Annotated in this window: 46 protein-coding genes (1 of these 46 running past the window's edge); 10 read left to right on the top strand and 36 right to left on the bottom strand. The window is 36.6% G+C overall.

Features of this window, described 5'->3' with window-relative positions:
• The 33 genes from H1P_RS03725 to H1P_RS03565 form a co-directional block, all read right to left on the bottom strand.
• Positions 1-943, bottom strand: part of the annotated coding region (locus H1P_RS03725; RefSeq protein WP_144864282.1) for an Npun_R2821/Npun_R2822 family protein (this coding region is incomplete at its 3' end). Its footprint begins 19 nt before the window's first position; 943 of its 962 annotated nt are in view.
• 366 nt (positions 944-1,309) lie between these two features.
• Positions 1,310-2,107: a class I SAM-dependent methyltransferase gene (locus H1P_RS03720; protein WP_144864280.1), complete on the bottom strand. Its 798-nt coding sequence runs from the start codon at positions 2,105-2,107 to the stop codon at positions 1,310-1,312.
• A gap of 687 nt (positions 2,108-2,794) precedes the next feature.
• Entirely contained in the window at positions 2,795-3,643 is an 849-nt protein-coding gene (locus H1P_RS03715) for a type 1 glutamine amidotransferase family protein (protein ID WP_144864278.1), read from the bottom strand.
• A 395-nt stretch (positions 3,644-4,038) separates the two neighbouring features.
• Complete coding sequence (locus H1P_RS03710; protein ID WP_144864276.1) at positions 4,039-4,944, bottom strand: DUF8173 domain-containing protein; 906 nt, start codon at positions 4,942-4,944, stop codon at positions 4,039-4,041.
• A gap of 83 nt (positions 4,945-5,027) precedes the next feature.
• Positions 5,028-6,134, bottom strand: a complete 1,107-nt coding sequence (locus H1P_RS03705; RefSeq protein WP_222426915.1) for an Acg family FMN-binding oxidoreductase — start codon at positions 6,132-6,134, stop codon at positions 5,028-5,030.
• Between the two features lie 339 nt (positions 6,135-6,473).
• Complete coding sequence (locus H1P_RS03700; RefSeq protein WP_144864274.1) at positions 6,474-7,823, bottom strand: YfhO family protein; 1,350 nt, start codon at positions 7,821-7,823, stop codon at positions 6,474-6,476.
• 67 nt (positions 7,824-7,890) lie between these two features.
• Positions 7,891-8,775, bottom strand: coding sequence for a sulfotransferase domain-containing protein (locus H1P_RS03695; protein ID WP_144864272.1), 885 nt, complete (start codon positions 8,773-8,775; stop codon positions 7,891-7,893).
• Positions 8,776-8,862: 87 nt separating this feature from the next.
• A complete protein-coding gene (locus H1P_RS03690) occupies positions 8,863-9,825 on the bottom strand; it encodes a hypothetical protein (protein ID WP_144864270.1) in 963 nt (320 codons plus the stop codon).
• A 173-nt stretch (positions 9,826-9,998) separates the two neighbouring features.
• On the bottom strand, positions 9,999-11,177 hold the full coding sequence (locus H1P_RS03685; protein WP_144864268.1) for a glycosyltransferase: 1,179 nt from the start codon (positions 11,175-11,177) through the stop codon (positions 9,999-10,001).
• A 30-nt stretch (positions 11,178-11,207) separates the two neighbouring features.
• Positions 11,208-12,452: a glycosyltransferase family 4 protein gene (locus H1P_RS03680; protein WP_144864266.1), complete on the bottom strand. Its 1,245-nt coding sequence runs from the start codon at positions 12,450-12,452 to the stop codon at positions 11,208-11,210.
• A 1-nt stretch (position 12,453) separates the two neighbouring features.
• A complete protein-coding gene (locus tag H1P_RS03675) occupies positions 12,454-13,083 on the bottom strand; it encodes a class I SAM-dependent methyltransferase (RefSeq protein WP_144864264.1) in 630 nt (209 codons plus the stop codon).
• A gap of 49 nt (positions 13,084-13,132) precedes the next feature.
• Positions 13,133-14,347: a glycosyltransferase family 4 protein gene (locus tag H1P_RS03670; RefSeq protein WP_144864262.1), complete on the bottom strand. Its 1,215-nt coding sequence runs from the start codon at positions 14,345-14,347 to the stop codon at positions 13,133-13,135.
• A 28-nt stretch (positions 14,348-14,375) separates the two neighbouring features.
• Positions 14,376-15,560, bottom strand: coding sequence for a glycosyltransferase (locus H1P_RS03665; RefSeq protein ID WP_144864260.1), 1,185 nt, complete (start codon positions 15,558-15,560; stop codon positions 14,376-14,378).
• Positions 15,561-15,622: 62 nt separating this feature from the next.
• Positions 15,623-16,780: a glycosyltransferase gene (locus H1P_RS03660; protein WP_144864289.1), complete on the bottom strand. Its 1,158-nt coding sequence runs from the start codon at positions 16,778-16,780 to the stop codon at positions 15,623-15,625.
• Between the two features lie 83 nt (positions 16,781-16,863).
• The gene (locus H1P_RS03655) at positions 16,864-18,066 is read right to left on the bottom strand and encodes a glycosyltransferase family 4 protein (protein WP_144864258.1); all 1,203 of its coding nucleotides are present in this window, start codon (positions 18,064-18,066) and stop codon (positions 16,864-16,866) included.
• A 238-nt stretch (positions 18,067-18,304) separates the two neighbouring features.
• Positions 18,305-19,600, bottom strand: coding sequence for a glycosyltransferase (locus H1P_RS03650; protein WP_222426913.1), 1,296 nt, complete (start codon positions 19,598-19,600; stop codon positions 18,305-18,307).
• Positions 19,601-20,114: 514 nt separating this feature from the next.
• Complete coding sequence (locus H1P_RS03645) at positions 20,115-21,113, bottom strand: glycosyltransferase family protein (RefSeq protein ID WP_144864256.1); 999 nt, start codon at positions 21,111-21,113, stop codon at positions 20,115-20,117.
• A gap of 249 nt (positions 21,114-21,362) precedes the next feature.
• Entirely contained in the window at positions 21,363-22,610 is a 1,248-nt protein-coding gene (locus tag H1P_RS03640; RefSeq protein ID WP_144864254.1) for a glycosyltransferase family 4 protein, read from the bottom strand.
• A 7-nt stretch (positions 22,611-22,617) separates the two neighbouring features.
• Complete coding sequence (locus tag H1P_RS03635; RefSeq protein ID WP_186375818.1) at positions 22,618-24,513, bottom strand: glycoside hydrolase family 55 protein; 1,896 nt, start codon at positions 24,511-24,513, stop codon at positions 22,618-22,620.
• 118 nt (positions 24,514-24,631) lie between these two features.
• Complete coding sequence (locus tag H1P_RS03630) at positions 24,632-25,426, bottom strand: hypothetical protein (RefSeq protein ID WP_144864250.1); 795 nt, start codon at positions 25,424-25,426, stop codon at positions 24,632-24,634.
• A 73-nt stretch (positions 25,427-25,499) separates the two neighbouring features.
• Positions 25,500-26,396: a sulfotransferase family protein gene (locus H1P_RS03625; protein ID WP_246141455.1), complete on the bottom strand. Its 897-nt coding sequence runs from the start codon at positions 26,394-26,396 to the stop codon at positions 25,500-25,502.
• A 275-nt stretch (positions 26,397-26,671) separates the two neighbouring features.
• Positions 26,672-27,535 (bottom strand): class I SAM-dependent methyltransferase, encoded by an 864-nt coding sequence (locus H1P_RS03620; protein WP_144864244.1) that lies wholly within the window; start codon positions 27,533-27,535, stop codon positions 26,672-26,674.
• A gap of 73 nt (positions 27,536-27,608) precedes the next feature.
• Positions 27,609-28,715 (bottom strand): glycosyltransferase, encoded by a 1,107-nt coding sequence (locus H1P_RS03615; RefSeq protein ID WP_144864242.1) that lies wholly within the window; start codon positions 28,713-28,715, stop codon positions 27,609-27,611.
• A 306-nt stretch (positions 28,716-29,021) separates the two neighbouring features.
• Positions 29,022-29,885 carry a class I SAM-dependent methyltransferase gene (locus tag H1P_RS03610; RefSeq protein WP_144864239.1) on the bottom strand — a complete coding sequence of 288 codons (864 nt, stop codon included), beginning with the start codon at positions 29,883-29,885 and terminating at the stop codon, positions 29,022-29,024.
• Between the two features lie 152 nt (positions 29,886-30,037).
• The gene (locus H1P_RS03605; protein WP_144864237.1) at positions 30,038-31,825 is read right to left on the bottom strand and encodes an ABC transporter ATP-binding protein; all 1,788 of its coding nucleotides are present in this window, start codon (positions 31,823-31,825) and stop codon (positions 30,038-30,040) included.
• Positions 31,826-31,834: 9 nt separating this feature from the next.
• On the bottom strand, positions 31,835-32,734 hold the full coding sequence (locus tag H1P_RS03600) for a glycosyltransferase family 2 protein (protein ID WP_144864235.1): 900 nt from the start codon (positions 32,732-32,734) through the stop codon (positions 31,835-31,837).
• A gap of 66 nt (positions 32,735-32,800) precedes the next feature.
• A complete protein-coding gene (locus tag H1P_RS03595; protein ID WP_144864233.1) occupies positions 32,801-33,721 on the bottom strand; it encodes a putative capsular polysaccharide synthesis family protein in 921 nt (306 codons plus the stop codon).
• Between the two features lie 84 nt (positions 33,722-33,805).
• Positions 33,806-35,983: an Ig-like domain-containing protein gene (locus tag H1P_RS03590; protein ID WP_144864231.1), complete on the bottom strand. Its 2,178-nt coding sequence runs from the start codon at positions 35,981-35,983 to the stop codon at positions 33,806-33,808.
• 91 nt (positions 35,984-36,074) lie between these two features.
• A complete protein-coding gene (locus H1P_RS03585; RefSeq protein ID WP_144864285.1) occupies positions 36,075-37,250 on the bottom strand; it encodes a methyltransferase domain-containing protein in 1,176 nt (391 codons plus the stop codon).
• Between the two features lie 41 nt (positions 37,251-37,291).
• A complete protein-coding gene (locus H1P_RS03580) occupies positions 37,292-38,812 on the bottom strand; it encodes a VanZ family protein (protein ID WP_144864229.1) in 1,521 nt (506 codons plus the stop codon).
• A 64-nt stretch (positions 38,813-38,876) separates the two neighbouring features.
• Positions 38,877-39,719 carry a glucose-1-phosphate cytidylyltransferase gene (gene rfbF / locus H1P_RS03575; RefSeq protein WP_144864227.1) on the bottom strand — a complete coding sequence of 281 codons (843 nt, stop codon included), beginning with the start codon at positions 39,717-39,719 and terminating at the stop codon, positions 38,877-38,879.
• 34 nt (positions 39,720-39,753) lie between these two features.
• Positions 39,754-40,962 carry a WecB/TagA/CpsF family glycosyltransferase gene (locus H1P_RS03570; protein ID WP_144864225.1) on the bottom strand — a complete coding sequence of 403 codons (1,209 nt, stop codon included), beginning with the start codon at positions 40,960-40,962 and terminating at the stop codon, positions 39,754-39,756.
• 212 nt (positions 40,963-41,174) lie between these two features.
• Complete coding sequence (locus H1P_RS03565; RefSeq protein ID WP_246141454.1) at positions 41,175-41,459, bottom strand: hypothetical protein; 285 nt, start codon at positions 41,457-41,459, stop codon at positions 41,175-41,177.
• Between the two features lie 2,059 nt (positions 41,460-43,518).
• Here H1P_RS03565 and H1P_RS03560 point away from each other — a divergent pair.
• Complete coding sequence (locus tag H1P_RS03560; RefSeq protein ID WP_144864221.1) at positions 43,519-45,663, top strand: GumC family protein; 2,145 nt, start codon at positions 43,519-43,521, stop codon at positions 45,661-45,663.
• A 296-nt stretch (positions 45,664-45,959) separates the two neighbouring features.
• On the opposite strand, the gene H1P_RS03555 is transcribed toward H1P_RS03560, so the two are convergent.
• A complete protein-coding gene (locus H1P_RS03555) occupies positions 45,960-47,156 on the bottom strand; it encodes an RNA-guided endonuclease InsQ/TnpB family protein (RefSeq protein WP_144864219.1) in 1,197 nt (398 codons plus the stop codon).
• A gap of 34 nt (positions 47,157-47,190) precedes the next feature.
• Between H1P_RS03555 and tnpA the strand changes: the two genes are divergently transcribed.
• From tnpA to H1P_RS03540, 3 genes are all read left to right on the top strand, one after another.
• Entirely contained in the window at positions 47,191-47,595 is a 405-nt protein-coding gene (gene tnpA, locus H1P_RS03550) for an IS200/IS605 family transposase (protein ID WP_144864217.1), read from the top strand.
• 236 nt (positions 47,596-47,831) lie between these two features.
• A complete protein-coding gene (locus tag H1P_RS03545; RefSeq protein WP_144864215.1) occupies positions 47,832-49,631 on the top strand; it encodes a response regulator in 1,800 nt (599 codons plus the stop codon).
• Between the two features lie 44 nt (positions 49,632-49,675).
• Positions 49,676-50,047: a four helix bundle protein gene (locus H1P_RS03540; RefSeq protein ID WP_144864213.1), complete on the top strand. Its 372-nt coding sequence runs from the start codon at positions 49,676-49,678 to the stop codon at positions 50,045-50,047.
• Between the two features lie 75 nt (positions 50,048-50,122).
• Here H1P_RS03540 and H1P_RS03535 read toward each other — a convergent pair whose 3' ends face one another.
• Together H1P_RS03535 and H1P_RS03530 are read right to left on the bottom strand one after the other, a co-directional pair.
• Positions 50,123-50,524, bottom strand: coding sequence for a hypothetical protein (locus tag H1P_RS03535; protein ID WP_144864211.1), 402 nt, complete (start codon positions 50,522-50,524; stop codon positions 50,123-50,125).
• A 120-nt stretch (positions 50,525-50,644) separates the two neighbouring features.
• A complete protein-coding gene (locus tag H1P_RS03530) occupies positions 50,645-50,761 on the bottom strand; it encodes a DUF2949 domain-containing protein (protein WP_144864209.1) in 117 nt (38 codons plus the stop codon).
• A gap of 351 nt (positions 50,762-51,112) precedes the next feature.
• On the opposite strand from H1P_RS03530, the gene H1P_RS03525 reads away from it, so the two are divergent.
• The 6 genes from H1P_RS03525 to H1P_RS03500 all read left to right on the top strand — a co-directional run bounded on the left by H1P_RS03525 (position 51,113) and on the right by H1P_RS03500 (position 57,533).
• Positions 51,113-54,748 carry a PAS domain S-box protein gene (locus H1P_RS03525; protein WP_144864207.1) on the top strand — a complete coding sequence of 1,212 codons (3,636 nt, stop codon included), beginning with the start codon at positions 51,113-51,115 and terminating at the stop codon, positions 54,746-54,748.
• A 214-nt stretch (positions 54,749-54,962) separates the two neighbouring features.
• Positions 54,963-55,349 (top strand): response regulator, encoded by a 387-nt coding sequence (locus H1P_RS03520; protein WP_144864205.1) that lies wholly within the window; start codon positions 54,963-54,965, stop codon positions 55,347-55,349.
• 230 nt (positions 55,350-55,579) lie between these two features.
• A complete protein-coding gene (locus tag H1P_RS03515) occupies positions 55,580-55,783 on the top strand; it encodes a hypothetical protein (RefSeq protein ID WP_144864203.1) in 204 nt (67 codons plus the stop codon).
• Positions 55,784-55,833: 50 nt separating this feature from the next.
• Positions 55,834-56,061, top strand: coding sequence for a hypothetical protein (locus H1P_RS03510; protein WP_144864201.1), 228 nt, complete (start codon positions 55,834-55,836; stop codon positions 56,059-56,061).
• Between the two features lie 196 nt (positions 56,062-56,257).
• Positions 56,258-56,725, top strand: coding sequence for a hypothetical protein (locus H1P_RS03505; protein ID WP_144864199.1), 468 nt, complete (start codon positions 56,258-56,260; stop codon positions 56,723-56,725).
• 439 nt (positions 56,726-57,164) lie between these two features.
• Positions 57,165-57,533, top strand: a complete 369-nt coding sequence (locus H1P_RS03500) for a YkgJ family cysteine cluster protein (protein WP_144864197.1) — start codon at positions 57,165-57,167, stop codon at positions 57,531-57,533.
• Positions 57,534-57,671 lie beyond the last annotated feature (138 nt).

Genomic DNA, 57,671 nt, shown 5'->3' with positions numbered 1-57,671 from the left:
TCATAAACCTGTAATATAAAAACAATTCCTGATGTGGAATGTTAGTATCCTCACCTTGGCATAATCTTGTAAATCTTTCTGAACTATAACCCATATAATGAATTCTATGGATTGGTTTTAGACCTTCTAGATTAAACAGTATGTGGTCTTGTTCGTGAAAAGGATTAACTCCAGCAATGTGTCCCGTCCGCTCTCTAGAATCCGCGCTTAATGTATAATTGAACACTTTGCAGTTAAGCTTAAATGTGATGTAACTAAAAAGATAAACCTCATCCCACCATCCTGAAGTATTAATAAAGCTAATTTCGCTATCCTTTAATAAGCTAGATTTTAGTTTGTCTAATATTTGTTCGTTCATCAAACCAGACTTAGATGCAAAGAAATCAGAACAATGGCACTGTCTTTTCACGTCCTCTTCGCCACAGCGAGATTTATCCTTGATTAAATCCAGCTCTAGAAAACACTGTTCTTTTTTATGTTCCCAATCATCAAAAATGCAATCATACTCCATTAGTTTATTAAAACAATCATCCAAGGACGACATTACTAATTCGTCGCTATCTATATAAATAAATTCCTTGAAGAAACCATCAAAAGAACACAGCTTTCTAATAGTATTAGAACCGTGATACCAAGCATTTTTTTTAAAACCCAGAAACCGCTCACTATTCCAAACATCTGAGGCAAAGCTTTGCCATTTACTAAAAGATTCTTCATTATCAAATAAAAATACTTGCTCCAAATTTAGGCTTATAAGCTTTTCAATGTTATCATCGTAAGGAATAATACAAATAGGTATTGTTCTGTCGTAGTTTCTTCTAATGCTATTGACTAAAGCAATTACTTGATCGTAGAAGTTATCATTAGCTAAAGTATAAATTCCTTTGTTTGTCTGAGATGAAGAATTTGCATTTTTAAAAAAATAACTGATATCTTTAACCATATTATATCAAAAATATTTACTATAAAATAAGCAAGAAATTGGGGAAAAGAAAACTAAAATAACTGAACAAAAACATATTGGATTGAAACCTAGAATCAAAAGATTATAAAGAAAGACAATTTACTTTTTTACAAGTAAGGAGATGCACAATTTAGTTATCATCTTCGATGAAAATGGTATTGTAAAATATAGTTAATGGGTTAAATAGGCAGTGAATAAAAATGGGACAATACGGAAAAAAATACTAGCTCTTCTATTAGCGCAGCAAGACAAAAACTAAAATGCTAAGTCAACGCTGCGCGTATAAAATCAATTATATATGCAATATTGTTTTCCGTCAGATTGTTGTCTTAACAACGACATTGCTCAATCTGAAATTAATTTAGCCAATCTTTCATCTTTCATATTGCTACCTTCATTGTTTTCACCTTTATAGATAAATATTAAATTGTGGTAGAAGTGCATAGAAACAATATGCTTATCAAAATATTTTGGAATATAATCTGGAGATGAAAACTCTGCATAATTTAAACCGTCGCATAGATTCTTGAAAAATTCCATAATTGTTTTGTTAGAATTTAAATCGTATCTACTTCCTCCAAATTTTTTCCAGTAAGAAGTTTGTGTGTCTTCTATGACATAAATTCCATTTTTACTAAGCATAGGAAAAAGTATTTCAAAAGATTTAATTACATGTTCATTTATATGACTACCATCATCTACAATAATATCTACTTGACCAATTTCTTTGATAACTTCCTTTAGGAAATTTACGTCTGTTTGGCTTCCTTGAAAAGTTCTAATTCGCTTTTCTTCATGTGCTTTCTTTTCATGAATGTCGATTCCGTAGATCGTACTTTTTGGGAAATAAGTTCTCCACATCCTCAGAGATGCTCCACCTTTATTGGGATTGGCGTATCCACCGATACCAATTTCTAGGATGTTTAACTTTTTTTTTCTCAGAGGTTCAAAGTGTTTCTGGTAGTGTTGCGCATACCAGTGTTTATTCCATTTGTCAGTTTTATAAGAAGTAGCCAGTTTAGTTAAATTTGTTGGGTATACTACTGAATAATAGATTTCACGAATAAAGCTTATTTGTTCTCTTGTCAAAAACTTTTTTGCTAATTTTTTGACTGTGCTTCTATTGAGTGTAACATTTACCATTAAAAATATTCCTCCTTCCTTAAAAAAGAAAACATAGTTCTTGAGCGAGCTACCTACCCAATGAACTGCCTAGGCAAGCAAGCTTACTTTGATCTTATATTCAGGCGATAGGCTTTACTCCGCGTTCCGCAGGTCAAAATTCTGTTTTGCACTTTTAATCTTTATAAAGAATCGATAAGTACTCAGACAAAACTATTTATGTACTTTGTTTCCCTATTACCTACTTTCACACCCGTAATTTAATCTACATCACTATCTATAGAACCCATTTGACATCTTCATAAAAAGATATAATACCAATTCTTGCGCACTAGCTAGATAGATAGAAAATTATTTCTTATTAAGAAAAAACACTCAAACTACTGTTTACACTAACTCCTGACGGGCGTGACTCCTGATATGCCCTAAAGGACTCACCGATGGTCGCGCGATGCGTAGCGAGTCCTAAGGCGGAAGCGGTATCCTTTAGGACTCCTAGCTTTAAACCTTCGTCTCTTATTACTTTTAAGAAATGGTATAGTGACTAGAAAATGACATAATAGCTCCCAAATGGATTCTATATTGGTGGATTGAGACAAGCAGAGGAAGTAGGAGGAAATTGTTATCAATAGTTACAAGAAATTGTCAGAATAGCGAGTAATTAGTCTTGTGTTTATAAGCAAAAGACAAAAGACAAAGAACAAAGTACTAATGAGGCTTTTGCTTTTTCCGCACTCCTAGAATACTTAATCCCAAAAGACCAAAAATGAAATTAGGTTCGGGAACTTTCTCGCTTTGGATATCAATAACAAGGTTTGTAAAAGATTGTTTTTCTACTCCTTGGCTATCGGCTCCCAAGTAACCTTGGGTTGAATTGTTTTCGGTCATGGTTACTTGGAAGGGAACAGGATTTGTTGACGCGCTACGTCCTGTAGCTTTAGTGGCACAACTTTCAACTAAATCTAGAGCAGTTTCAATAAATTCGCGGGGATTATCGCGATCGCCATTAGAGCCAAGAGTACTAAAAATATCTGTTGAATCAGCAACCGTCTCGCCTGGGTTACAAACTAGGGGACTTTTTTCTGAAAAAGTTGCCGTTTCTGTTAGAGGATTATAGCGATCGCCTTCTGTCAAATAAGTCATTGAGACATCAGAAATTGACCAATAATCATCTTCTGAATCGCTCACAGTGGCATCAGACAAATCAAAAATTGAAACTCCTAGTTCCCCTAACACCTCCATACTCACCCGATCCGTTCCCACATCTGTCACCACTAAAGCAGTATTTTCATCCATACCGTAAACATTCGGTACATCTAAACTACCAGCTAAGCGAATTGTTCGCCCTTGTCTGCCTCTGGCACTAAAATGAGTATCGGTTAATCCGTAGGGAAAGAAATCAAATCCACCTACAGGATTGTAGTATAAATCCCGAACAAAAGGAGGAGAACCTACTAAACTATTAGGATCGCCTACTAAAGCCTCATAACTTTCTCCTTCGGTAATCATGGGACTACCTGTCTGCACAGCAGTTCCCGCGCTAGTACCAGCAATCACAGCATCTTCGGCAAATTTATTTTCTACTGCTTCAAATACTGGTGTAGAAGTGCGAGTTTCTGTTTCTTGGTTTTCATTAAAGAAACATTCAGTATAAAAATTAAATTATCCTTACGAGCCAACGATTAAATTTGTAACTCAGATGTATTCAAAGTTTATGTTATATAATTCATCAGATTAAAAAAGTTTTCAATTAACTTTTTTAGTGCTTGTATTATTAAGAATTTAGCAACGCTCAACTTTCATGTTTAATCTTGATAAAGAATCTATTAACTACTCAGACAAAATTATTTACATACTTTGTTTACCTATTACCTACTTTCACACTCGTAATTTAATTTACATCACTACCTATAAGTTTCAAAATCATACCCTGATAGCAGCAACGCCTGTGTTTAAGTTCCCGATGGCTGTGCAGTACCTTCTAGCTGATCGAAACGTTTCTGAATAGTTTCTGGTTGTACTGTGCCAACTCGCGATAACAATACTGCACCAAAGCCAAACAAGTTAAGCATTAAAATCATTAATCCGCCAGCAATGGGAATCAGACTAATTATGGCTAAAACCAGCATTCCTACAAGAAAAGGAATCAAAGCTTTATCTGAGCGAGATAGAATTTTTTTGCCAATCCATAAGCCTGTAGCGATCGCACCTAGTAATCCTGCTACCAAAAAAGCTAAATTAGCAATGGGAATCAGCAAAAAGCCGAATACACTACCAGCAAATAGAGCAATAAACAGCGTAATAGCCACAATACCACCTAAACCATACATTCCACTCTTAAACGGGTGTTGATGCATGGTTGCAGTAATAGTTTGAATGTGACCTGGAAGTAGCAAGAGTAAAAACACACCAAAAGCAAAAACAACCATGAGAGAAATCAAAGAGAACAAAGCATTAGTCAAATAAAGAGTGCCAAACAAGCCAAAGCGATCGAATAATACTTTGGCATTACTAAACATGACCACTTCACTACCATCAACTATTGCGCCTTCTTCTTTGATAATTTGTCCGCCAATGGCTACTGCATCCCCGCCAACACTAGCATTAGGCTTGAGAACCACATCACCACCAATAGCTACTGCATCATTGGTAACTTGAGCCTCATCCAAGATTGTTACATTACCACCAACGGCTACAACCTCTGTCAGAACTTCTCTCGCGGGAACTGTGACATCAGTACCCATTTTGAAGATCTGAATCTCGTTTTCAGTGTTAGCTACTCCAAGTCCCGTAACACAAATTACGAGGAAAGCTGCTAAAAAAGCTAAGATTAATGGTCTTATTTTGCGCCAACTCATTGTTTGATTCTCCTTTGATTTGGTTAATCGTTAGTGGGTAGAGACGCGCGGGGCAGATCGACTTGGGAGGCAACCTCGTGCATTCAGCCTATGTTAAGTAATACTTCCTCTACAGGTCTTCTAGGGGTTGGTTTGGGGTCTTTGGCATAACCGAGACGTAACAATATTTGAGGATAACCGTTTTCAGGAAATAGGGCTTGAATTTGCGATCGCAGTTCGCTAGTTTGAATCGGTTGATTAAAGAAAGATGCCCAAACATCGTCAATTCTGGCTCTTAGTAATAAATGTTCTAAAGCTTCTCCTATAGCCAGCCAGTCTTGAGGAGTATCGTGCTTACTACTCAGCAGCATTAAAATAGGAGCTTTTGCTGCTAGTTTTTGGTCTTTAACTGACTGAGATTTACCCAGATCGAAAGAACGAACCGCAAAAGAAATTAAAGGTGCAATAGTATCCAATCGTTCATCCATTCCTTGTGCATAAGCAGTAATACCATCATGACTTCCGCTTTTACCAGAGTGAATCCATTGGGCTAATTCTTGGCGAAACAGAGGATTTGCCATTTGTAAGCGATCGCCTTTAGCAATCAAATTAATAACTGCTTCGCGGTCATCTTCAGGAATAATTTGGGAAATGACTTGTAGCCAAGCCTGTTCAGAACTAGCAGCAAATTCTAATTCTGACATCAGAGATTTGGGAAGCTGACGATTTAGAAAAGGAAGTCGATTAGTGCATCTTTTAGGAATTGCTCGGAATAAAAAATGTTCTTCGGCTTTGGCGATTCTTTTACTCCCAAAGCTAATTCGTGCTAAGAAATTAGGATTCTGAGGCTCTGGGAAAATTTCTAAGATATCTTGATAACCAAAGTGACGCATCGCAAGGCGAAGATTAAACAAAGCTGCACCACAACTAATAATTAACTCGCGATGATTGGGATCGACTATAGGTAAAGCACGAGTTGTATCTGCATAAAGCTCAATCACATCGTCAACCATCTTAAATAGCCAAGGCTGGGTATTGTGTCCTGACGGAGCGAGTACTGCATAATTGAGGAAAAATTTGAGTTTTTCTGAATTCGTACCTGAAAGAGGAAAATTATCCTCCTCAACTTGCCAAGGGTCTAGATTTAGCTGAGATGTTTGTTGAGTTGTCGTAGGAGAAATTAGCGGAAAAATATTTAAAAGACCGAGCATAATTGTGACCTCTTCTTAAATCATAGAGAATTCAGCTTCTCAAAAGGCGATCGTGCATTTAAAGCAAAAATCAAAGACAATAGCAGTCCTCAAAAAAAATTAGTGAGATATATTCCAGACTCAAAAAGTCAACTGAACACAATTAAGTCCTTTTCTTTGATTGCTAACAGTTTTTAAGTACTAATGCTTTGAGTTCACTTTAAAATTAATTAAAAAGTTTGAGAAACTTGTGAGGGAAAGTGAAATTGTTGTCAACGACAAATTTTCCCTTCTACTAAGTTTCCTTAGTGCGATCGCTGTTATTGATGGTCACAATCATCAATCATTCAACAACTCAACTTAACCCCGCAACATCTGTTTTTCTTGCCATTGCAAACCAATAATTGTGGCAACAGAAAGCATATAGCCAGGTTCTTCCATCTGAGAAAAAATCAGACCAAAAACAAACACAGTTAGCATCAAAAATTTAGATAAATCATCAACACAAAGATAATGCCAAACTAATAGAGCAAGCCAAAGATAAGCTGCTAAACCTAAAATCCCTAAATCACCCCAAATTCCAGCCCAACCAAACAAAGGAGAAAAGAGACTAGAACGACTGACAATAAAGAAAGAACCTCCTTCTTGCCACACCTCAGAACTCGCCTCATGTATAGTTGCTCCTAGTGGTTTCAAAAGCTCTCGATATTCCCGCAGCATCCATCCACCTAGACGACCAACTGTATGACCAGGACCCAATCCCAACCACCAATTAAGAGGAGATTGATAATGGGAAGGAATCACTCGAAATGCAGTGGTTTTTCCTAAAGTAGCTTGACCATTCGGTCCATATAGTTCTGGATCTGCCCAGGTATTGAAACTTTTAAAAGCAGCAACATTATTCACACACCATAAGAAAGCATAGCCAAAAGCTATACCTCCAGTTAAATACTTTATCAAAACAACTGGGTCTCTAAACTTAAGCAGAAATAAAATACATCCTGCAACCATAAAAACCATTATTACTTGTTTAGCATCAGCGATAATGATGTGCCAAAATGCTGCTGAAGCGATAAATATTCTTAACCAAAGAGGCATAAATTTAGCCGTCATTAAACAATAAACGGCAAAAGTAAAAGAAACGGATGCCCCCACTACATGACCCGATCCAGATATAAAGAAAACACCTTGAATTCGGTCAGGAGGTGACATCCCAAGATGTTCCCAAGTATCTACTTGAAGCAGATATTTTTGAATATAAACCAGAAAGAGATGAAATCCCAAAAAGCTGACTAACCAAGTCCGAAAACGCTTAAAAGCATTCAGAGAAAGAGGTAAACTAACAAAACTTACCAACAAAAAAAAAGGCTCTGTCAATAGCATATATGATAAAAAAGCATTAATTGTCCCTGCCCCATTAAAAAAAGCACTGGTAATAACAACACCAAAAAAGATTAATAAGCCTGTGAGAAGTTGCCTAACTATCATTCTTTGTTTCTGGCTGTGATTACGGCTAGTGAGCAAGACTACCAGACAGCTAAAAGGAACTATTATAAAATGAACAAAGTTAATAGGAGCAGGAAATCCAATTGCTTCTAGGCAACGAGGAAAGAAAACAGATGCAAATGCGATAATAACAAGAGTAGAATTTCTGAGATACCCTTTCTTTTTAGCTGAGACAGTTTTTTGAGAATTTGCTACGAAACCCATGCTAGTTTAATGATTTTTCGATACAGTTTGTTGAATAATGACTATAGAATCATAATTTTATATAGCTTTACCAACTTAAATCTTTTTCATAATCTAAATCTATCAATATATCCCCTGCAACTCTCTTAAATTCTTTCTTATGAGATTCTTTAAACATTTTTTTCCATCCACCAATACTACCTTTATTCCCTTTTTTATAAGTGTGTGACTCTTCTGGATTTAAGATATGGGATGCAAATTTAGTTTTGATTTGTTCGGCTGAAAGATTTATTTTTAAATAATCTAATATTTGTGCGACACTACGCAAACGCTTTTCTTCCGAGCCACCACCTCTTTCACCCACTAAATCCTCAAACTTAATCGCTAGAGTTTTGGAGTAATCAATCCAGCCTCTCCATCGAGAAAAGTCAGTACCAATATCAGGCTGAGAAACATTTGAACCAAAAGGAGTACCGAGAGGTAATCCTTTTATAGAAGTCATTAGCTGTTCGTCAAAATTATCTTGCTCTAAATAAATATCGTGAAGAAAAATTCGTTTTTCTTTTGTCACCCAACGAGCATGAGAAACCGCAACATCTCTAAGATCTCGATAAATAAACAGAGTTTTATAGTTAAATTCTTTTAGTACATCTAATACTCGATCGCAGTACATTAAATGACTTCTAATAATGGAATGATTGGGAGCAGAACCAATTTTCCAGCGAATATGAGATGCTGTATTCATAATGCCACAAAGGGCTTGTACTGAGACTATATCATCCCACATCTTGAATTTAAATTCTGGAATAGAGTAAAGAATTTGATACAGTAGATGAGTTCCACTTTTGGGGTATGAATTACAAAGGATCAAAGATTTAGCTTGTTGATTGAAAATTTTTTCTTTCCAATATTTTGTCGCAAATATACAATCTCTACCGTATAGTCTTGCCACGTTGTAAATCGTATAGTTCATACTTTTAGTTTATAAGAATTAAGAAAACTCTAGTGTACATATATTGAACTCAAATAAAAGTATAAATTATTTCTCTCATTATAAAATTTACTGACCAAAATATTTTTTAGAATGTTTCGACATTCCCAAATTCATTCTTGAATCAAGTAATTGATTGTTCTCATAAATATCATTATTTTTCATCAAATTATTAACATAATCTCTAGCAAGATTATTTTGGCTCTCTTTTCTTAATACAGTTATTTTTGAAATAATTTTGAGTATTTTTTTGTTTTTTACAAATTTTGATAATAAATTTCTAGTACGAAATTCTTTGAGTCTTTCTAGTGATAGACTATAATTAACTAATCCTTCTGTGTTTACATTGTTTGCAATCCGAACCACATTGAAGGAAAATATTTGACTTAATCTTTTATATATACTTTCTGGGTCATATTTAAATTGCTCGTAAAGAAAAACATGAACTTTGGGGAACATTTTTTCATAATATGCAATAATCTCGTTAAAACGAAGATTTTCTATATTAAAAAAGCTTTGATGAGAAATAAAACGATTTTTAAGGTCAAAACTTCTAACACCTGATTGCCATTTATCTAAATCAAAGCCGCTTCCTTTACTATAAACATACGATTTATCTAATAGGCGATCTACCATTCCCATTTTCACATGTTGTTTATACATGGATAAAATAAAATCTTCTTGGTTTCTGATAAATATAAGAATTTCAGCATTAGGCATAGCACTGCTAAGTCTTTCTGCAATCAAGCTTCTGTTAATAAAGTTACAAGTTGTCAATCCAAAAAATTTTTCATCTGAAATTAATATGTATTCCTTGTCACTAGCTAGCTTGTTTATTTTATCCAACTCATTTGCAAACTTTATAGGCTTAAAAAGAGTATTGTCTGCATACTGTAATAAATTAAATGCATGATTTTCTTGTGTGTAAGGTCGACCCACATAATATGCACTTTTAATATGTGGAAAGATCTGATTCTGCAAATAAGTGGTCGCCGTTTTAGGTATTCCAATATGAATATATGTTTTTTTCATTATCTAACTACATTTTAAACTTCTTATGTGAATTAAACTTTATTGAACGGAATATAGATCGGAAAGTGAAAATATAAATATATGTTACAAGCTAACGGTTGAAAAGAAGTCACAAAGTATAAAAAATAAAAATAATCTGGTCTTTTATGGGAGTAGCAAAGCCACAACCGTATTTATTGAACAATCATTTGGGATTCTGATACCGAGTTATAAATTTCTTTAAGACGACGGTAATTATCGCTAGCAGTATATTTAGTTTCAAAGTCAGCACGGGCAAATTGGCGCATTTGCTTTAATTCTTGAGGATGATCGAGTAACCATTGCACTTGCGTAACTAAATCTTCGGCATCTCCAGGTCTAAAAGTAAGTCCGTTTTGTTTGGGTACAACCAATTCTGCCAGCGCACCGATATTAGCTACTACCAAAGGAGTTCCTTTGGCTAAGGCTTCAATGCCCACTCGCCCAAAAGTTTCATACCATTCTGAGGAAATAACCAAAAAAGCAGCTTCTCCCATCATTTGATATACTTCTGAAAGTGGTTTTCGTCCCAGCCATTCGATTCCAGGGGAGCTTTCGGCAACAGTACTTACTTGAGAAGCAAGGGGTCCATCCCCCAATATTTTGAGAGGAATTTTGTCTCCCAATTTTTGCCAAGCCGATAGCAAAGTTTGTATGCCTTTTTCAGGAGCAAGTCTACCAACAAATAAAGCATAATTCCCTGTTCCTGTTCCTGGTTCTGGTACGGGATAGAGAAAGTTAGTTTTAAAAGCAATTTTATCGGCAGGTAAACCACCTTCGATAAATTTTTTGTGGGCAAAATGACTGTAGGCAATAAAGACATCTACAGTGGAAGACCAAGTACCCAGTAGAGCGTGAAACTTGACCATCATGGCTGCTGCCAAACTGGCGGTACGGCTTTGTCGATAGCAACTGTTAATAATTCCAGGGATTGGAGTATGTTTTGTCAGACAAGATTCACAAACATGACCATCGCGGAAAAATAAACCATTGGCGCAGAGTAAGCGAAAGTTATGCAGAGTTTGTACTACTGGTACTCCTTCATGTTTGGCAGCGTAATAAGCAGCAGGAGAAATTAGAGGAAAGATATTATGAAAATGAGCTATTTGAGGTTTTGTTCGCTGAATTAAGGTTCGTAGATGTTCATAAATTTGATTATTCCAGAGAGTAGCTTTAGCCAAAGCCAAAGAATTCATCTCTTTAATACGGTCATTATGGGTAGTGTAACGAATTACTTGATGACCGTAGGATTCTAGTAAACTGGCTTCGGTGTTAAAAATCGTATCTTCTCCACCAAGCTGTTGATACTGATTGTGGACGAGTAAAATACGCATAATATTTTTGTATTATAAAATAATACTTGTTTATATGTCAGTTGTTACCTTGTCTTTGACGATCAGTTCTTGATAAATTTTGGTTAACTCTTGACCTTTTGCTTCCCAATTATAGAGCTTTTGTACCATTTCCCTACCTGCTTGTCCCAAGCAAGATCGCAATTTCCCATCTTGAGCTAAACACACCATTGCCTTAGCCAGATCCCTTACAGCCTGTTCTGGGTTGTGGGCGGGTACTTTAATTCCTGTTTGCGAGGTGACTTGAACTCCTGGTCCTCCTAAATCCAAACACAGTATCGGACGACCTGCTGCCATTCCCTCCAAACAAACCCAACCGCCAGAATCGTGTAAACTCGGATGTACCAAAACATGAGACTGACTTAATTTGCTTAAAGTTTGCTCCCTTGCCAAGCGTCCCCAAAATTTTACTCGATCTGCCACGCCTAGTTCCATAGCTAGCAATCGCAATTTGGCTGCTTCCACTCCATCCCCTAAAATCCAATATTCGGCATGGGGTAAATTAGCTTCAGCAAAAGCTCTAATTCCTAAATGAAATCCTTTCCAGTGTAACAAACGACCCATACTGATAAATCGCACGAGGGAAGTATCTAAAATGGGGAACTGTGACATTTTAGCGATATCTACTTGGGATAAAGCAGCTTCGGGAACTACTGCCACTTGGGATGCCCCCATTTTGCGTACCTGCTTGGCGGTATCTTTTGTCGTGACACGAGCGATCGCACTTTTTCGTGCCGTTAAGCGGGCAAACGGGTCGCGTTCTCCGACTTTATGGGCGAAAGCTCGCAAAATCTCATAAACTTTAGCTCTGGGGCTAAAATCTTGCCAAAAGGGTTTTGGTGCTGCTTCTGCACCTCCTACAGTTCCCCAAACAAAGGGAATAGGCAATAAAGAGATAAAGCTAGGGCTAGAGTATCTGACAAAAGTTACATGGTGAGCCAGATCGAAATTAACTTGACGGTGCAGTTTTTGAGCTACAAAATAAGCTTGAACTTGCCACAGGTAGTAATGTAAGACAAATGCTACCGAACCCCATTGCCAAAAACCTCCTAAAATCGGCAAGGTAAAGTAAACAAAATGCAAGTTAGGTTGAGGATTACGAGCTAATTCTGCTTCAATAGCTTCACGACCATCATCAGGTCTTGTTAAAACCCAGACCTCGTTATATTTTGCCAGTTCCCAAGCGATATTCCAACCCACGCCAGGTTCTGAACCTCGATTTGGTTCGCAAGCATAAGCAGATATCAGGATTTTCATTTTAAATTTTATCAGCGATCGCTATATAACTTCCATACAATGTTAGAAAAGGAAAATTTTCTCCAAGTAGGCGAGACATTTTGCCACTTCCCAAAATTTTTATACTGGTAAAGCCAATGGTTTTTAGTTGTTCTTTTAGAAGATTTGGATAATGTTCTGATACGTGTGCTCCTCCAAGAACACTTCCCCCTGTTAACTTTAAGCGTAGGTAATCAGGATTAGGAGTTGTGAGTAGCAACCTCCCTTGTGATTTAAGAGTTCGGTAAAATTCTAATAATGTCTGATGAACATCTTTTTCATATAGATGTTCAATAAATTCACCAGCTACTATTGCATCTAAATAATTATTTTCTATGGGTATGTTTGTAGAATAAGAACATATTTTTTGCTCGTATATTTTTGACGATAATTTTTGTAAACGACTTTCAACACAGTCCAAACCAAAAATAGTTAAATTAGGGTTGAGTTTTTTTAATGTCTCTCCTCCTCTACCTGTATTGCAACCAACATCTAAGATATTTTTAATCTTTTTTGGTAAATGTTTGAAAAATTGGTGATACCTTTCTATAGTAAAAGGATCTGTTTCACTGGAATGTTGCAGTGTATTTAATCTTTCGTATGTTTGTTTCATTATGATTTTGACAAAAGTTTCAATTGTTTTATAAACTATTAATCTTTGCTTATGGAACAACTTTGCTATTTGTTTTATTTTCTAAAGCATATTGTTGCTTTTGAGAGATCGCCAATTGATAAATATTAATTAGTTGTCGATAATTTTTGTGGGCTGCAAATCGGTTTTCAAATTCAGCACGAGCCTGATGACGCATCATCTCCAACTGTTGAGGATTATCGAGCAACCACTTTACTTTAGTTACTAAATCTTCTGAATCACCAATTTTAAAATGCAATCCCGTTCTTCCTGGATCGACTAATTCTTTCATCGCTGTGACTCCTGCTGCTGCAATAACAGGAGTTCCTTTAGCAAAGGCTTCCACTGCTACTCGGCTAAAAGTTTCATTCCATTTGGAAGGATAGATAAAAAACTGGGCTTGTCCAACTACATCGAATACTTGTTCTAAAGGTTTATAACCCAACCACTCTATTTGTGGTATTCTGCGAGCAGTTTCAGCTACCAAATCGGCTAAAGGTCCTTCACCAACAATTTTGAGGGGAATTTTAGGGGCTAACTTTTCCCAAGCATCTAAAAGAGTATCAATTCCCTTTTCTACCGATAATCTACCCACAAAGACTGCGTAATTGCCTTTGCCTTCTCCCACACCAGGATCTGGATGAATTATATTGGGTTTGACAGTAATTTTATCTCCTGGTATGCTACCTTGAATAAACTTATCGCGATCGTAGTTAGTCAGGGCAATATAGCGGTCTACTAAATTTTTCCAAGTTCCTAAAGCCCGATGTACGCTCAACATTGCAGCAACTCCCGCACTAGAAACTTTACTGTTGCGATAACAGCCATGTACTACTCCAGGATAGGGAATAAATTTATCTAAACAAGCTTCGCAAACTTTACCTTCTCTTAAAAATAGAGCATTAGGACAGAGCAGACGAAAGTTTTGCAAAGTCTGCACTACAGGCACTTTAGCTTTTCTGGCAGCATAGTAAACTGAAGGAGAAATCAGAGGAAAAAAATTGTGAACATGAACGATATCGTATTGGGAACTTGTTAACTTTTCTGTTACTTGGCGATAAGATTCTACTGACCAAATTGTTCTCAGTGCCAAATGTGCTGAAGAAAGAGTTTTTAGATTGAGATTATTTTCTTCATAAGTATCAACTTGATGTCCGTTTTCTTGTAAGATTGCTGCTTCTAGTTCGTAAGACTCCTCTTCTCCACCTCGCATCAAATAGCGATTGTGGATGCTTAAAATATGCATTGTTTGGGAATATCTGTAAGATTTTTCACTAGCTTTTTATGACTTGATTTTCCACTATAGAGCAAGCAAAATCAAGATATTCTGTGGTTATGACTCTATAATCATAACGAGAGACACTTTCTTGTGCTTTTTGACCCAATTTTTCTCTATAAGTTGGCTCTTGTAGCAGTTTCAGCAGAGCATTTTGCAGAGCAATGACATTATCCGTAGGTATAATTAGACCACTTTGTCGATCGTTCACCATTTTTTTGCCGTCCCCAGGACAGTCAGTAGTAATTACAGGAATTTTACAAGCCATGGCCTCCATCAATGCCGAAGGCCATCCTTCCCAACGAGAAGCCAGCACAAATATGGAAGAGTTAGCAACGTATTTCCAAGGATTACTAACTCTTCCTGGCATCCAGACAGCTTCAGTTAGTTCCAGTTTCTCAATCTGTGCTTCTAGTTGTTGACGTTCTGGTCCTTCTCCCAGAATGACCAGACGACAAGGAATTTTTTGATATACTTCGGCAAAAGCTTGTAGTAGAGTATCAAATCCTTTTTGTTCGCACAGTCTACCAGAAGAAATAATAATCGGCAGTTCTCGATCACGAAACCAAGAATGATCTACTGTTTCTTGAGCCAAAGTTGTAAAACGCTCGAATGGGTAGGGATTGGGTAATACAGTTGTTGATAAGGACTCAAATCTTTTGCCGACAACTTGTCTGGTATCGAGTAGAATATCTTTACTTTTAGCAATAAACCCTTGAGCAAAGGGATAGGTTAATTTAGCCAAAAAGGGAACAAGCATCAATTTACGGGAAAATTGAGAATCGCTTTGAATCATTTTGCTCAAAAGAGTTCCTTCCAACAATATATTGGCGGTTTTCGCTCTGGCTAAAATTTTGGCTACTACTGCTAAAGCATTAAAGTAAGTTAGTTGAGAAAATATAACTTGTGGCTGCCTTTGTTTGTAGTACTTAATTAGAGGAGGAAGAGATTTCCGAGCATTAGACACTTGCAAAGGGTAAACATTAACTCGCTCAAAACCCGCAACTTCGCGATAAAAATCTAGTAATGCCGATTTGGTAGAAGAAAGAGTCACTAAATCGACGCTATAACCTTGCAGAGCAATCCCACTAACGAGATAGACACTGACATTAGTTTGCGAATCACCAACTCCCCCGCCAGCAAAAAGAGCAATCGGATTGGTAAAGTTATCAAAATTATTCATTAAAAATTTTTTGGTTCAAGAAAAACTAAATTAGTAACTAAAGGTTTAATTTTTGTGTCTGCTTATTGATTACTTGTTACCTTCTTCTTATTTACGATCGCCTCAACTACTTGAGTTAAAAAACTAGCTGCTGCTTCTGGGGTATACTGAGCCATAGTTTGCCTCGATTTTTCTCCCATAAGAGAGAATTGTTCGGGATTAGCGATCGCTTTTGCCATGAGTTCGGCTAGCTGCTGCGTTTGCATAGGCTCAAATACATATCCGTTTTCTCCATCCACTATTAGCTCTGCTGTTCCCGCACCTTGAGAACAGAAAACAGGTTTGCCGAACAACATTGCTTCTAAAACTGCCACTCCCCAAGTATCCTCAAAAGTAGGCAGCACAAAAACATCGGCTCGTTCAAAATAAGCTGATAGCTTTTCGTAAGCAACAAAACCCATCCAGTAAACACAATCTTCTAACCCATGTTCTCGACAATAAGTTTCTAATTCTGTTCTTTGTTCGCCATCTCCTACTACTAATAAGCTAAATTTATACCCCTGAGTTTTTAAAAGATGGCAAGCTTCTAAAAGCAAATGCAGCCCTTTTCTGGGTAACAGCCTTCCTACAAAGAGAAACACGGGATTGTTAAGCTGCAATTGAGATAATTGAGTATCTCTAAGGGTTTCCGTCCAAGTTTTAGAAGAAGGAATTTCAATCGGATGATACCAAACGCGCTCTTTTTTGCCTTCTAACACCTTTGTCAGATAATTCATTCCTGCTTGAGAATTACTAATCGCTCCATCAGCCAACCGCATCATCAATCTGCGTATCCCAAGACGTAAGAAAGAATCGAGAAAGTCTACTCCTGGCGCACTACCTTCATAGATAATAATGACTTGCCAGTTGCCGATAAATTTGAACAACAAAGCTAAAATCGTCCAGACACCAAAGGCATTAGAAAAAATTAGGTCGGGCTTGAATCGAAATAAATAGCTCACAATACTGGGAGATAAATAAGTAAAGCTCAAACCGTAACCAGGTTTTTTAGAGGCTTTTCGCAAAACTTTTCTTTCCCCCACTATTTCTACATCTAGTGAGTTTTCATAACCTTTAGCAAATCCTACCCAGCGACCAGTAAAAACTTTACTATGGGGAAATAGCTTGCTAAATTCGCTGATACTAGGCTGCCAGTAATAAAATGCGGATGATAATAGCCACGCTACGCGAAGTTCTTTCATTGACATGATGTTTTTTAGTAAAGTAAAGCAAACTATTTTAGAACTTGTCAGTTATGTCTTGATTTTGATGTCAACTTGAATACTTAACCCAGTAATTTAACAGTTTTTATTAAAAAGTTTGTCGCCGTTTCTGGAGTAATTTTTGGGGCAATTAAAGCAGATTTTTTTTTCATTGTTGTGATTAAATGGGGGTTATCGATTAAATTTGCCATTAGCTGAGCTAATTTTTGAGCATTTTGTGGCTCAAAAACATAACCATTTTTTTCTTGAGCAATTATTTCCGAAGCACCAGCACCAGTGGAACATAAGACTGCTTTACCAAATAAAATCGCTTCTAATACAACCATTCCCCAGGTATCTTCAATACAAGGAAGAACCAAAACATCTGCTTGACGAAAATAAGTACTAATGTTTTGATAATTTACTTGTCCAATCCAATTGGCATAATCATTTAGTTGGTTGTTTTGACAAAATTGTTCTAGCTCGGCTCGCTGTTGTCCTTCTCCTATAATCATTAAAGAATAGCGATTGTTATACCCTTTTTGATTGAGAATCGTACAGGCTTCTAACAGAAATTTGATTCCTTTACGGGGAATTAAACGACCGACAAACAGAAAAACGGGTTTTTTCCCCAATAGATTATTTTCAGAGAATTTATATCTCCCTGTGTCTATCTCGATTTTTTGTCTGTAAAGAGTTGTTAATGGAGGTAGTGAGATCGCTTCTGGGTGTTTGAGAAGAAATTGAGAATCTGGTACTAAATAGGGATACGCAAATACTCTGTTTGCTGGAGCGTAGAGAATTTTAATTAAATAATTTTTTCCTACTTGACTATTGGTAATATAAGCATCTGCCATGTTAATTATGATGCGTCTTACTAATAAACGAAGAGGAGAATAGCAATAATCTACCCCAGGAGAACTTCCTTCATAAGCCAGTATAATTTTCCATTTGCCCAATGGTTTGGTCAAGGAAACCAGCAGAGTCCAAAGACTAAAGGTATCGGCAAAAATTATTTGTGGTTGATACTTTAGTAATCTGTTGACAATAGCTAAAGACATATAGGCGAATTTCGAGCTATATTGACCGTATCGAGGCTTAAACTGAATAACTTTTAGTTTACCGACTACTTCAATATCAAGGGTATTTTCTAATCCTTTGGGAGATTCGTGTTTTTTACTGGTAAAAATTTTAGTTTGGGGATATGCTTTGACAAACTCTCTAAGAATTACTTGCCAATAAACACAAGCAATAGGCATTACCCAAGCAATGCGTGGGTTGTTCATTTAGGTTTTAAAGAGATTAATGTATTTGATGATTTGAAATAAATGGTTCATAGTTATTAAGTGGGTAATGGGAAAACTACCATCATTATATGTGGCATGTCTGCCACATATAATTGTCGGGAAACTCTACCAGACAAGCACTCAGAAGAACAACTCGGACATTTTAACATCTGTGAAACATGATAAAATACATTTGTATCTTAAGAATCTGCTTGATTTAATTTGATAGAGCAGAGTGTCAAATATGTTGCAAAATGGTTCGAGCAAAACGTTGGGGTGAATTTTGAGCAGCAAATTGTTTCATTTGTTTCATTTGATTGCGATCGCCAATAGCCTCTGGATTGGATAATATTTGAGTGATTCCCTGGGCGATTTCTGCTGCTTTGGTGGCATCAACAGTTAAGCCTAATTGATGTTGGCGGGTAATTTCTCCCATCAATCCGTAGCTATCAGCCAAAACGGGTTTTTGGGCTGCTGCTGCTAATAGTAAAATACCACTCATACCGACGTGTCTTTGATAGGTGGCCAAAACTACATCCGCTAGCTGAAAATAATGCGAAACTTCTGTCTCAGATACAAATTGATAATGTCGAATAATTTGGATGGGTGTTTCTTGATGTAAATCAGCTACTAGGGACTCAACTTGAGTTTTAACTCCTCGATCTACCTGTCCTACCATTAAAATACATAAATGTTGGCATAGAAATGAAGGCAAGAGGCGAACTGCTTCTAATACCTGATAAATTCCTTTGCGTTTAGTTAAAGCACCGAATAAGAGAAATACTTGTCTCTGGGGTTCTACGCTCAAACGAAATTTTAGTTTAGTTATCTCCTCCAACGAACAGGAAACTGATGGTACGGGATCGGGCAGATGTATCGCTTGACTGTGACGGCAAAATTGAGCCAGAGGTGCGATCGCAAATGGGTCGAGACAAAAAAGATTTTGTAATTGGGGATGATTGACTATTTGAGATATTAGCAATCGCTCTCGCCATTGTTGAATTCTTTCTTTGAGTTTAGGTTCGTAGTTAGCCAACTCGTGGTAATGAAATGTGGGTCGAAAGTAAATTCCAGAGAAGGGACAGGGAGTCTTTATTCCCAAAGCTAGCGGTAGTTGATAAGGGTCAAAGTACATGATTAAACAGTGATTTGCTCCCAAACAATCAACATACTTGCACAATAGCTGCCACTCCTGCCAAGCACGGTGAGTGCGACTAATAATAGAATTTCTGGGTTTGAGAGCAGCTTCTTCTGCTGGAGCGATCTCTACAAAGTTGACGTTTTTCTGTCCGTAGCTCAAAGCTGTGTCTACAACCTCAGCATGTACTTGTAAAAACCGAGGGGAGACTATGATATCTAAGCTTCCTGGTAATTCTTGTTCGCACCAGTATTGAACTAGATATTGAATGTAAGCTGGATGATGTCCGTAAATGGAAAGATCGAAAAGAATGAGCTTGCGCTCTTGATTGTGTCTTTTCTTTTCCAGATCTGGTTTTTGAAATTGAGTATCATTAGTAAAAATTTTTTTGTTCAACCTTCACCTAATCCTCTCTTTTAAGAGAATAAAATATTGACTGGAGTTATTCCCCAAAATTAGTATACAAGTATTATATTTTTTTCTGATATAGAATTACGTAGAAATTTTTGATGAAATTGTGATAAATGTGCATTTGTGCTTCGCACAAATGCTTTTTTCAGAAAGATAGGTAATAGTAAAAACATTAAAGGGAATGATAAATTGGGCATGATTATTTCTCAAAACTTTTTCTGAATAAATATCTACAATTTTAGTCAGGTCACCGTTACTTCGCGCCCTCAAAGACAGAGCCTGCGGTGACGAGGGGCGTAAGCTTGAATTTATTTCAAGAGCTTGAATGCCCCATTGCATTCCGCGGCCAAATAGTGTTATCGGCATATTTTAATTGTTTAATATGTTGATATTTTTGCTCGATAAACGTATCAATTGCCTTTTGTTCGTCAGTTGTTAAGATTTCACTACAGCGAGAGTTACGCTTAGGACTGATTTAGATTCTTATTGTGCAACAGATCTAATACTTAACCATCGATATGCAGAATTTTTTGAACCCTGCTAAAGTTTGACGCAAAGCTGGAAACTGTTTAGCTAATTTTTGACCATAGACTTTCAGGTTAGGCCAAAAATCTTCAATGTAAAGAAAAATTGTAGCCTTTATACTATTAATTCTTGCATAATCGCGAAGACATTTTTGTCTAAAAAAAGTCATTGGTTTGTTATAAACTTCTGTTCTAGCCAATAAGGGGCTGTTAATGCCTCCTGCCCAATGAATAACACTGGCATCATCGCCTTGTAGAATAGGGGTATTGCCTTCTAAGCTAAAACGTTTTTTTTGCTGTAGATTATCAATAAAACTACTACCAAAAATCTGCAGATATTCGTTTTTAAGGCGAAACTTGCCTTGTTCTACTCCTTGAAAAATCATGAGATTTAATAACCCTTGCTCGCCCAACTTAAACATTTCTCTGTGCTGTTCGCGAAGATAGAGCATTTTTTCATATTCAGCTAATTCAAAAATCCCCTTTTTGGCAAAGAAAACTCCCGAAACAAAATAATTGTATCGATATTTTTGCCAATTAAAATTCGGGAAACATTGTTCGAGTTTTTCAGTATTAAAAAAATATCTATTGATACCGCTATCATTTAAATAAATACTTTCTGTGCGATCAACAACAAAATCAAAATTCTCAAAGTTAGCATATTTAAGAATGTTCCCCCAAGCTATGGTATCTGCGTCCATAAACAAAAAATGCTGAAATGGGCTTTCCCAAAACGCGACCATTTTGGTTAGCCCATATCCAAAACTTCTGTTTTTTAAAACTTGGTTAGCCACATCGTTGCGATAGATGACATTTACATCATATGCTTTGACCACTTCAGCCACGGGAAATGAGCCATCCACTAATAGACAAATCGGAATGTCTCCTAAAAAATATCTAATGCTGGCGCAGCATCCTTTAGCAAATCGATAATCTTTTTTATAGCAAGCCAGTATAATGCCAAAATCTTTCATAACTACTCAAATCCTGTATAATTATTGAACTTTAATCGCTTTATTGGCAAATTACATATTTTAATTACCATGCTTTAGTAATAAAGGCGGTTACTCAAAGTAAAAAAATTTCTGGAGCAAGCAGATCTTCACAAGTGGTTCACTTGAAGTATTCTCCGATAGATCATTCAAAGGTACTTACCTCTTGAAATACAGATGGTGATAACAGTTTTTCTTGAACGATCAAATCGTTAATTTTAATGCTCACTTTTAGCGATCGCATTGGCGCAAAATCTTCTGATAGAGAGCTCTATAGCGACGCGCCTGCAATTCTATAGTGAATTCTCGCTCAGCTTTCTCACGAGCACGAACACGTAGTTTTTGCTGGCGATCGCAATTTTCCAAAACCCAGGTAATCCCTCGGGCTAAATCATCAATGTCGAAAGGATTAGCCAAATAGCCATTGTGCTGATGGTCAACAATGTCCTTAACTCCAGTTGCAGCAAAAGCAACTACTGGCGTACTGCAAGCAAGAGCTTCAGAAGCAGTCTGTCCAAATGCTTCTTGCTTTGATGGAACTACCATTACATTAGCAGAGGAATAAACCAGCACCAACGAAATATCATCGTGGAATTGACCGAGATAGTGAGTTTTAAATCCCAAATCTACTGGATTCTCAGGTTTATAACCGCCAAAAACTACCAGTTCAAGCTTATCTTGCCACCCAGACTGAATCAGCTTTTGCATTGCAGGTTGAAGCAAATGCAATCCCTTTCTTTGATCGCTAGTTGTTCCTGGCGATGCGCCAAAAAGAACGATTTGCTTATTCAGGGGCAAATTGAGAATTGTCCGAGCTATTTTTTGCTCTATTGGTTTATACTTTTCTAAATCAAGACCATGAGGAATCACCTCAACTTCTGAGTCTTGAAATAGAGAGCTTGATTTAGCACATTCAGCAAGCCAAAAACTAGGACTAACAATCTTCAAATCAAGCTTTTTCCAAGCTCTGGCTTTACGTTGCCATACCCAACGGGATAGATCCCAATTGTTGTTACTTTTTAGCTGGGGACAAGCACCGCAAGATTTAGTGTAACGATAGCAATTATGACTGTAATGACATCCACCCGTAAACGCCCACATATCGTGCAGAGTCCAGACTATGGTTTTGTTTAATTTAGCCAGAGTTTCTATTTGTAAAAAGCCATTACAGATCCAGTGTAAATGAACTATGTCTGGCTGAAGTTGTTGAATTTTAGCGACCAAAGCATCGGGCAACCATTGGGGAGAAAAGATACTGCGATCGCGTTGAGGATGGAATTTAAGGGGTAAACCGTTGGCTTTGGGACCTAATTTAGTGAGGTTGCTGCGATCTGCTATAACCGTCTCATCTCCACTATCTTTAGCTCTTACTAGCATTTGAGAGTTAATGCCAGTTGTTTGTAAGCCTCGGTGCAAGCGATAAGCAGCCCTTGCTGCCCCTCCATCCAAGTCAGAAGTACTCAAATGTAAAATTTTCATAGATTACTTATTCTGCCTGATATCCAGCAAATAAGGTGATGATTTTTTCTGATAATTCTTTGCTGTGCAAAAATTTAGTTTTTCCCTGACGAGTTTCTTTGATCTGAATGGGATAATTACGGTTTTTGCCTGACACTTGGAGTTTATAGATCAAAGACTGACTCGATTCATTATTAACAAAAGCTGCCTGCTTTTTTTCTGTAGGGGCGAATTCACGTACTGGATAAACTAAAGTTCCTAATAATTCTGTTTTGCCTCCATTATTAGTTTCCATTACCGAACCTTTGCCTTCAGTTTTTAGTCCCAAAATCCAAAAGTTACCACCATTATTAATTACTTTTGTTTGAGGTTCTTTTAATGTTTCTGAGTTTAATTGTCTTGCCCAAACATTTTGGGGATGTTCTAATTGCAATATATTTTGTACGTCTTCTAAAAACAATTTACCTGAATTGGGAGCATTATGAATTGAACTTTGAAGCTTTGAGTGTTCGATGGCTAAAGTTCTAGGGCTGGCGTGATCGATAGTGATTCGTTCGTTAACTAAAAAACCTTCAAGAATTAAAGGATGGGGACTGTCTTCTTCAATTTTGAGAATTGCTTGTTTGTCTTTAGGAACACCAAGTTTAGATTCAAAACCAATAATTTTTCTTACTGTAGCAGGAATAGAAATTTTTTCTTCGAGAGAATAATTCCCTGTGGGGAAATAAATAGTTGATTTTCCAGAATTCATGGCTGCCTGAATGGAAGGATAATCTCGAACACTTGCCCAGTTATCAAGATTATTATCATGAAACGCTGGAGTTTCTTCTATAGGTAAATTAAGAGAATGAGCAGGACTCTCAAATAAGCTGGCAACTGGAGCGGAAATATATTCATCATAAGACAGTGCAGGCAATGTCTCATCCCAGTGCTTAATTGCGGAGCGATACCCTTGAGCTTGGATATTTCTGGCATACACTTGAGCCGTATTATCAATCGCGCTTACTTTAGGCGAGCCTCCTTGGAAATTACCATCTAACACTATTACCAAACCAGAACCACGATTTTTAATCGCAGGAACAGAATTGTTGCTTTGAAGATTTCTAATTGCCAGGGCGTTGCTGGTATTCTGAATGCCAGCAAATGTTTGATTTCTCAGCGTAATATTTTCTAGAGTAACGCTGTAAACAGAATGAAAAGTTCTAATTCCGCGCTTAAATCCATCAATAGAAACATTTTTAACTAGACTTGGGCCTGGCCATTCTCTTATCATTGATAAACCTGTGATACCTGCTCCATCTCCCGATTCGATGTTGACATCTTCAATCGCGCCTCTGTTATTGGCAATATAATCAATGCCAATTGCTCCAGAATTACCAATACCAGTATTGACAGTTAAATCGCGAATGTAGTGGCGAAAGGCAACGTTTCCTGCTCTGGTTCTAATAACTGCTTTGGCTTGTTCTACACTATCAAATCCAGGTGAACTGTCTTTTAGTTTAATAATAGTCCGATCTTTTCCCTGACCTTGAAACGATACACAGCAGCTTTGACCTTTTGAAGACCATTCCAAAGTATCGCTTACCAAATAAGTACCTTCGGGAAAGTAAATTAAGGTTGGTTCATTATAGCTAGCATTGGCTTCGGCTAATGCCTTTCTGATTGCTGGGGTATCGTCTGTTATGCCATCTCCTTTTGCTCCATAATCTCTCTTGATATCGACCCAGCCAATATCATCGGGAAAATTTTTGACGAGTGACCCTGTCGAGGAAACCTCGCCCAAGGAACGCGCGAGTTTGACACTTTGATTCTGCTCTAAACTTACTTTATTTTGATTATTATCTGTCGCCAATACTTCTGCTGTAGCAATGGAAGATAATGATTCTTTTTTCTCTGCCTGTACTACATAAGAACAGCTTGCCACTGGTATTAAAAGTGTGAAAATAGCACTCCAACTAAGCAGTTTTCTACAATAGAGCATAAGCTTTCTAGACCTCTTAGACAACTTTTAGGACATAAAAAATAAACTTAACAATCAAGTCTTAACGAATGTTTTCGGCTAATTTTTCCGAACTCTTTTCCGTTTGAAAACAATTATATACTTCGTAGGCGCAATCGCCTAAATTTTGAATTTCTGAGCTTTTAAATTCAATGCTTAATTGCTGCTTTAATTTCTTTCTATATTCAGAAGGTCTGGCTACAGATTTTTCGACCACTTTCCCTTTGCCAAAAGCTTGACTATTATATTTTTCAATTAATTTAAAGCATTTATCAACATTGCTTTCGTTATGAATAAATTCTTGAAAATTAGTCCCAAATTTATGATTTAGTTTAGTAATTATTTGACCAAAATCACTAATAACTTCTGAAAAATCAGCTACTATAATCTCTTTCTGATAAGGAATTAAAGAAGAGTAAAAATCAATATATTTATTTAATTGATTGCTAATGATATTAATTGAATTATTTAAATTAGTTTCCCCTTGAGAGATAAATCTAATTAGATAAGACATAATAGCATCTTCAGGATCGCGAATCAGCAAAATACAAGGTATTCCTGATTTTGCAGCAGCAATTATTGCTGCGGGATCGTGTAGATGGTGTGCAATTTTTACTTGATGAGGTTGAGACATTTCAAATGCTTTAACAGCAAATGAATTGGCTGAACTAGGAAATCCTTCAATTACAATTTCAGTATCTTTAGCTATCAGACGTTCATGAACAAAACCATACAACAACAATCTTAAAGGAAAAAATATTCTGGGATACTGCGCTAAATAAATACGTGTTTGTTTGCGCCAAATGTAAAACTTTGATTTTAAGTAATTAGTCTTCATATAATTGCCAAATCTATGACAGTGGTTTGGTTTTCTTGCAAGAGTAGCGCGAATATTTTGCTCATAAGGTTACTTATTTCAGCCAATTTGAAAGATCCCGTTTAATTAGGTCTTGAAGCTGCAAAATATCTTCTTTCAATCTATTTTGTAATTTTTGACGGAGTTCTGGGGTGAGTGTGGGCTTGACTAAAGAGTTTCTTTGACTAAGATTAGCAGTAATTTGCTTGCGTAGCTTGGTAGGTATGAGAAACTGGTAAACAGTTTTAATTAAATTTTGCTCTTTAATCAAAGCATCCAAAGTCTGATATTTGGGAATACCAGTGGTATTATACTTGGCAGACATATCGGGAACAAATTGGCTATCTACCCCCAGAAACTGAAAAATATCCTGGGACAATTGTAAAGGATTATCTTGCAAATCTTCATAGAGATAAACTTTAATTTGGTCGCGATCAAAAATCTCAAAGTACCGCTTCAATTGTAGGAAATAACGACTAACATTTACATAGTGAAAACCCCACCACCAATTATTGGTAATGCGGGATTCTTCTGCTTCCAAGGCTGTTTCAAAATCTTGATAAAGCTCAAGTCGATCTCGACAATGATGCAAAAAATTTGAATAGGCTCTTTCAGAAGGATCTCGAACAATAGCAATTAATTTGACTTGGGGAAGATGATACTTGATACGTTCAGCAGCCTTTTCAATATATAAATAAGAAGGAGATGTTTCACCAATAGCTATCTCGTGAGAAACTGCTTGAAAATTTCTTTGATATGTTTCAAGATCGGTTTGAATTCCTTGACGGTATCCTTCTGCAATAGAACCTAAAAAATCTAGTTGCTCCCCCTCAAAAGCAAAAAAATTGGGTTCTTTTTGAGGACTCATATAAATCTGTGGATGTTGCTTGAGATAAGCATTAATTGAAGTAGTTCCAGATTTAGCTGCACCAATGATCAGAAAATTGGGCATAATCATAAAATCACCAATCCAGCCTATTTAAATTTTAATTTTGAACAAAACTCCAGTTAATAAACTGAAATCAGATTGATTTATCAAATTGAAAACCATCTGCAAAAAAGGAGTGATAGAAGCAGTATTTGTGAGAGCGGGAAAAATTCTAGTTTGAAAAAAAGTAGTAGCTATTTTAGTAAAATTTTCATGATAGAGATTTATCATGTTCGCGGTTTCTCAGCAGATTTATCGCTTGAATTAAATAATAATGAAAATATCATCCTTTTTAAAATTCACTTTTTCCCCACTATTGTTATTCCACGAAACAGTAAGAGTTGGCTGGCTATTTTTCTTCTTAAAGAATATGGTAGTTGACCAATAACTTTTTCCCCTGCTCGTAACATAGGTATTGTGACGGTATTCAATGGTATTTTCAAATTATAGCGATCGCGACTTTTGTATAAATTTACTTGAGAAAATCCCACAGTACGAAAAACTTGGTATAATTCGCTCACCGTATATTCTTTAAGATGAAATCCCGTAGCTACTTCATCAAAATATTTAGAAATATCATGAGGACCCGATAAACGATTAGGAGTTATACATATATACACGCCCCCTGGTTTAATAGCCTTATAAATGTTTTTTAGTTGTGTCAAAGCATCATCGGGATGCAAATGTTCCATTAACTGATGACTATAAGCAACATCAATGCTGTTTTCCGCAATGGGAATACTACAGCCATCAGAAATTACAAATTGAAAGTTGGAAGGAAAGTCTATATTTTTGACAATTTCGTTAGAAACATCAATTGCATAAACTTGTTTAACTTTTTTGGCTACTTCCATTGATAAGCCACAATCTCCAGGCCCCACCTCCAAATAGGTTGTGTCAGAACTCAAAAAACTTTTCAATAGCTGCATTCGCTGAGCGACTATCCAAGCAATAGCTTTTTTGGAACTAGATTTAAGAGCTAGTTGGGGATGGAGAGGAACTTTTCTAAAAAGTTCATCATAAAGAGCCGTATACAAGTATTGCCTCTCTTGATGAGTAGAATTACGCAGTTGGGTAGCTAATTCTTTTTCAATTTCGTAATGTTCTCTAATTTGTTCGATTGTTCTTTTTTCGTTTTTAGCAATTTTTATTTTGGGATTCATACAATATTCCTCTTAATTATTAATCGTTCTTCTTTCTTTTCTCTACCTCAACCAAGAAAATAATTTTGTGGAACTACTTAACATCAAATAATTGAAGATATTGTTTGGTTGTGGTTTCCACTTCAAATTGTTTTAGCCAAACTGGGTCTATTTTTTTTGTTTGACCGTCCAATACTGATAATATTGTCTTTGCCAAAGTTTCACTATCACCTACTGGCGTTAACCAACCATACTTGCCACTGTCTAAAATTTCTGCTGGACCACTTGGACAGTCGGTAGAAATAACGGGAGTGCCTAAAGCCATTGCTTCAATTAAAACTGTGGGTAATCCTTCCCAAGCAGAAGATAAGACAAATGTCGCAGCACGAGCCATATATGGGTAAGGATTCTGAACGTAGCCAAGAAAAGCAACATCTTCTTGTAAACCTAGTTCTTCGACTAAGGCTTCTAACTGCGAGCGTAGTGAACCCCACCCCAAAATTACCAAGCGCGCCGAACGCTCTTTTTTCACTAAATCAAAAGCACGGATCAGGGTCGGAAAATCTTTTTGTGGGAATAACTTACCTACCCCCAAAATTATCGGACAATCATCGGCAACAAACCAAGGATGTTCTATTGCAGCTTGAGATTTAGTTTGTAGTTCGCTACTGATAACTGGATTATAAATAGAGCAAATATGTTCTAAGGGGAGACCAGTAAACTGAGCGAGATCTTTTGCTGCTTCTTGAGAAACAGCCACAATACTGTCCGCCAGTGGATACAGATACTTAACTAAAATAGGAATTAATAGCTTCCTAGTCTGACTGGTCTGTTGAATCGCGCGGGATATGGTGTTGTGTTCGGAAACTACGATCTTTGTAGACCCACCCGACAGAAATTTCGCACCTATGGCAATCTCGTTAGCGTAGTGCATACCTGAGAGAATAACTAGCGGCTTTTTTTTCTTTAGGTAGCGACTTAAAGACCATAGCTTACCCAAAATTCCCCTGGCTCCCAAGTCTACTAACTTTACTTGAGACGGGATTTTCCCAAGATGAGGACCCCATGCTCTACCTAAAACCAAGTCAACTTGAATACCCTGTTTTGCTATTCCTTCAGCTAGATTAAGCATAACTCTCTCAGCACCGCCCCCACCTAGGTAGCTGAGAAATAAAGCAATGTGAGGTGATTTTTTAACCATAATATATTATGTTAGTCTTTCCATAAACAAAAATAAGTAAGCAAAAAAGTAACTACTCATCCTTTTGATTGCTCGATCCTTAAACTACTTCAGCCTAATTTAATCAAGGTAGAGAGAGGGCTTCAAGTGTGGTTTGAATTTTGGCATCGGTGAATTAGGGTGTGATTGAAAAATCAGCGATCGCCATTAATGAACTAAACTTTTATCCATGACCGTGAGAGAGCGACTCACCATTGCCCTCTCTCACAGTGTTGACAAATCCGAGCCAACAAAATGTAAAGAAATAATGTATTTGGAACTGGATAATCATTTAGAATTTTTCAAAACTACCAAATCTTGTAAATCGTCGATAACCCCATCTTTAATATCGACAATGTCCCCAAAATCTTGCCAATTTTGATAAATGTATTGTTTAGAATGATAAGTTAGTCCATAAATTTCATCTTCATCAGCAGCATTGGGATTGACTAACTCAGTTTGTAGTTTAGTACCAGAAGTTCGTTTAAAAATAAAATTTTTTTCAGCAAGTCGCTTAGTCAAATTGTTAGATAAACCCAAACGGTCATCTCTATTAGCACCATGTTTCCCAAGAACAGTAATTAAAGCAATTCCATCTTGACGTAAAACACGCTGTAATTCTTGAAGCCAACTAAACTGTAGTTTTTCACTGAGATGGGTAAAAACTGAGACAGAGTAAATTAAGTCAAAGGTATTTGATTCAAAAGGCAAAGGAGGATGAAATTTTGTGTTGTAAAAAGTCCTTGAATGATAGTTGTGAGATAGCCATTCAATTAAATTAGGATTGGGATCGCATCCTGTGAAGCTAATCTCATCGTACTCACTAAAATACTGAGCTATTCTACCTGCACCACAACCAAAATCTAAAACATTTTCCACATCTGTTATTTTCTTATTAGCAGTTTTTAAACCTTCTCTCAAACTTTTGGCAATTCGTTCTCCCGATTCAACATAACTTGGGATTGAAGGTCCAGAAGTAATTCTTCTCAGATTAACTGGTGGAATAGGTTTTGCCCAACCAGTGTTATTTTTGTAAGCATAAATAAATAGAGGATCGATAATATTTTGTAGTGCGATGTATGTAGGGCGAATAGTTCTAATCAGAGGAGTTTTTTTTAGAGAAAGCCAAAGCTTAGAATTTTTAAATTGCATGATGTTATACTACAAAAGAAGTATTTTTTTGCTCAAACTAACTAACTTGAATTATATAATTTGTTTGATTTTTGATCTGCAATTTTTCTTACATTTATTACTTTCTTTGTAAATCTTCTCGGCAACCTTCTCAAGTAGTTGAATTTTCTGCTTTAAGAAAGACTGTGATTAGCTAACACTACTTCTTGATAACTACCAGATTTGATAATTTTTCCTTTTTCCATTAAATAAATGCGATCGCAATGTTCTACAGTAGTTAGACGGTGAGCAATAATAATTATGGTTTTTTGACCGCTCAAAGATTTAATTGCTTCAGTGACTAAACTTTCTGTTTCGTTATCTAAAGCAGCAGTTGCTTCATCCAACACTAAAATTTCTCTTTCGTGATAAAGTGCGCGAGCAATCCCAATTCTCTGACGCTGACCACCCGATAAACGGACTCCTCGCTCACCCACAAAGGTTTCTATTCCATTGGGAAGTTCGTCCACTAACTCTTGTAATTGTGCAGCTTTGATTGCTTGATACAATTTCTGATAATCAATTAAATCTTCTGGTACGCCAAAAGCAATATTTTTTCTAATTGTGTCTTCGATCAGGAAAATTGATTGAGGTATGTAACCAACCATATTTTGCCAAGAACGCAAGTTATCGTAAATCGAGTCCCCATCTACTGTAATATTTCCTTGCTGGGGTATTAGTAAACCTAAAATAACATCTACTAATGTAGTTTTCCCTGCACCAGATTTACCAATTAAAGCGATCGATTCACCTTTTTTCAAGCGTAAAGAAATGTCTTTTAAAGCAAGCTCATTAACATTAGGATAGCAATAACTAATCTTATCAAGAAGAATCTGATTTCTAAAAACAATTGTATTTTTATCTTGATAGCTACCTATAGTTTTGGGTTGATAGCTTTCCTGTTTGGTCGATTTTAGCTTTTGAAGATCGAAGTATAGTTTATCAAGTACAAACTTGGAACTCTGTAATTTACTAATTCCATTTGCCAAATTAGTTATTGAAGGAATGAGTCTAATTGAGGCTATGGCAAAAACACTCAGCACAGAAGTAAGCCGATCAATATCTTGTTGGCTATAAAGCAAAAACACAGAAGTAAAACCAACTAAAAAGATAACTAACAATGTCTCGATTAAAATGCGAGGACACAGCTTAAATGAGTGAAAAGCACCAGATGCATCAGCATAAATTGTAGCTTGGCGATCTATTTGCTCCTCAAAATAATGCTCGCAACCAATTACCTGCGTTTCTTTGATACCTCCTAAACCATGATTAACACTACGAATAATTTCTTCATTTGATTCAGACAACATTCTTCCCCAACGAACTACTTTTTGTTTGAATAAATTAAGCAAAAAGATTAAAGGAAGACCCATTAATAGCAAGGAAATTAAGGCAAGGGAACTGGTAGTTCCAAGTAATAATGCTAGAAATAAAATAACTATTAGATTAGAAATTGATATCAGAAAAGTATGTATAATTACATTAAATCTTTGAGTTTCTCCTATAATATTATGAATAATACTAGCACTACTTTTGTTGAGATGAAATGTATAAGAAGCGTACAAATAAGCGTGCATCAATCTATTAGTTAGCTTTACTTTTTGTTTAGAAGCAAATATAAAAACATAACTTTGTACGTACCAACTAATTAATGATTTAATGCAGAAAACAGTAATAATAAACAAGCCTAGCAAAGCAATAAACCGCCTCTGGTCTTGAAAACCAAAATACTGATAAATTTGATTAAGAATATGATTATCAGTAATGAAATCTGGGTTTCCAGATAAACTGATAAATGGACCAATTAGACTGATGCCAAAGGTTTCTAATATAGATACCCCAATAAATAATAAAATTAAAATTATTAGTTGGCTATTGCTGGCAGGAAGAATATACAGAAATTTGACCAAATATTTAATCATCTCTTTGCTTTAAACAACTCCTTGGATTAATTCTTTGATTAAACTTTTCCATTTCCAACTCAACCAACGACCCATTTGCACATAACATTGCGCTTTATCTTGCCAGCCCATTTGTACTCTTTTGATCGCTAGTAGATATTGGAAAAACAGTTTCCACTGTGGCAAAATAATTTTCTTTCTGTTCTTGGGATCGAACCAGATAGCTAGCTGCTGATAGCCACGACTTTTTTTTGTAGATCGAGAAGTATTCTCGTGATAGCGAAAAAAGAATAGATATTCAGGTATTTCATAAAATTCTCCCAGTAAGAGTAATTCTGCGCCCAATGCTAATTCAGACCAAACATAACTACCTATCAAAGGAGTCTTTGCCAAAGCACTTGACTTAATCAAGGCAAAACATTGATTGGCATGAGTAAAACCTCTTTTATACCAAAGATCGTGATACTCTTTAAAACGTTCGCGAGGTTTCGAGGAACGAAGATTCAAGAGATTTCCTCGTTTTCTAAGAGGTTGACCTTTTTCATCAATACAAACTTCCCTTGTATAGCATACAACTACAGAAGGTTCACTGTCTAATACTGCAACACAACGCTCTAAAAATTCTGGGGCTATGAGATCATCATGGGCAGCCCACTTAAAATATCTGCCTGAAGATAATTCAAAAGTTCGATTATAATTGCCCGCAGCACCAATATTCTTCAAGTTGCGATAATAACTTATTCGTTTGTCTCTATCAGCATATTCTCGACATATTCCTTCTGTGTTATCTGTTGAAGCATTGTCTGAAATAATCAACTCAAAATCTGTAAAAGTCTGAGCTAAAATCGAATCTAATGTTTCTCTCAGATATTGTTCGCCGTTATAAACAGGCAACCCGATACTCACATATGGATTGTTAACAGTACTCATTTTAAATTTCCTTTTGTAAGACAAAAAATATTTATTAGGCAATTATCAATTAATAGTTAGCATTGATTAATTTGTTGGTTTAGCTGATTTTTTTAGCCATTTTTGTGTAAATACTTCTATTTCTTGATCGCTATAAAAATGCTTTGTATACTTAGAATCATACATTTTGTCAATGTATGAATCAGGAACTATAATTGATTTCAATAAATCTGTATACGTGTCAGCATATTGTTTTCGTTGTCCTACGTTAGCATTGTCTAAAACAAAATTATTAATTCCTAAAAATTCGGGAATTACTTTTTGGGAACATTCATTCAATTTTTCCAATTTTAATAGTAGTAAATCGGCATAATCACCACGATAAATTTTATATCCTTTTGACTTGGGAAACTCACTAGCAAAAACATCAATTTCTAAAGCGCGCTTTGGTTCGTCATCAAACCAAGTTAGAGGAATGTCATGAGGGTATTTTTCCCAGAAACAACGAGCAACTTCTTGTAAGTAAGCCTTTTTATTGGAGAAATCATGCTCTTTTTTCTCTACGAACCAGTTTAAAGTCTGAAAAAAAGCAGAAATGTTTCTAGATATTGGCTCTCTGACTATGGTTATTATCTTGCATTTTTTATTTTTAAGATAATTTTTATCCAGTTTATTTTTCAGTAAACTGCTTCTCCAAATTTGATTTTTAAACGAATCAGGAAAGTTAATAAAATCGCCGTAAGTATTACCGACATATTTTTCGACAAACTCAATTCCTTCTTGAGTAAAATAATATACTCTATGAAGAACAAATTTTTTATCCAAACCTAATTTATAGAAAGTTTTAAAGATAGTTGAAGAGCCAACTTTTCCCATTTGATATAAAATAATACGTTCTTTGCCTTGTAGTTCTGCTTGCCAAAATCTATAGTTAAATTTCAAAAAATAAATTTTTTCTTGTAAAAAAAAATTGATTCTTTCCTGAATTTTCGGCTTTTTATTTTTCATATTTTTGTTAACTGAATTAAGATTGATAATTGAATTGCAATCGACTGTATTTGAACTGCAATTAATTTCAATGCATTGCAATTGTTAGATTGAGGCGATAGTTACATCACCGAAACTGGCATCGTAACGATGAGCCAATAGAGCAACCGAACCACTGGCAAGATCTGATAATCCTTCGTTTTTCTGTACATCCCATTCAGTAGGCTCTGATGTACCTAGTTCCCAAGTTTTTAGGCTATAAAGTGAACCTGTTTCAAGAGTTTCTACTCTCATCTTAAAATTATAGGTAAGACCAACATCAAGTGTTTTACCACTATCGTCTTTCCGATCATTATTATCGCCTTGAATTTCTAAGCTATCGCCTTTGTACCAACCAATTGCGCCCAGAGGAAGAAATCCTGTTTTTGGTTGTCTGCCTGATATAGGATAGTCTGTATGTCCTTGCCAGCGCATTAAAAAACCGACTCCAGTTCCTCTGCCTGCTGCACCGTTTAAAGTTATGGGAACTGTAATTTCATAGTCTTCCCAAGCAATATCACCAATGCCTATTAGGCGATCGTAACCAGGCTCAACTGTGCGAACAGTGTCTCCTTCAATAGCCCATTTTCCATCTATTACCTGTGCTACATCTTGAATCTCCTCAACAGAACTCCAGTCAATAGAATACTCCTGAGACCAAACATTTCCCGCTTCATAATCTATGCTTACTGTCTCAGTAGAGATATTTCCTGCATTATCAATAGCTTTCAGTGTTACAAGATCGTCGGTAGATGAACCATCCAAGTCAGCATAGGCTATGTCAACGTTAAAATCTCCTCTCCCATTTAATCTTCCTCCCCCACCAATAGTCAATGGAATTTCGCTTCCACCATTAAGAGAATAAGTCAAAGATGCTACTCTCCTATGGTCGGGAATATTTCCCAAAATATTAACCCAATTTTGTGGTTGCCCAATTTGACCGAAAGTTTGGTCTAAGCCGTACCAGATGTCAATAACTGGTCCATCTCCTTGGGGAACAACATTCTCCACTATAAGATCTACTGTTGCTTCGTTTGAAATTGCGCCGAGATTGTCTTGTACGGTATAGCTAAAGCTATCGTTGCCAGTAAAATTGGGATTGGGAGTATAAGTAACTGTTTCTGTAACAGTACTAATATTTACGTTACCGTTACTGGGATTGTTGATAATATTTAAGTTACTAAAATCAAGACTACCATCAGTGTCATTATCATTACCCAGAATATCAACGGTGATGGGAACATTTGCTTCAGTCGTAGCAGTATCATCGCTAGCTATTGGTGGTAGGTTAGAACCTCCTGAACCATCATTCAGGGTGATGCTGACAGTAGCTGCTGTAGAGATTGCTCCTTGCTCATCGGCTATTGTATAGCTAAAACTGTCGTTACCACTAAAGTTATCTGGGGGATTGTAGATTAATCGATCGTCACTGAGGTTGCTAGGAGTCCCTCTATCATCGAGACTGATACTACCTCCTTCTGTCGAAGTTGTCTCAAAACTGTTGATGTTCAAAAGATCATTTTCGGGGTCATTATCATTATCAAGAACATCAATGGTGATGGGAGTATTTACTTCAGTGATGGCAATATCATCGTTAGCTATGGGTGATTGATTTGTGACTCCTCCTTCGTCTTCATCTTCGGGAACAATGGGTGCTGCAGTATTGAAAAAATAGTCAACCTGACTAGTAAAGGCTGCACCAATATTACCCACAAAAGTTCCCACTGAATTGACTTCTAAATCCTGGGTAAAGCTTCCTGCGGTTGTCCAGTTTGCTCCATCACCAGAATATTCCAGACTCCAAACATCTCCTTGTCGGTTGACCCGTAAGTAGGAAGCCGAACCAGCAGCCACTCCCACTCTGATTCTTCGTTTTGATTTACCATTGATGGTTCTACCAGCAAAGACGTTTAATTGACCATCATCGTAAAAGACATCGAACCGCAGCCAGTTATTGTCATCTTGTTCGACAAAGATTCCCTGCATCTGTAAAGACTGTGATGGTTCTGAGGCAAACTTAACTTCAAGCTCGAAGTTGGTATCTGTTGCTGGCTGCATTACTCGAACTGCGCTTTTATTTGTTTTCCAGACATTATGGGTAGTGCCATCAGGTACAGATAATTCTAGATAAGCATCTCCTGTTCCTAATCCAGTTAAGTCGAATGAACCATCATCCAATGGATTCACAAATGTCCATTGATTATCTAAATTATTACTGTTAAAATCGTCAGACTCAAACATCATTGATTGCTCCTAGTTGTTTTGTTTCTTTAATGTAAGAAATTAATCTAAATTTTCTTGAAACAAGATTTGATTGGGTTCTTGTAAATTGCTTTTAAACACTTGTTATAAACTCAGGCATAAAATTCATCTTTTCAACCATTGTGCGAATTTCATTTTTGTATATGGGATTCATGATGATGACAATATCTGGTTGATAATCGAGTAAAAACTTAGGTGTTACTATTTGTTGCCCAGTACCAGGAATAAATTTGCCTTCTTTGTTGGGATTGATATCTACTACATATTCAATTTGCTGTTGTTCTTTGAGAATGTTTAAAAAGGTAACTCCTTTAGAACCTGCTCCCCATAAGACTACACGTTGATTTCTACTAGCAATTTCTTGTAATTTAGTTTTCCAATAGTCTACTTTTTGCTGAAACTTGTTACTAAAAGTGGCAATGTCATTTTTTAGTTGGTTTAAAGCTTCAGTTTGCTTTTCTGGTAGGTCTTGATTTTCTTGATTGGGAACAGCTTCTAAACATAAAAATTGACCGCGATATTCTTCTTTTGTTTCTGTAACTTGAAAGCCGCAACGAGCAAAAGCATTAGATAAAGAAACAGGACTAAAATAGCAACAATGCTCATAAATAATATCCCAAATAGCTAAATTATGGAAGGTATCCAAAGCATTTGGCACTTCAAAGAAAATTTCTGGCTTATAGAGATCGCCAATATTTTGTCTCAGAGTTGTCAGAAAACTTACTGGATTGGGGATGTGTTCTAAAGTATGTCGGCAAACAATCAAATCACTTTGATAGTGGGCATAATTTTCGGAATAGTAGTCTTGAATAAATTCCACTTGATATTGGTCATGTTCTGGTCGATAAACATAGGTGGGGTCAAAACCGATACCGTAATTGTTGCCTTGTTGACATAGTAAGAGCAGAAAGTCTCCTTTGCCTGAGCCAATTTCGATAATTTTTTTATTGTACAGATTGTGTTTTTTTACCAACCTCTCGGCTAAAGATTGGGCATAACTTTGAAAGCGGGGAGAAAAATCCAAAGAACATTCGTAATCCTCTGTATAATCAAGTTTTGCTCGATCAAAAGCCGTATTACCAATAAAACCACAGGTGGGACAAAAAGCCAATTTAATGTCTCCTTTGGCGCAGTTACGGGCTGCTTGTCGTTCTCTCCACAGCAGATTACAAAAGACTGGCAGATCGGATAATTCAAAAAACACTTCTGGATGAGAAGCTGAACAGACAGGACAGGATTTTTCGATGATTTGATTCACTTCGATCTAAGCTCCACTGACGGTAAAATAATTTATGTTGCTGGCTTCGGTAATGGTGCAATTTCCAATAAGATGCCACTTCTTACCAGAAAAAAAGTCGAAAGGGCGATCGCAATACTCAGCCAAAAATTGGTTGAATTGAGATTGGTGTGGTTTCCAGTGGCTAAAAAGCTTTGCAACGCTCCTGCGGGAAAAACAATACCTACGCCAAGTAAGAGGCTACACAGCATTAATTTTCCTCGAAGCATGAGGCTCAATAGCCCCAACAGTGAGCCTAAAGGAGCAAAAACTAGAAGGTAATAGAGGATTTTGTAGCTCAACATACCCTCATAACTAAAGCGAGTTAGGAATGATTTTGCTAAAAAAGCAGCTTCAGGCATTAATTGCCAGGAGTATATTCGGTTCAACTCATCAATGTAAATCTTGACGACCGAATCATCGTAGGCGATCGCTAGACGGTGATAGTTGGTATCTTGAAAAACATCAGGTATTAAAAACTCGACATTAGTGCCGTTTTCTCCTGCTAAAGGAGTACGTAGACGGAAAACCAAGTCTTTGTCTTCTTGTGCGAGGGTAAAATTGCGATGATAGGGATCGCTGGAAAGGGAAATAATGCGGGCAGGACCAGTTTGTTCTGGTTTAGCAGTGGCAACGATCGTGCAGAGGGTAAATTGGGAAGTCCGACGAATTTTGGAACTTATCAAGCTAGAAGGAATTGGTGTTGCTAGCCATTGACTATCAGTTACATAAACTGCTTCTTTAGTTCGCTTTGCTTTGCGCTCTGAAAATGAATGTCCTTGCCAAGTCAATGCAGGAAGTTTCCCTGTGCTGTCTCGATAACCTCCTTTTGCCGATAATTGGTAAAAAGCGATGAGAGAGTTTGGGGTAGAGAGCGCAAAACTTCCTTCAGTAAAAAAGTATTGGACATCTTCTTCAGAAAAAGGACGATCAAAAATTGCCAATCGATCTATATAGCCTTGCCACGGGCGATCGCCTGTTGCTTCATTGCCTAATACTAGAGGAAAATTAGTATTCCAATTATCCAGAGTGGTGGCATTCGATAAAGGTATCGTCACCCATACCATCATGATGAGGTAGCTAATCAGGCATAGTACCAAATATCTCGGCTTGAGAAATTTTCTCGACCTCGTGAAAGAATCTGATAAGTAAAAGTGCCATAAAATTAAACTCAAACAACCGAGAAATCCTCCTAAACCATTAGCAATAATATCTGCTTTGGTAGAAAATCTCCCAGAGAGAAATAGCTGCAAAACTTCAATTATGGTAGAAAGGCTAACGCTAATACCCAAAACTGCTAAAATTTTCTCGATCCCGCTCCTATTTTTCAGTTGCATCAGCCAGGAACAACTAAAGCCAAAAGGAATAAATAGCAAAATATTAACTATAAAATCCAGGGGATTGGAAACATGATGAAAACCTTTAGTAATCTCTTGAATTGACAATTTTTCAGGGGAAAAATCAAAGGGAAATAGAGTTACCGCCAGTATCAATAGCAGACTGATAATGACAAAAAGCTTAGCTCGCTGTAGCATTATTTTCTTGGGAACTACTTATCAGTACCCAACCAAAAATTTTAGGTTCTCTAAAGTAATTACTTTATACTTTTGAGTTTGCAGACTGCTCTCCAACACTTTGACGATGCATATCTTGTAACCAGTCAGTAGTATTTTCCTCCCAGGTTTTCCAAGGTGCGTTTCCTGTTGACCACAAACTTTCTAATAAACGCTTATCCCGTAAAGTATCCATGCATTGCCAAAAAGAGTCATGTTTATAAGCCATTAACTGTCCATCTTGAGCCAATCTTTCTAAGGGAGCTTTTTCCCATTGGGTATCATCATCTTCTATATAGTCATATACTTCAGGTTCTAAGACAAAAAATGCCCCATTAATCCAGCCTTCTCTGGTTTGTGGCTTTTCTGAAAACTCGACAATTTGATTCCCTTCTAAGTCCAAATGACCGAAACGAGCAGGGGGACGAACTGCGGTTAGAGTAGCTAGTTTGCCGTGAGAGCGATGAAAATCTAATAAATCGTGAAGATTAATGTTAGACACCCCATCTCCCCAAGTCAACATAAAGGTTTCATTTCCCATGTAGGGTATGAGACGTTTGATACGACCACCCGTGTTGGTTGTTAGCCCAGTATCAATCAAATCCACTGTCCAATCTAGTTTAAAGTTGCCATGGGTTTTGACTTGTCCCATACCTAAATCGACGGTCAAGTTACTGTTTAAAGAGCAATAATCCACCATGTACTTTTTGATCGCTGCTCCTTTATAGCCTAGGGCGATCGCAAAATCTTTAAAGCCATAGTTGTAGTAATGCATCATAATATGCCACATAATTGGCTGTCCGCCTATTTCCACCATAGGTTTGGGCTTAGTTTCTGTTTCTTCTGAAATTCTAGTTCCTAACCCACCAGCAAGAATTCCTACTTTCATCACAGTTTTCCTCTTAATTTAATTTAGTAAATATCTAATTTTTGATAAATGAGCTACCAAAGTTTTTGCGCCAATATTGTTCGACCAATAAATAACTTAAACTTTCTGCTGTAATAATGTTTTTGTTCACCATAATTTCACCAATTAACCCCCCATTATCTGTTTGATATTTGAGTGTTTGCTTCAGTTTTACTGGAGAAACCAGGCTTTTTTCGAGCATAATTTGCCCTAGCTTTATGTTTTGATTACTAAGAACTTTATTAAGTTGAGATGACGATACAAAGTTGTTTTGAACTAAAATTTCTCCTATTTTTAGTTCGGGATGTTTTTTTTGTTCCAGTAAAGCCTCTTCTAAAAAATCTTTAGTGATTATATTTTGTTTAACTAAGATTTCTCCTATTTTGCTATATTTTTTAGTATCTAAAGTTGCCAAATCTAAGATAATATTTTCCTGTGTTAAATCTCGTTTCACTTTCTGTAGCTTACGTTTGTAAGGAGTTAGTAACTGCTTAATTGCCAAGTACATAAAAGGAGGAATTGTCTTGCCGTAACGCCTCCAAAGACGACGTGGCTCTTGCATTAAACGATATAACCATTCAAAGCCAAATTCCCTAACTAAACGAGGGGCTCTCTTTTGCAAACCAGCATAAACGGCGAAAACTGCACCAACTCCAATCATCACACCATTAATTTTGTCTTTGTGATGTGCAATCCAATTTTCTTGCTTTGGACAACCAAGACAGACAAAGATCAATCCTGCACCACTACAATTGATCTTTTCAATCAAAGCCTCATCTTCTTCTGTAGTTAAAGGATAAAAAGGTAGAGGTTCTATTCCTGCAATTGATAACTGAGGAAACTCTTTTTCGAGTTTTCTTTTCATTGAGCCAAGAACTTCTGGTGTTGAACCTAAGAAAAAAACACTGATATCTGTGACCGAAGCCAATCGACACAAATTCACAAAGACATCCATCCCAGCTACACGATTTTGATTACGGAATCCCATTAGTCTTAGCATCCAAACTAAAGGCATTCCATCAGGAGATACAATATCTGCTTTTTCAAGAACTCTAGCAAAGTGCAGATTCCAATACGCTTCCATTAGCATATGGCTATTTGCCAAGTAAACTACTTTGCTTTGATGTTTTTTAGCCCAGGTTAAGATGAGCGAAACCTGTTCTTCTAAACGTAAACTGGTAACTGGTGAACCCAGTATATTAGTAATGGGAATCGACATTTTCATGATGACAAACAACTTGCTTAATTATTTTGCGAAAAGTGATGATGTCTCAAAAGACGGCATGACTTTCCAATTGCTTCCTATACCTTATAGGTATAAAATTGTGCGTAATTCACTTTTTATATATAGTTACAATTATTTAATAAGATTGCAGTTTTTTTAAGGAAATAGAATTAAATATTGCTTTAATTAGAAGCTAATAATCTTAACAATTATTACTTGAATTTGTAATAACCTTTTCTGCTTACTCGATAACTAAATTCACTAATCGAAGGATTACGATTACTGGGATCGAAAGTTTTGTCTGTTTGTTGCCAATCTTCTCTTTTCGCTAGCCTGTAACTTAGTTCTTCTTGATTTCTATGGGAAAGATAAAGCCACATCCTACCGTGTGTGCGACAAAAAAATTCTTCTATCCAGGTTTTATTGTCTAGACAGGTAGAACTTTGATTAGCTAAAAAAGAAGCTTTTTTGGCGGATATTTGCAAATTTCTCCGCATTTCCCCAGCATTTTTATAGAAAAGATGGTACTTTGGACTACCTAATCGCCATAACCTTGTTTCACAAAAGGGACATGAAAAACTTTTAACTTTTTTTCTTTTGCTTCTTTTATTACTCATGCAACTTGGCTTTTTACCCTTAGTTTAATTTTTTTATTAATTAAATTTGCTGATTCCTTGGAGAAGAAGCAACAATCAAAACTAATTGTTGCTCGCTAGCTGATTTAACGACGATCGGTGGACAATAAACGCCAGAACAGTAATCAGTATAAAAGGCTCTCGCGCTCTTCTCTTGGAGATAGAAGATATCGAAAGTCTCTAACTTGATTAAATCAGCATTGGAAAAGCAAAAATCTACTATGTAATTGAACCGATAAGGCGATAACTGGTAACTGTTTTAACGTCAGTTCGGATTAAGACATTAGATTTATCCTGTGAAGATTTTGTGAAGACGAGGAATTGCGCTATACACAAAACAATCAACGAAGAATTGAGGTATTAACCAAAGGTCAGACTTCACGTCTTCGTTGGGAGTTGAAACTCAGCAAAGCTTTCTGAGAGTCTGTCTTCTGGGGGTTTTCTGGGAGCTTAGTACTATTCATAGCCTTAAAGAATCGCGATGTTGACGAGCAACCCACGTCGTTGAGGTTACGCAAGCGTCCGACTTAAACTTGCGAGGTCTCTCCTTAAAAGCCACGAACTTGCCGAACGAGAGAGTTATAACGAACGTGGCGGAGTCCCGTCCCATCATCAGTGGGATAATATCAAGCAGAATCGAGTTAATCTGTGACTTTTCGGTTATTCTGTTTTTTAATTGTTAAAACATTGATACCTCTGAACAATAGGACTTTAAAACCAGCATATAATCTGGTCTTTAGCTATCACCCGAATGCCAGACTAATTTAATCTCGTGAGCTTCTTACTTGATTTAGTTTATTTGTACTATTTGTAAGGACACAGTAATCCCATCATTACGACTTACTAAAGTGCACTCCAGGTGTCTTCTCTAGCAAACCGCTTTTTGACGGGAGCAAATGCTCTCTGGCTTAGAGCATATTTTACTCCCGTGTTGACTGTTTCTTCTGGAAAATTTAGTCCAGCCTAGAAAGAGTTATCAGGATAGTATTTTTGGTTACAGAGTTTCTCAGATAAGTGAGAGACTGCTTAAGGCACCGATTACTTGTTGGTTCTTTAATTATACTTATTGTTGATTTCTAAGGTTACTTAGTTTTTAGAGCAGACAAGATATAACATTATTAATTCATCCCTATACTCTTCAAAAAAGAAAACCTCTATCACAAGATTGATGTTATTTAGTTGGTATTATTGAGTTGATAATACTGAACTTACTCTTTAAAAGTCAATACCTAATTTTGTCAAAAGATTAAATTAATTGTGAAAAAAAAGATAAGCTTTACAATTCAGACATAAATACAAAAATATTCTGGCAATTTGCCAATAGTATTTTGTTGTTTTGATAAAGATCGATCGATAATATTTATTGTTTTTGTAAAGTACAACAATTCCGAAGATCTTTTAATAAATTTATTAAATGTCGTCTTCGGACATCTTTATTTAGCTTCACCTCCACTATTTTGTGGTTAATACCGATTTATTAGTTATTTCAACTTAGAAGTCAATCGGGAAGAACTAGAGAGAATAGACACAATTGAGAACAAAAGACTATGAGATTTTTCGGCGTTGTTAAAAAAACAAGTATTGTAGCAAAGGGAAAGGTGTTGTAATCAACTAAATTTCTATACCAAACTTGTACTTGTTAATCTATCAATCCGATCTTTGTATAATTGTCTTGATGCTATTCATCTGCGGTAATCGCTCAACACCATTAACCTATCTGATGGATAGATTTTTTGTCTTTTTTCTAAATTTGTCCGAACCCTTGTCAATCAAAAAATCCACAAAAATTTATACGTTAATCTTCAAATAATTTAAAAGTTAAAACATAAATATTATGTTTTGTTACAAAAACAACATTTGTCTGACTATCAAACATCAATTTAACTAATTTCTTAATCTTTTATTCAATCAACTCAAACCAATGGAAGTAGATAAATATACTCAGATAGAGCCACTCGCTCAAAATTATGAATCAGAAGAGGGAGGATTAAATTTAGCTGGTTTCAAAGACAAGATTCTGCGACAGATTCATGTTGTCTTGGGAATCACTATTGCCATATCTTCTTTAGCTTTTTTAAAAGCAATCAACCGTACACCTACTTATCAAGCTGATTTTGAAATACTTTCAGAACCCGTAACGATTGAAACCAAAGTTACTTCTTCTGGTGCACAGTCACGGGAAACTAGGGAGGAAGTTACGGCAGTTACTTTAAACGAGGTACAATTAAAAACCTTAAAAAGTCCTCGGATTATTGCATCGGCAGTAGAGGAGCTTGAAAACAAATATCCAGGAATAAACTACGGCTCTATTATTAACACACTGTCTTTAACCGCTAATACAGAAGGAACGATTTTAGAAGTTCTCTACAAACATAGCGATCCCGAACAAGTCGAAGATGTTTTACAGGCTCTCACAATAGCTTATTTAGATTACAGTTTGCAAAGAAGGCAATCTGGAATTAATCGAGGACTAGAATTTTTAAATCAGCAAATTCCTAAGATACAAGCTACAGTTGATGAACTCAATCAACAATTACAACAATTAAGAACAAAGCATAATTTTATCGAGCCAAAAATTCAAGGTACTCAAATATCTGCAAGAATTGATAACTTAATTGTCAAGCAAATTGAACAAAAATCTCAATTAAAAGAAGCTCAAAGACTAGCCAATCTTGCCACAACAGAACTAGACAGACAGTCTGCTACCTCCACTACCGCAATGGAAATTGGGACTAATCGATACAATCAATTACTAACTGATTTAAAACAGGTAGATCATCAAATTGCCCAAAAGTCCGCTATCTTTTCGCCTCAAAGTTTTGAAATTCAAACTTTACAGGAACAGAGACAGGCTGTAATTGCTTTAATAGATCGAGAAAGAACCACGATTCAACAAAAAATTAATAATCAAATTGAATTGCGACAAGAACAATTTGATACTGTTAGTAAAGAAATTACAACTATGCAACAAGAACTTCAAGAATGGTCGGGGGTTACAAGAGAATACGAAACTATCGAGCGACAAATGACAGTAACAGTAGAGCAGTTAAACGAGCTTCTAATTCAAAGAGAAGCTTTACGATTAGAAGCTGCTCAAAAAGAGGCTCCTTGGAGATTACTTACTCCAGTAAGAGAAGCGCGTTCTGATGCTGCTAGTAAGATTAACTATGTAATTTTAGGCTCGTTTTTGGGCTTATTAGTTGGGACGGGCGCAGCACTCATCATAGATCAATATCAAAATTTGGTTTACAATTCCCATGAAGTTAAAGAAATTACCAATCAACCCGTATTAGGAATTATTCCATTCGATTCTTCTAATTTCAATCATTCCGATAAAAAATTACCTTTTCAAAAAATAATTAATTTAGTTCAACCATCAGAAAAAGAACAAAAATCATCGCAAATTCAACTCTATCAAGAAAGTTCTCCTTTAAGCAATCTTTCGACTCCATCTATAGAAGCTTTTCGGTTTTTAGGAGCTAATTTAAGTTTGTTTGAAGTCAAACAACAAAAATATATTCGTTCCTTAATCGTTACTTCTGCAATTTCTGGTGAAGGAAAATCTACTGTAGTAATCAATCTAGCCCAAGCAAAAGCTGTAATGGGAACTAGAGTCTTGGTTGTTGAGGCTGATATGCGTAGTCCTACCAGATTGAGTAGCAGCATGATGTCAAAACCACATTATGGTCTTAGTGATTTTTTATCGTGTGATGATATAAGTATCAAACAAATTATCAAAAAATCTTGCTTGGAAAAAAACTTATTTATAATATCTTCTGGAAGTATCAGTCATAATGAAGATACCAGCAAACTGTTAGCCTCGCCAAAAATGCGAATTTTGATGGAACGACTCAAGCAATATTTTGAGTTAGTAATCTACGATGTGGCTTCAGTTGTTGATTATGCAGATGTCAGTTTACTTGCTAGCAAAACAGATGGAGTTATGTTCGTCACTGGTTTGGGTAAGCTACAGGCTTTAAAATTAAAAGAAGCAATGGATCAATTAAATATATCAAGAATTCCTGTTTTGGGTGTTGTGATTAATAAAGTGACTGCCAATATATAGTAGAGACGCGACTCCGCGTATAAGGTTCTGAACTTGTTTCAGGACACAGTACCTCAAATAAGAGGTTTCTACGACTCGGTGACTTAGTTAATTTCACGCCTATTAGTTTTTGAGCAAACCCTAAATAGATTTTTCTTGGCACTGGATCAAACCCCAAAAAAATTCTATCTATAGTCTAGCAATACGCAAGAAAGTTAGGACATTTTTTAAACTGCTACATGAAACACTTGCTACTAAAGAAGCCAATCGTCTTATTGTCCCGACCTAAATCTTGTATGGCTATATCTGCTCATTGACTACTCCCCATGCGTGAACGCAGGGGATTCCTCGACCAGAAAAGTAGTCGAGTTACACTGAAGATGAGGATTCCATCTCACTCCAGAGGGTCTAGCCATAAGACCGACTACTGGGATTTCTCCCAGATACTTTGCGCGGATATTGGAACAACCAACCCCGTCTCTATGCCATCTAAACCCGCAAGAGCATCGATACTCTCTGTTTTTGGATTTATTTTTTTGGCGACAAGATAAACATTCTTGGCTAGTGTATGCTTCGCTAATCAACTCTGTTTTAATTCCAGCTTTAGCACACTTATACTCCAGCTTTTGACGGATAGAGCCAAAACTCCATTGATGAAGTTTTTGATTAGCCTTTTTTCCATAATCAATATTTTTTCTAATATCTCGCACGTCTCCTATAACCAGCGTTTGAACACTTCTCTTTTTCAGTGTTGAAACGGCTTTACTGGTTAGTTTATGTTCAATATCTTTGATTTGATTCTTGATTTTGGCTAACTGTTTTTGCTTTGATTTGATTAGCTTTTTCCTACGTTTACTACCTCGTTTCTTTTTGTCTATTAGCTTAGATAATTGAGCTTTAAGCTTATTTTGATACTGTTTTTTAGAACGCAATAAACGCCCATTATAAATATCCGTATCAACCCCATCAGTTATTACCATTGGGTGAATTTCCCCCAAGTCTACAGCAGCAATTTTCTGAGATTTTTCTGCTGAGATTTTGGGTTGCGAATAGCAAGCTCTTAGTTCGTAACATTGAGCGTTACGATTCCATCCCATTTCTATCTGTTTGGGTCTCTCCCACTGCCATTGGACGATTAAAGGTTGATTTCCTTTGCCATTTGACAATCTAAGTTTGCCATCTTTAAGAGTGATAGCTGATGATTTCCAAGTGACTTTGTAAAACCAACGTCTGCGTCTTGGTGGTTTACTATTGGGGTCTAGTTTCCTTCTACTCCTCCATGATTTCAAAGAAGCATAAAAAGATTGAGTGATAGCATCACTTGTATGAGCATGAAGCAGAGGCGACATATGCCAACGCTCCATAGTATAGCCAGATAGCCAAACATCTTTTTTACGAACTGTACGCCAAAAACTAACCAAAGTTCTTGAATACAATTCACCAGCAGCACGAGCTAATTCGTCTAGCTGTGATGTTTTTCCTATCTTAAGTTTTCTGACTATGTACTGTGGCATGATACCATTAGATGGCTTTGACTAATATAATACCATGCCTCAGTTTAAATCCAACAACAATATTGTGTATTGTTGTAAATATCATGTTGTTTGGTGTACCAAGTATAGAAGAAAAGTTCTAACTGAAAAAGTTGATATTAGGCTTAAAGAATTGCTGAAACAAATAGCAAAAGAAATCAATGTAGAAATATTAGAAATGGAAGTAGGAGACGAAAATCACGTTCACTTATTATTGTCTCTCGACCCTCAATTTGGAGTTCATAGAGCCGTTAAAAGGTTCAAAGGAGCGACATCTCGATATTTAAGATTAGAATTCCCTTGGCTTAAAAAACGATTACCAAGTTTGTGGACAAATAGTTACTTCGTTTCAACATCAGGAGGCGCACCACTAGCTAAAATCAAAGAGTATATTCAAAATCAAAAGCGTAGCGAGAAATAGGTAGGGAATAAATTCCCCACGCTCACCCCATTGATGAATCAAGGGGCTTGCGCTCTAAAAGTTTTTCTCGGTCATAGAATTAGCTGTAATATGTTAACTAACACCAACTTGCGTTCATAGACGTAACTTCGACAATCTTCGGATTCCAAGATTAGTAGCCGTTTTACTCGAGAAAGTAAGATTTTAAAAATTACGCTTTAGATTGCAAGTTGGTATAAGTAGCGTTCGGTCAGTTAATGAGAATCTTACTGGTAGATGACGACGAACAATTAATGGAGGTTTTGGCGGACAAGTTAATAGAACAGCATTATGCGGTGGATATTGCCAATACTGGAGATATGGGTTGGGAATTTGTGTTGCTGTTCAACTACGACTTGGTGGTGCTAGATTGGATGCTACCTGACATTGAAGGGGTAGAGTTGTGTCAGAAAATCAGAGCAGAAGGCTATGAAATGCCTGTAATGTTATTGACAGCACGCGATCGCAATAGTGATAAAGTAATGGGGTTAGATGCAGGGGCAGATGATTACGTAGTTAAACCATTCAACTTTGACGAGCTTACCGCTAGAATTCGCGCCCTCTTACGCAGGGAAATTCATGCAGCTTCCCCCATATTGCAGTGGCAGGAGTTGGCTCTTGACCCCAAAACCCATGAAGTCAAATATCAAAAGCAGCTTTTACGCCTGACTCCCAAAGAATATGTTCTGATTGAATTATTCATGCGACATCCCCAGCAGGTATTCAGTCCCTCAGCAATTATAGATAGTCTTTGGGCGGGAGAAGATCCTCCTGGGGAAGAAGCAGTGAGAACCCACATTAAGGGTTTGCGTCAAAAGCTCAAAAAAGCTGGTATGGCTAAAGATACCATTCAGACTGTTTATGGTGTTGGTTATCGTCTCAAAGCAGAAACTAAAACAAAAACCCCATCAACAGATCAAACACCCGATAAATCTCAGCAAATCGCTGATGCGTGGTTACAGTTTAAAGATGTGGCATTTCAGAGATTAGCTATTCTGGACAATTTAGCTTCAGCATTCACAGAAAATACAGTTATTCCAGAGTCTTATCCAGAAGCCAAAAGTGCTGCTCATAAATTGGCGGGTTCGTTGGGTGGTTTTGGTTTTCCCAATGGTTCAAAAATTGCCAAGAAAATTGAGAAATTATTAGAGAATGACTTGGTGGAGCAAGCTGAGATTCAACAATTTACAACCTTAGTAACCTCTCTTCATGATGAGCTACAAAATCAGCCTTTTGCTGCAAAAGTTAGAGCAGCACTGGGTAATAATGTTTCACTATTAATTATCGATCGAGATAGAACATATACCCAACAGTTGGTCACAGAAGCTTCCCAAAAAGGCATGAAACCCCAAGCTACATTTAGTCTTGATGAAGCTAGAGAAAGTATTCTTCAAAAATTACCCACAGCAGTTTTACACGCAATTACTTTTCCCGATGGCGCAGATTTAGACTTTTTAGAGGAGTTACATCAACAAAAACGACAATTACCAATTGTCATTATTACAGAAGATGCCCAATTATCAGATCGTTTGGAGATTATCCGCAAAGGCGGTAGCTTAATCTTACAAGCACCTGTAAAACCTAGTATGGCAATTGATTCTGTAGCTGAACTGATCCAGAATAGCAGTGGTGCTGCTAAGGTCTTGATTGTGGATGACGATCCTCAAGTTTTATTATCTTTAGAAATATCTCTGCAACCTTGGGGTTTCGATTTAAAAACTCTTAGCGAGCCACAACAACTATGGGACATTTTAGAAGAATTTAAGCCAGATTTACTGGTATTAGATGTGGAAATGCCCCAAATCAATGGTCTTGAACTATGTCAATTACTTCGCAGCGATCGCCGTTGGCAACGTTTACCAATCCTCTTTCTTACTGTCCATCAAGACGAAAAAACTCAACACCAAGCCTTTGCTGCTGGTGCAGACGACTATATCTGCAAACCAATCATTGGCTCAGAACTCGCAAACCGTATCTTAAATCGTTTACAAAGAAATCGAATTTTGAAGTCTTCATAAAGCCACCTGGTCAAGAGTCAGGAGTTGTTAATTTTACAGGAAGAATGACAGGGGATAAAGAAAGTATTCAAGTTAGAACTAAAAAATTTGCCGTTAGAGTAGTTTTTGCCTATACAGAAATTCTCAAAAAGAGTACGTACAATGATGCAGTAGTAGTATTAGCCAAGCAATTTTTACGAGCAGGAACAAGTATCGGAGCTAACTGTAAAGAGGCTATTTCTGCCCAATCGACAAAAGATTTTATTCATAAGTACGAAGTAGCCCTAAAAGAAGCAAGAGAAACAGAATACTGGATCGAAATAATGATTGATACAGAGATAGTACCTAAACAAAGATTTAGATTACTACTTCAAGAAATAGATTCCATAATCAGAATATTAGTAGCAACAATCAAATCTTTAAAAACCAATTCCTGACTTCTGACTCCTGACTCCTGACTCCTGACTCCTGACTTCTGACTCCTGACTTCTGACTTCTGACTTCTGACTTCACTAAGCCATATTTTGCGGACAGTAACCCAATTTCTCGACAATTTGCTCTCTAAAGATTTCGATTTCTTCTTTTTCTGGTTTACCGTAGGCAACTATAACCACTTTGTAGCGATTCATAATCTTAACTGGCGATTCTCCTATTTCTAATCTTGCTAAAGCGATTGTGATTATTGGTGTTGGTTGATAGGGGAAACCGAGTTCATTCAAGAAAGCTTGCAAATTTTTCACTCGGTTAACACCAATAGAGTCTTTTAGCTTAATTTTAATTAGCCAACGATCGATGAGATTAATGACTGCTACTGAGTTTAACATTGATTGACAGCGATCGCGTAAATGCTCGATTACTTTGAGAGTAAGACTAGCATTAGAAAAAGAGTATAGATATTCTGTGTGAGTTTTCATGATTTTTAATAATTAAGACACTTCTAAACAAACGGGGCTTACAAGATGGCGAACCTGTGTCGCCATAAAGCTTCTCTCAAGTACGCGGTTTCATTCTTTTTTGTCTAGTCGCCTATATTGCTAGAGAATTATTGGTAGTATCTGAGGCTGTGGAGTTCCAGCTTTTTTTGCTAGAGAAATTGCTTCTGCTGAAATCTCTAACTCTGAACTCAAAAAATCAATTAATTGCTCTAACATTCTGAATGACCTCAATGTTTAGTAAGCCTAAAATACGCTTGCCCAATAATTTAGAGAAGAAACTTGAGAAAATTGTGAAGAAAAATATTTTAAATTAAATGGTATAGGAAAACTATGTTTTGCTTATACATAAAGTCAGGAGTGTATTGTAAATTTATATTTAGAAAAATTGATATTCCCTAAAACTATTGGAAACTCTTGGTTTCAGAACAGATAAGATGTGTATTATGTTTTAATTGAATCCATCTACTGGTCTGATTATTAAGGTAGTAACTTAGAATACAGATAAATCATTTTGCTCTTACGCTTCAGACCTCAATAAGAGTTTGAATATCTTATATAGGTTTTTTTGTGTGTATTAATAACTTCATAGAACGTAATCTTTTAATTGTCGCGCCAGATACTTTATTGTCGGACGTAACTGCTTTAATGAGCCAAAAACGGCAAAAGAGCTTAGCTGGTTGTGTTTTGGTAGTTGCAGCAGCACAATTAATCGGTATTCTGACTCAAAGTGATGTTATTAAGTCAATTGCTCAAGGATTTGATATCACAGCTACAACTGTCGAACGGGTGATGAAGTCGCCAGTAATTACTGTAGCCTATTCGCAATGCGATGATATTCAATCAGTTTGCGCTGTTCTGCAACAACATTCAATTAGTTATTTGCCAGTTTTAGGGGATAGTCAAGAAATAATTGGAGTTTTGAGTGCTAAAAGTTTGTTTCAGTCTTTGGTGAATCAGAATAGCGATCTCGCCTTAGCAGAAGAAAAACTCGCCAAAAGCGAAAACTTACTCCGTATGATCGTTGAGTCTGAACCAGAATGCGTCAAATTACTGGATCGTGAAGGAAAACTACTAGAAATAAATCCTGCGGAGTTAGCTATCATTGAAGCTGATTCTCTTGCAGAAATACTTGGGAAATCGTTTTATCCTCTAGTAAATCCTCAACATCGTCAAGCTTTTATTGAGCTTACAGAAAGTGTTTTTGAGGGCAAATCTGGCAGATTGGAGTTTAAATTAACTGGCTTAAAAGGGACACCTCGCTGGCTAGAAACAAATGCTGTTCCTTTACGAGATGGGAATCGGATTACTGCACTGTTGGCAGTTACTAGAGACATCAGCGAACAGCAAACTGCACTTCGTGAACGCAAAAATACTGAATTGCAACTACAACAAGAACGGGATTTTTCTAAGGCAATTATTAATACTGTCGATGCGTTAATCGCCGTATTAGATCACCAGGGAACAATAGTTAGTTTTAATCATACCTGCGAACAAGTTACTGGCTATAGCTCTACCGAAATTAAAGGTCAGCAAATATGGGAAAATTTAGTTGCTCCTGAAGAAAAATCCACAGTTAAAGCAGTATTTGAACGATTACTTGCAGGAGAAGTTCCCAATCAATACACCAACTATTGGCTGGCTAAAGATGGCACTCGTCATTTAATATCTTGGTCAAACACGGCTCTTTTTGATGCTCAAGGAAAAGTAAACTTTATCATTGCCACAGGTATTGATATTAGCGAACAGCGTCGATTCTGGAATAAACTAGAACATCAATATCGACAGACTAAGTTATTAGCAGAAATTACCCGTAAAATTCGGATTTCCATTGATATTGAAGAAATTCTGCAAACTACCGTTACCGAAGTACAGCATTTATTAACCTGCGATCGCGTTTTGATTGTGGAGATACTTCCTAATAATACCGCACTAGCAATTAGTGAAGCGATTCTTCCCAATCTCCCACCCATGTTGGGTTATGAACTGGTCGATCCCCTTTTAATCGGCGAACAACTGGCAAAATATCGTCAAGGTGAAATCTTAGCTATTAATAATTTGGCAACGGCTGCCATTGCGACTGAAATTAAGCAACTACTAAAACAGTTTCAAATCCAAGCCAAACTAGTTGTTCCGATTCTTTCTCAAAACCAAATCAAAGGTTTATTGGTGGCACACCAATGCCATAATCCCAGAGAATGGCAAAAAAATGAAATTAGTCTACTAACCCAGTTAGCCAATCAAATTGGTATTGCTTTGTCTCATGCTCAGTTACTCGATAACCTCGAATCAATGGTAGCAGAGCGTACTGTTGAGTTAACCACTACCAACCAACTATTAAAAGAAGAAATAGCCGAACGGGAGCAAACAGAAGCAGCTTTAAGAGAAAATCAGCAAAAACTCACAGGTATTCTAGATAATGCCGATGAAGCAATTATCTCCATTGACCAACAGCAGCAAATTCAAATGTTTAATCGAGGTGCAGAAAAGATTTTTGGGTACAAAGCAACTGAAATCATCGGAAAATCACTAGATATTTTATTACCCGAAGTATTTCGCCAGATACACCGAACTCACGTCGATTATTTTAGTAAATCGGCACTACAATCCCGCACTATGGCAGAGCGTAACTCTAATGTCTCTGGTCTGCGCAAAAACGGAGAGCAGTTTCCCGCAGCAGCTTCTATTGCTAAATTAAAAACGCGAGAAGGACTGTTGTTGACAGTAATGCTTAAAGATATTACCGAGCAACAACAAGCTAAAGAAAAACTGCAAGCTTCCCAAGATTTACTCACAAAAGCGGAAAAAATAGCCAAAATTGGTAGCTGGGAATATAATTTTGCCCCTCAACAATTAGGTTGGTCAGAAGAATTATTCGAGATTTTAGGCTTTCCCAAAAATCGCTCTGTACCTCCTTGTGAAGATATTTTAAACCGTGTCTATCCAGCAGACCTTCTGTTAGTCAAAAAAACTCTAAGACAGGGACATCAAGAAGGAAAACCTTGGCATTTTAACTATCGTTTTATCCTACCCAACGGCACAATTAAATATCTAGAAAGTAGAGGAGAGCCAACAGTAAATAGTCAAGGCAAAGTTCTCAAAGTTTGGGGAACAGTTATGGATATTAGCCAACGTATCGAAGCAGAAAAATCTCTCCAGCGCAGCGAAGAACAACTAAGACTGATTACCGATGGGTTACCAGTTTTAATCGCTTATATCGATAAACAGCAGCATTATCTTTACAACAATCGTACCTACGAAACCTGGTTTGGCAGACCCCGCTCTACTCTTTTAGGACTTGAGATTGCCGACTTATTCTCCGCAGACGACTATCAAAAAATGCTGCCCTATATTAAAACAGCTTTATCAGGAAAAGTAGTCTCGTTTGAATTTCAGTCCACTAATGAAAATGGTCATCCCTATTGGATGAATGCTACCTATATTCCCGATTTTGATGCCAATAATGAGGTCCAAGGATTTTTCTCGATGATTGATGACATTACAGATCGCAAACAAATCGAACGAATGAAAAGTGAATTTGTATCTATTGCGAGTCACGAAATGCGAACCCCTCTGACTTCTATTTATGGAGTGGTTAAATTACTCAGCGCGGGACATTTGGGTGAACTTTCTCCCGCAGGAGTAAAAATGGCAAACATGGCTCTCAAAAATAGCGATCGCCTGATAAACTTAGTTAACGATATTCTCGATCTCGAACGCATAGAATCAGGCAGAGACCAAATTGAAAAACAACAGTGTAATAGTACCGAGTTAATTCAACAAGCCATAGATACTATAGGCTCAACAGCCCAGAATTATCAAATTGTGCTGCAAGATAACACCCCAGCTCTAGAATTTTTAGCAGATAGCGATCGCATCGTGCAAACTTTATCTAATCTTATTAGTAATGCCATTAAGTTTTCTCCTGAAAATAGTAAAATTTGGATAACTTGCCAACAACAAAATAAAAACATTCTCTTTACAGTCAAAGATCGAGGCAGAGGCATTCCCCACGACAAACTAGAAACAATCTTTGAACGCTTTCAACAAGTAGATGCTTCTGATTCTCGGAAAAAAGGAGGTACAGGCTTAGGTTTGGCAATCTGTCGTCACATTGTAGAGCAACATGGAGGTGAAATTTGGGCAGAAAGCATTTACGGCGAAGGCAGTACTTTCTTCTTTACAATTCCTCAACAATTTGAATAAATCTAATCTGGTACAGAGGTTACCGCAAATTGGTTGCAGAAGTTTCGCTGAAACGTATCTACTGTCTAATTAAAAATTCTTGTCTACACAATTAATTCATTTTTAGCGCAATAATTTTCAGAAATTTGGCTGATCTTAAACAAGACATTTACTGTTGTATTGTAAATTATAGAAATAATAAATTTTTTTAATATATTTGTTTGTCTTATAAAAAATGACTACTAAAACGAAACGTGTTTTATTCATTGATGATGAAGAAGACGTAAGAGCTTTGGCTTGTTTTTGTATCGAATTAGAAGCTGGTTGGAAAATGCTAAGTGCTTCTGGTGGTAGAAAAGGAATAGCGATCGCTGAAACCGAACAACCCGATGCTATTTTACTAGATGCGATGATGCCAGACTTAGACGGGTTACAAACCATCGCTCAACTTAGAGCTAACCCGAAAACTCAACAAATTCCCGTGGTATTTATTACCGCCAAAGCCCAAGCTAGCGATCGTCGTCGCTTCTATGCTGCTGGTGCTAAAGGGGTAATTAATAAGCCTTTTGATTCTTTAACTTTGGCAAGTCAAATTGCGGGATTTCTCGGCTGGAGTCAGTAAATAGCAAGCAGTTGTTATGTAATTGTAGTGCATAATTATTCAGATTTTCTTGGGATTTTTTTGACTTCTTCACAAGTTCTTCAAATTTAAAAATTATGATTGGGATCGAGTGAAAGAGCGATCGATTGGGAGGAATTTTGATAATTAAGGTAAAAAGCAGTTACGATCAGTTATGTAAAAAACTTTGTTTAACCAATTCTACTTAATAACCATCTGGAGTAAAAATAATCATGAAAATTGTTAGCACTTGTCCTTGTTGTTCCAGTCCGATGTTGCATCACTTTTGTAACCATCGAGAATATTGGTTTTGCCGAAAATGTTGGGAAGAAATGCCAGATTTGTCGGACATTAAAGAAAAAAATCAATTTTCTGAAAAGAGAGTTGTCAATTTATCAGCTAATCTGTTGAAACGCGATCGAGCCGTTGCTATTTAGATAACAAAATTGAATAAAGTTAATTAATTTGCAAGATGGGATATCCAAAAATGAATACTGAAAAAAAAGCCAGAAAAACAGTAGCAAAATCGCATCAGCAAGAAGAACACATTGAGCAAAATCTCTTAATCCGTTCTCAAGCAGAAATCAAACAAACTTCTAGCCAAAAAATAGAATTAGAAGCCAGAAAGTTAATGGTTGAACAGCAGCAAGAAACAGAACATCTAAAAGCAACTATGCTATCTCGCTCCAAAGCGGAGATTGACGAGAGGAAATGAGGGAAGCATATTCCATTTATCCTGATTATCCCGCTTGACGGGACGAATGGGGACTTCCGTGTTGACAATATTGAAGAATAAAATTCATTATAATTAGAGAACTAATGTTTAGGGGTGGGGAGTCATAAATTGCTAATTATAAAAACAAATCTGCTATTAATAATTAAATAATTAATAGTTGAGGAGACAGATATTGATGCCTGAATTTGTACCAGAAGATCGAGCGAATCGAGAAAAATTCAAGCAAAATCGCCTTAATTCCAAATTGAAAGAGCGATTAGGCTATTCAGGTATTTACTCTCAAAGAAATTATCAGCAATTTTTTGAGCAACTTTCTAGTCTGGAGCAAGAAAAACTACTTCAAGAATTTAAAATAGCTTACTATCAAATTATTACTGATTATTTTAACGATGAAAATCTAATTAATGAGCAAATCGATCGCTTTGTCGAAACAGCTTTTTTTGTTAATCTTCCCGTGGATAAAGTAGTCAAAATCCACATGGAATTAGTGGATGATTTATCTCGTAAATTAAAACTTGAAGGAATACAACCAGACTTTCTTAGCGATTATCGTCTAGCTTTAATTGATGTGATCGCTCACTTGGGAGAAATGTATCGCAGTGTGGTCAAAGAAACTTGTTTGATCTCTAATCTTGCTAGCTAGTTAGTGGTTAGTTGTTTTTGATAACTTTTAAGAAATTTTTGGGCTTGCTTTGGCTTGATGTCTTTTCAGATACGAAGTAAATAGACATAAAACACGACAAAACTTTATCAAAAAGCTTTAAGCTTTAAGCTTATGCCCTAAAGGACTCGCTACGCATCGCGCGACCGAAGGAAGTCCTTTAGGGAAGCGGTATCCTTTAGGACTAGGCTCTAAGCTAGAAGGGTTCCAGACCCCTTAGTCTACAGTTACGAGATGTTTAAAACTTCTTGTAACTGGCTTATAGCTTATAGCTTATGGCTTATGGCTTATAGCTTATAGCTAGGAGCGAAGCTCCTTTATTTTCTGTTGCCTTTTGTCTCTTGCCTCTTGATAATAACTAGCAGGTAGTTGTCAAAAATAAACTATCTAGTTTAGAAGAGGACATGGGGAACACGGAACAATGAAAACAATTAAGGAAACTTGGTGTTGCGTAGCTAATTGTGGTGCTTGTTGCAATTTAACTCCCGAAGATCGACCAGATTTAGAAGAGTATCTAACAGCAGAAGAGTTAGAAATTTATCTTGGTATGGTGGGAAAAGATGGTTGGTGTATTAATTTAGACAAAGATACACGAAAATGCCTTATTTACGAACAACGCCCTCGTTTTTGCCGAGTTAAGCCCGATACTTTTCAAGATATGTATGATGTAGCAGAAGCCGAATTTAACGAATTTGCGATCGCCTGTTGCCGAGATCAAATTAGTGGTGTCTATGGCAATGATAGTGTAGAGATGAAGCAATACAATCGAGGGGTTAGGGATGAAGAGTAAAGTAATACTAAAACCCACCTTCCGCACGTCAAAATGTAATACTTAGGAATTCAGGAACATTAAGCAGTTAATCCTTAAGAAATTCAGCCAAAATAATTGTTTTCGATATGGTTCGGAAATAATATGCTTAGAATGTAA

This window comes from Hyella patelloides LEGE 07179 (genome assembly GCF_900659865.1).
In the GTDB taxonomy this organism is placed as follows: domain Bacteria; phylum Cyanobacteriota; class Cyanobacteriia; order Cyanobacteriales; family Xenococcaceae; genus Hyella; species Hyella patelloides.
Note: the sequence above shows the minus strand (reverse complement) of the source record. Positions and strands in the feature narration are given on the sequence as shown.

What these genes read in the sequence shown, in the direction of transcription:
- H1P_RS03560 (WP_144864221.1), top strand. Translation starts at nt 43,519, where the DNA reads ATGGAAGTAGATAAATATACTCAGATAGAGCCACTCGCTCAAAATTAT.
- H1P_RS03655 (WP_144864258.1), bottom strand. Translation starts at nt 18,066, where the DNA reads ATGAACAACCCACGCATTGCTTGGGTAATGCCTATTGCTTGTGTTTAT.
- H1P_RS03520 (WP_144864205.1), top strand. Translation starts at nt 54,963, where the DNA reads ATGACTACTAAAACGAAACGTGTTTTATTCATTGATGATGAAGAAGAC.
- H1P_RS03540 (WP_144864213.1), top strand. Translation starts at nt 49,676, where the DNA reads ATGACAGGGGATAAAGAAAGTATTCAAGTTAGAACTAAAAAATTTGCC.
- H1P_RS03720 (WP_144864280.1), bottom strand. Translation starts at nt 2,107, where the DNA reads ATGGTAAATGTTACACTCAATAGAAGCACAGTCAAAAAATTAGCAAAA.
- H1P_RS03625 (WP_246141455.1), bottom strand. Translation starts at nt 26,396, where the DNA reads ATGCCCAATTTTCTGATCATTGGTGCAGCTAAATCTGGAACTACTTCA.
- H1P_RS03695 (WP_144864272.1), bottom strand. Translation starts at nt 8,775, where the DNA reads ATGAACTATACGATTTACAACGTGGCAAGACTATACGGTAGAGATTGT.
- rfbF (WP_144864227.1), bottom strand. Translation starts at nt 39,719, where the DNA reads ATGAAAGTAGGAATTCTTGCTGGTGGGTTAGGAACTAGAATTTCAGAA.
- H1P_RS03545 (WP_144864215.1), top strand. Translation starts at nt 47,832, where the DNA reads ATGAGAATCTTACTGGTAGATGACGACGAACAATTAATGGAGGTTTTG.
- H1P_RS03505 (WP_144864199.1), top strand. Translation starts at nt 56,258, where the DNA reads ATGCCTGAATTTGTACCAGAAGATCGAGCGAATCGAGAAAAATTCAAG.
- H1P_RS03605 (WP_144864237.1), bottom strand. Translation starts at nt 31,825, where the DNA reads ATGATTAAATATTTGGTCAAATTTCTGTATATTCTTCCTGCCAGCAAT.
- H1P_RS03555 (WP_144864219.1), bottom strand. Translation starts at nt 47,156, where the DNA reads ATGCCACAGTACATAGTCAGAAAACTTAAGATAGGAAAAACATCACAG.
- H1P_RS03565 (WP_246141454.1), bottom strand. Translation starts at nt 41,459, where the DNA reads ATGCGGAGAAATTTGCAAATATCCGCCAAAAAAGCTTCTTTTTTAGCT.
- H1P_RS03685 (WP_144864268.1), bottom strand. Translation starts at nt 11,177, where the DNA reads ATGCGTATTTTACTCGTCCACAATCAGTATCAACAGCTTGGTGGAGAA.
- H1P_RS03705 (WP_222426915.1), bottom strand. Translation starts at nt 6,134, where the DNA reads ATGCTCGGTCTTTTAAATATTTTTCCGCTAATTTCTCCTACGACAACT.
- H1P_RS03640 (WP_144864254.1), bottom strand. Translation starts at nt 22,610, where the DNA reads ATGAAAATTTTACATTTGAGTACTTCTGACTTGGATGGAGGGGCAGCA.
- H1P_RS03615 (WP_144864242.1), bottom strand. Translation starts at nt 28,715, where the DNA reads ATGGTTAAAAAATCACCTCACATTGCTTTATTTCTCAGCTACCTAGGT.
- H1P_RS03595 (WP_144864233.1), bottom strand. Translation starts at nt 33,721, where the DNA reads ATGAAAAATAAAAAGCCGAAAATTCAGGAAAGAATCAATTTTTTTTTA.
- H1P_RS03535 (WP_144864211.1), bottom strand. Translation starts at nt 50,524, where the DNA reads ATGAAAACTCACACAGAATATCTATACTCTTTTTCTAATGCTAGTCTT.
- H1P_RS03515 (WP_144864203.1), top strand. Translation starts at nt 55,580, where the DNA reads ATGAAAATTGTTAGCACTTGTCCTTGTTGTTCCAGTCCGATGTTGCAT.
- H1P_RS03570 (WP_144864225.1), bottom strand. Translation starts at nt 40,962, where the DNA reads ATGAAAATGTCGATTCCCATTACTAATATACTGGGTTCACCAGTTACC.
- H1P_RS03675 (WP_144864264.1), bottom strand. Translation starts at nt 13,083, where the DNA reads ATGAAACAAACATACGAAAGATTAAATACACTGCAACATTCCAGTGAA.
- H1P_RS03600 (WP_144864235.1), bottom strand. Translation starts at nt 32,734, where the DNA reads ATGAGTACTGTTAACAATCCATATGTGAGTATCGGGTTGCCTGTTTAT.
- H1P_RS03710 (WP_144864276.1), bottom strand. Translation starts at nt 4,944, where the DNA reads ATGAGTTGGCGCAAAATAAGACCATTAATCTTAGCTTTTTTAGCAGCT.
- H1P_RS03665 (WP_144864260.1), bottom strand. Translation starts at nt 15,560, where the DNA reads ATGAATAATTTTGATAACTTTACCAATCCGATTGCTCTTTTTGCTGGC.
- H1P_RS03500 (WP_144864197.1), top strand. Translation starts at nt 57,165, where the DNA reads ATGAAAACAATTAAGGAAACTTGGTGTTGCGTAGCTAATTGTGGTGCT.
- H1P_RS03680 (WP_144864266.1), bottom strand. Translation starts at nt 12,452, where the DNA reads ATGAAAATCCTGATATCTGCTTATGCTTGCGAACCAAATCGAGGTTCA.
- H1P_RS03510 (WP_144864201.1), top strand. Translation starts at nt 55,834, where the DNA reads ATGAATACTGAAAAAAAAGCCAGAAAAACAGTAGCAAAATCGCATCAG.
- H1P_RS03690 (WP_144864270.1), bottom strand. Translation starts at nt 9,825, where the DNA reads ATGAAAAAAACATATATTCATATTGGAATACCTAAAACGGCGACCACT.
- H1P_RS03620 (WP_144864244.1), bottom strand. Translation starts at nt 27,535, where the DNA reads ATGAATCCCAAAATAAAAATTGCTAAAAACGAAAAAAGAACAATCGAA.
- H1P_RS03610 (WP_144864239.1), bottom strand. Translation starts at nt 29,885, where the DNA reads ATGCAATTTAAAAATTCTAAGCTTTGGCTTTCTCTAAAAAAAACTCCT.
- H1P_RS03670 (WP_144864262.1), bottom strand. Translation starts at nt 14,347, where the DNA reads ATGCATATTTTAAGCATCCACAATCGCTATTTGATGCGAGGTGGAGAA.
- H1P_RS03630 (WP_144864250.1), bottom strand. Translation starts at nt 25,426, where the DNA reads ATGAAGACTAATTACTTAAAATCAAAGTTTTACATTTGGCGCAAACAA.
- H1P_RS03645 (WP_144864256.1), bottom strand. Translation starts at nt 21,113, where the DNA reads ATGAAAGATTTTGGCATTATACTGGCTTGCTATAAAAAAGATTATCGA.
- H1P_RS03590 (WP_144864231.1), bottom strand. Translation starts at nt 35,983, where the DNA reads ATGATGTTTGAGTCTGACGATTTTAACAGTAATAATTTAGATAATCAA.
- H1P_RS03660 (WP_144864289.1), bottom strand. Translation starts at nt 16,780, where the DNA reads ATGAAAGAACTTCGCGTAGCGTGGCTATTATCATCCGCATTTTATTAC.
- H1P_RS03580 (WP_144864229.1), bottom strand. Translation starts at nt 38,812, where the DNA reads ATGCTACAGCGAGCTAAGCTTTTTGTCATTATCAGTCTGCTATTGATA.
- H1P_RS03530 (WP_144864209.1), bottom strand. Translation starts at nt 50,761, where the DNA reads ATGTTAGAGCAATTAATTGATTTTTTGAGTTCAGAGTTAGAGATTTCA.
- H1P_RS03700 (WP_144864274.1), bottom strand. Translation starts at nt 7,823, where the DNA reads ATGGGTTTCGTAGCAAATTCTCAAAAAACTGTCTCAGCTAAAAAGAAA.
- tnpA (WP_144864217.1), top strand. Translation starts at nt 47,191, where the DNA reads ATGCCTCAGTTTAAATCCAACAACAATATTGTGTATTGTTGTAAATAT.